General features: G+C 73.2%; 47 protein-coding genes. 26 read left to right on the top strand and 21 right to left on the bottom strand.

Annotated elements, in window-relative coordinates; all coding sequences use genetic code 11:
• The first annotated feature begins 1,401 nt into the window (after positions 1-1,401).
• Positions 1,402-4,158, top strand: a complete 2,757-nt coding sequence (locus WA788_RS32415) for a lectin (protein ID WP_335983642.1) — start codon at positions 1,402-1,404, stop codon at positions 4,156-4,158.
• Between the two features lie 584 nt (positions 4,159-4,742).
• Here WA788_RS32415 and WA788_RS32410 read toward each other — a convergent pair.
• The 3 genes from WA788_RS32410 to WA788_RS32400 form a co-directional block, all read right to left on the bottom strand.
• Entirely contained in the window at positions 4,743-5,861 is a 1,119-nt protein-coding gene (locus WA788_RS32410) for a helix-turn-helix transcriptional regulator (protein WP_335983641.1), read from the bottom strand.
• Between the two features lie 19 nt (positions 5,862-5,880).
• Complete coding sequence (locus WA788_RS32405; protein ID WP_335983639.1) at positions 5,881-6,336, bottom strand: tellurite resistance TerB family protein; 456 nt, start codon at positions 6,334-6,336, stop codon at positions 5,881-5,883.
• A gap of 343 nt (positions 6,337-6,679) precedes the next feature.
• Complete coding sequence (locus WA788_RS32400) at positions 6,680-7,255, bottom strand: TerD family protein (RefSeq protein WP_335983636.1); 576 nt, start codon at positions 7,253-7,255, stop codon at positions 6,680-6,682.
• Between the two features lie 139 nt (positions 7,256-7,394).
• On the opposite strand from WA788_RS32400, the gene arfB reads away from it, so the two are divergent.
• Positions 7,395-7,820: an alternative ribosome rescue aminoacyl-tRNA hydrolase ArfB gene (arfB, locus tag WA788_RS32395; protein ID WP_335983633.1), complete on the top strand. Its 426-nt coding sequence runs from the start codon at positions 7,395-7,397 to the stop codon at positions 7,818-7,820.
• A 111-nt stretch (positions 7,821-7,931) separates the two neighbouring features.
• On the opposite strand, the gene WA788_RS32390 is transcribed toward arfB, so the two are convergent.
• Positions 7,932-8,444, bottom strand: coding sequence for a flavin reductase family protein (locus tag WA788_RS32390; RefSeq protein ID WP_335983630.1), 513 nt, complete (start codon positions 8,442-8,444; stop codon positions 7,932-7,934).
• A gap of 334 nt (positions 8,445-8,778) precedes the next feature.
• On the opposite strand from WA788_RS32390, the gene cdgB reads away from it, so the two are divergent.
• From cdgB to WA788_RS32370, 4 genes are all read left to right on the top strand, one after another.
• Complete coding sequence (gene cdgB, locus WA788_RS32385; RefSeq protein WP_335983627.1) at positions 8,779-10,440, top strand: diguanylate cyclase CdgB; 1,662 nt, start codon at positions 8,779-8,781, stop codon at positions 10,438-10,440.
• A gap of 336 nt (positions 10,441-10,776) precedes the next feature.
• Positions 10,777-11,979 (top strand): sensor histidine kinase, encoded by a 1,203-nt coding sequence (locus WA788_RS32380; RefSeq protein ID WP_335983624.1) that lies wholly within the window; start codon positions 10,777-10,779, stop codon positions 11,977-11,979.
• A 120-nt stretch (positions 11,980-12,099) separates the two neighbouring features.
• The gene (locus WA788_RS32375; RefSeq protein ID WP_335983621.1) at positions 12,100-12,861 is read left to right on the top strand and encodes a response regulator transcription factor; all 762 of its coding nucleotides are present in this window, start codon (positions 12,100-12,102) and stop codon (positions 12,859-12,861) included.
• Between the two features lie 169 nt (positions 12,862-13,030).
• Positions 13,031-14,008 (top strand): quinone oxidoreductase family protein, encoded by a 978-nt coding sequence (locus tag WA788_RS32370; protein WP_335983617.1) that lies wholly within the window; start codon positions 13,031-13,033, stop codon positions 14,006-14,008.
• A gap of 47 nt (positions 14,009-14,055) precedes the next feature.
• Here WA788_RS32370 and WA788_RS32365 read toward each other — a convergent pair whose 3' ends face one another.
• Positions 14,056-15,195 (bottom strand): threonine aldolase family protein, encoded by a 1,140-nt coding sequence (locus WA788_RS32365; protein ID WP_335983614.1) that lies wholly within the window; start codon positions 15,193-15,195, stop codon positions 14,056-14,058.
• Between the two features lie 236 nt (positions 15,196-15,431).
• Between WA788_RS32365 and WA788_RS32360 the strand changes: the two genes are divergently transcribed.
• The 10 genes from WA788_RS32360 to WA788_RS32315 all read left to right on the top strand — a co-directional run bounded on the left by WA788_RS32360 (position 15,432) and on the right by WA788_RS32315 (position 23,450).
• Entirely contained in the window at positions 15,432-16,322 is an 891-nt protein-coding gene (locus tag WA788_RS32360; RefSeq protein ID WP_335983612.1) for a Rossmann-like and DUF2520 domain-containing protein, read from the top strand.
• Entirely contained in the window at positions 16,319-17,191 is an 873-nt protein-coding gene (panC, locus tag WA788_RS32355) for a pantoate--beta-alanine ligase (RefSeq protein ID WP_335983610.1), read from the top strand. The genes WA788_RS32360 and panC overlap by 4 nt, the downstream gene beginning before the upstream one ends.
• Positions 17,188-18,969, top strand: coding sequence for an L-aspartate oxidase (locus tag WA788_RS32350; RefSeq protein ID WP_335983606.1), 1,782 nt, complete (start codon positions 17,188-17,190; stop codon positions 18,967-18,969). The genes panC and WA788_RS32350 overlap by 4 nt, the downstream gene beginning before the upstream one ends.
• Before the next feature lie 118 nt (positions 18,970-19,087).
• Positions 19,088-20,125, top strand: a complete 1,038-nt coding sequence (gene nadC / locus WA788_RS32345) for a carboxylating nicotinate-nucleotide diphosphorylase (protein WP_335983603.1) — start codon at positions 19,088-19,090, stop codon at positions 20,123-20,125.
• A gap of 6 nt (positions 20,126-20,131) precedes the next feature.
• A complete protein-coding gene (locus tag WA788_RS32340; RefSeq protein WP_335983600.1) occupies positions 20,132-20,929 on the top strand; it encodes a type III pantothenate kinase in 798 nt (265 codons plus the stop codon).
• A gap of 147 nt (positions 20,930-21,076) precedes the next feature.
• Positions 21,077-21,748: a hypothetical protein gene (locus WA788_RS32335; RefSeq protein ID WP_335983596.1), complete on the top strand. Its 672-nt coding sequence runs from the start codon at positions 21,077-21,079 to the stop codon at positions 21,746-21,748.
• Positions 21,749-21,777: 29 nt separating this feature from the next.
• Positions 21,778-21,963 (top strand): hypothetical protein, encoded by a 186-nt coding sequence (locus WA788_RS32330; RefSeq protein WP_335983592.1) that lies wholly within the window; start codon positions 21,778-21,780, stop codon positions 21,961-21,963.
• Positions 21,964-22,067: 104 nt separating this feature from the next.
• Positions 22,068-22,463, top strand: a complete 396-nt coding sequence (locus tag WA788_RS32325; protein ID WP_335983590.1) for a BlaI/MecI/CopY family transcriptional regulator — start codon at positions 22,068-22,070, stop codon at positions 22,461-22,463.
• A gap of 9 nt (positions 22,464-22,472) precedes the next feature.
• Positions 22,473-22,991, top strand: coding sequence for an amino-acid N-acetyltransferase (locus tag WA788_RS32320; RefSeq protein ID WP_335983589.1), 519 nt, complete (start codon positions 22,473-22,475; stop codon positions 22,989-22,991).
• A 120-nt stretch (positions 22,992-23,111) separates the two neighbouring features.
• Positions 23,112-23,450, top strand: a complete 339-nt coding sequence (locus tag WA788_RS32315; protein ID WP_202235342.1) for a histone-like nucleoid-structuring protein Lsr2 — start codon at positions 23,112-23,114, stop codon at positions 23,448-23,450.
• On the opposite strand, the gene WA788_RS32310 is transcribed toward WA788_RS32315, so the two are convergent.
• Positions 23,381-23,965, bottom strand: coding sequence for an SCO3374 family protein (locus WA788_RS32310; protein ID WP_335983585.1), 585 nt, complete (start codon positions 23,963-23,965; stop codon positions 23,381-23,383). The genes WA788_RS32315 and WA788_RS32310 overlap by 70 nt on opposite strands.
• Before the next feature lie 451 nt (positions 23,966-24,416).
• On the opposite strand from WA788_RS32310, the gene WA788_RS32305 reads away from it, so the two are divergent.
• Complete coding sequence (locus tag WA788_RS32305) at positions 24,417-26,936, top strand: ATP-dependent Clp protease ATP-binding subunit (protein WP_335983582.1); 2,520 nt, start codon at positions 24,417-24,419, stop codon at positions 26,934-26,936.
• Positions 26,937-27,046: 110 nt separating this feature from the next.
• Here the strand turns inward: WA788_RS32305 and WA788_RS32300 are convergent, their stop codons facing one another.
• Entirely contained in the window at positions 27,047-30,397 is a 3,351-nt protein-coding gene (locus WA788_RS32300) for an NACHT domain-containing protein (protein WP_335983580.1), read from the bottom strand.
• 7 nt (positions 30,398-30,404) lie between these two features.
• On the bottom strand, positions 30,405-30,752 hold the full coding sequence (locus WA788_RS32295; RefSeq protein ID WP_335983577.1) for a trypco2 family protein: 348 nt from the start codon (positions 30,750-30,752) through the stop codon (positions 30,405-30,407).
• Positions 30,753-31,036: 284 nt separating this feature from the next.
• On the opposite strand from WA788_RS32295, the gene WA788_RS32290 reads away from it, so the two are divergent.
• Positions 31,037-31,753, top strand: coding sequence for a M23 family metallopeptidase (locus tag WA788_RS32290; protein ID WP_335983574.1), 717 nt, complete (start codon positions 31,037-31,039; stop codon positions 31,751-31,753).
• 80 nt (positions 31,754-31,833) lie between these two features.
• Here WA788_RS32290 and WA788_RS32285 read toward each other — a convergent pair whose 3' ends face one another.
• Complete coding sequence (locus WA788_RS32285; RefSeq protein ID WP_335983572.1) at positions 31,834-32,418, bottom strand: TetR/AcrR family transcriptional regulator; 585 nt, start codon at positions 32,416-32,418, stop codon at positions 31,834-31,836.
• A gap of 208 nt (positions 32,419-32,626) precedes the next feature.
• Here WA788_RS32285 and WA788_RS32280 point away from each other — a divergent pair, with 208 nt between their 5' ends.
• The gene (locus WA788_RS32280; RefSeq protein WP_335983570.1) at positions 32,627-34,213 is read left to right on the top strand and encodes an MDR family MFS transporter; all 1,587 of its coding nucleotides are present in this window, start codon (positions 32,627-32,629) and stop codon (positions 34,211-34,213) included.
• A gap of 23 nt (positions 34,214-34,236) precedes the next feature.
• On the opposite strand, the gene WA788_RS32275 is transcribed toward WA788_RS32280, so the two are convergent.
• The 5 genes from WA788_RS32275 to WA788_RS32255 form a co-directional block, all read right to left on the bottom strand.
• A complete protein-coding gene (locus WA788_RS32275; RefSeq protein ID WP_335983650.1) occupies positions 34,237-35,487 on the bottom strand; it encodes a sensor histidine kinase in 1,251 nt (416 codons plus the stop codon).
• A 232-nt stretch (positions 35,488-35,719) separates the two neighbouring features.
• Positions 35,720-36,403 carry a two-component system response regulator CseB gene (gene cseB, locus WA788_RS32270; protein ID WP_335983568.1) on the bottom strand — a complete coding sequence of 228 codons (684 nt, stop codon included), beginning with the start codon at positions 36,401-36,403 and terminating at the stop codon, positions 35,720-35,722.
• A gap of 3 nt (positions 36,404-36,406) precedes the next feature.
• Positions 36,407-37,210: a hypothetical protein gene (locus tag WA788_RS32265; protein ID WP_335983565.1), complete on the bottom strand. Its 804-nt coding sequence runs from the start codon at positions 37,208-37,210 to the stop codon at positions 36,407-36,409.
• Complete coding sequence (locus tag WA788_RS32260; RefSeq protein ID WP_335983647.1) at positions 37,198-37,728, bottom strand: SigE family RNA polymerase sigma factor; 531 nt, start codon at positions 37,726-37,728, stop codon at positions 37,198-37,200. The genes WA788_RS32265 and WA788_RS32260 overlap by 13 nt, the downstream gene beginning before the upstream one ends.
• Positions 37,729-38,315: 587 nt before the next feature.
• Positions 38,316-39,368, bottom strand: coding sequence for an A/G-specific adenine glycosylase (locus WA788_RS32255; protein WP_335983563.1), 1,053 nt, complete (start codon positions 39,366-39,368; stop codon positions 38,316-38,318).
• 239 nt (positions 39,369-39,607) lie between these two features.
• Between WA788_RS32255 and WA788_RS32250 the strand changes: the two genes are divergently transcribed.
• Complete coding sequence (locus WA788_RS32250) at positions 39,608-40,429, top strand: hypothetical protein (RefSeq protein WP_335983561.1); 822 nt, start codon at positions 39,608-39,610, stop codon at positions 40,427-40,429.
• Between the two features lie 23 nt (positions 40,430-40,452).
• Here WA788_RS32250 and disA read toward each other — a convergent pair whose 3' ends face one another.
• Positions 40,453-41,610, bottom strand: coding sequence for a DNA integrity scanning diadenylate cyclase DisA (gene disA / locus WA788_RS32245; protein WP_435132781.1), 1,158 nt, complete (start codon positions 41,608-41,610; stop codon positions 40,453-40,455).
• 349 nt (positions 41,611-41,959) lie between these two features.
• The gene (radA, locus tag WA788_RS32240; RefSeq protein ID WP_335983558.1) at positions 41,960-43,333 is read right to left on the bottom strand and encodes a DNA repair protein RadA; all 1,374 of its coding nucleotides are present in this window, start codon (positions 43,331-43,333) and stop codon (positions 41,960-41,962) included.
• A 152-nt stretch (positions 43,334-43,485) separates the two neighbouring features.
• Between radA and WA788_RS32235 the strand changes: the two genes are divergently transcribed.
• Positions 43,486-45,201 (top strand): hypothetical protein, encoded by a 1,716-nt coding sequence (locus WA788_RS32235; protein ID WP_335983556.1) that lies wholly within the window; start codon positions 43,486-43,488, stop codon positions 45,199-45,201.
• Between the two features lie 69 nt (positions 45,202-45,270).
• On the opposite strand, the gene WA788_RS32230 is transcribed toward WA788_RS32235, so the two are convergent.
• Positions 45,271-46,092 (bottom strand): hypothetical protein, encoded by an 822-nt coding sequence (locus WA788_RS32230; RefSeq protein WP_335983553.1) that lies wholly within the window; start codon positions 46,090-46,092, stop codon positions 45,271-45,273.
• Positions 46,093-46,222: 130 nt separating this feature from the next.
• On the opposite strand from WA788_RS32230, the gene WA788_RS32225 reads away from it, so the two are divergent.
• The 3 genes from WA788_RS32225 (at position 46,223) to ilvD (ending at position 50,185) form a co-directional block, all read left to right on the top strand.
• Entirely contained in the window at positions 46,223-47,212 is a 990-nt protein-coding gene (locus WA788_RS32225; RefSeq protein ID WP_335983551.1) for a Ppx/GppA phosphatase family protein, read from the top strand.
• Positions 47,213-47,364: 152 nt separating this feature from the next.
• The gene (locus WA788_RS32220; protein ID WP_335983547.1) at positions 47,365-48,168 is read left to right on the top strand and encodes a sugar phosphate isomerase/epimerase family protein; all 804 of its coding nucleotides are present in this window, start codon (positions 47,365-47,367) and stop codon (positions 48,166-48,168) included.
• Between the two features lie 163 nt (positions 48,169-48,331).
• Positions 48,332-50,185: a dihydroxy-acid dehydratase gene (gene ilvD, locus WA788_RS32215; RefSeq protein ID WP_335983544.1), complete on the top strand. Its 1,854-nt coding sequence runs from the start codon at positions 48,332-48,334 to the stop codon at positions 50,183-50,185.
• Between the two features lie 87 nt (positions 50,186-50,272).
• On the opposite strand, the gene WA788_RS32210 is transcribed toward ilvD, so the two are convergent.
• Entirely contained in the window at positions 50,273-51,148 is an 876-nt protein-coding gene (locus WA788_RS32210) for a glycosyltransferase family 2 protein (protein ID WP_335983541.1), read from the bottom strand.
• A gap of 131 nt (positions 51,149-51,279) precedes the next feature.
• Positions 51,280-51,966, bottom strand: a complete 687-nt coding sequence (locus WA788_RS32205; protein ID WP_335983538.1) for an SDR family oxidoreductase — start codon at positions 51,964-51,966, stop codon at positions 51,280-51,282.
• A gap of 81 nt (positions 51,967-52,047) precedes the next feature.
• Here WA788_RS32205 and WA788_RS32200 point away from each other — a divergent pair, with 81 nt between their 5' ends.
• A complete protein-coding gene (locus WA788_RS32200) occupies positions 52,048-52,620 on the top strand; it encodes a TetR/AcrR family transcriptional regulator (RefSeq protein ID WP_335983535.1) in 573 nt (190 codons plus the stop codon).
• Positions 52,621-52,697: 77 nt separating this feature from the next.
• On the opposite strand, the gene WA788_RS32195 is transcribed toward WA788_RS32200, so the two are convergent.
• Complete coding sequence (locus tag WA788_RS32195) at positions 52,698-53,165, bottom strand: hypothetical protein (RefSeq protein WP_335983533.1); 468 nt, start codon at positions 53,163-53,165, stop codon at positions 52,698-52,700.
• 198 nt (positions 53,166-53,363) lie between these two features.
• Here WA788_RS32195 and proC point away from each other — a divergent pair, with 198 nt between their 5' ends.
• Complete coding sequence (gene proC / locus WA788_RS32190) at positions 53,364-54,188, top strand: pyrroline-5-carboxylate reductase (protein WP_335983529.1); 825 nt, start codon at positions 53,364-53,366, stop codon at positions 54,186-54,188.
• A gap of 69 nt (positions 54,189-54,257) precedes the next feature.
• Here proC and trpS read toward each other — a convergent pair whose 3' ends face one another.
• A complete protein-coding gene (trpS, locus tag WA788_RS32185) occupies positions 54,258-55,274 on the bottom strand; it encodes a tryptophan--tRNA ligase (RefSeq protein WP_335983526.1) in 1,017 nt (338 codons plus the stop codon).
• Between the last annotated feature and the right edge of the window lie 413 nt (positions 55,275-55,687).

The following is a 55,687-nucleotide window of genomic DNA, read 5'->3' as shown; positions in this document are numbered from 1 at the left end:
GTGATGAAGGCTCAGCAGATCGAGGCATTCGCGCACGGGACGGTCGAGAGCGGCGTAGGGCCCGGCTGGAGTGCCGCGATGTTCACCCCCGACCGCCCCACCGCGAACGAACCGCTCGCGTATAGGGGAGAGCCAAGGTCGGCCGCTGGAGGTGACGAAGACGCGCACCCGGTCTTCAAGGTCATCGGGACGACCGTCCGCCGCGGGTTCCCCTATACCCGGGACGCCGCCAGGACACTACCTGGAACCACCGGCGGCTCTCCGCGAGTGCGTGTGCCCGGGCCCTACCCTGACGAAGGACGAGGCTTGAGCGGCAAGGTGGGCTGCCCACAGCCAATAGTGGGCCGGAAACCGGCCAACGACTACGGCTCGACATCTACGGGAGTCGCCTGTGCCCGGGCGCCCTCGTCGTCGAACCCCACCAACTCATGCCCCAGGGCGCCCTGCTTCGTCCGGCTCAGGGTCGACTCACGCTTATCGGCACCTCGTTGACGCGCTCAGCTGCTCGGCTGCTCAGCCGCTCACGCGCTCACGCGTCCAGCATCCAACTGCCGGGCGCCCGCGCGTCCACGTGTCCAGCCGTCCAGTTCCAGGCGCCCACGCGAGTGGGTGGACGGGCGCCCCGTACGTGGAAACAGCTCGCCATATCCCGGTCGAACCCTGACAACGCCCCTCCGTCCAGCCCTCCCCGCCCGCCCCCCGTTCCCACCCCGAATACATCCGATGGTGCCCCGGCCCCGCCCGGCTTGCCCCCCACGCGCCCCGAAACGCCAACGGCACTTCCGATAACGGAGGTTGCCGCGCGCGGCATCCACCCCGTGCCTGCCCCCGCATCAACCTGCTCCGCCAACGCTCTCCACCGGCGCCCTCCGCCAACCTCGACCGGCGCCTTCCACAGCTCCTCCGCCGCCGCCTCCCCCGGCACGCCGCGCGGAGTACCGCCGCCGTGGCCCCGGCCCGGGTCGTCCGTTCTCACCCGCACCCACCGCACCGCACCGCCCGGGTCGCCCGTTCCCACCCGCACCCCGCACCCCGCACCCCGCTGTCCCTGCCCCGCCCCAGGCAGCCCGCCCCCCCGCCCCACCCCCGCCGCACCCACCCCACCCGCCCGGGCCCCCAAGCCCCTCCCACGGCCCCCATTCCCTCATTGGTCCGACCGCTTGCCGACGTCATTGACGTGTCCCTGCCCGGTGGCTAACTTCGCCGAGAGCGCTCTCCTCTCGTCGGCGTCCGTAGGGCGCCCCTGAGCCCCGGAGTCCCCCCATGTACGCACTCTCATCGGTACGCGTTCCACCTCCGCACGGCTCGACAACGTTGTCCTATCCCGCTCACGACTCCGGAGTTGCGCTCCCGTGAAGCGGACGACGTTGCCGTACTTACGAACAGAGGAGAAAAACCGCGATGACACGACTGTCGAGACCACCCGGAGCTGCCGTGATCGGCGTGCTCGCGGCTGCGGCGTTGGCTGTGGCCGGGATGTGCACCCCCGCGTCGGCGGCCGGGAAGAAGGCCGCGCTGGTCACGTCGCCGGCCACGTTGGTCAACCCGTTGATCGGGACGTCGAACCAGGCTGACGACTTTCCGGGCGCGGATGTGCCCTTCGGCATGGTGCAGTGGAGCCCGGACACGCCGTCGCGTCCGTCCGGCGGCGGCTATGAGTACAACGACTCGTCGATCACCGGATTCAGCCTGACCCATATCTCCGGGCCGGGGTGCGGAGCGGCCGGTGACATCCCGGTGCTGCCGACGGTGGGTTCGGTGAATACCGGGGCGACGGACGCGTTCTCGCACGCGAACGAGTCGGCGTCCGCGGGGTCGTACAAGGTCACGTTGAACAATCAGGTGACCACGGAGCTGACGGCCACCACACGGAGTGGGATGGCGCGGTTCACGTTCCCGTCGAGCACGCAGTCGAACCTGGTCTTCAAGTTGACCGGCAGCCAGAACGGCGATTCGGCGACGCAGTTCACCAAGGTCTCGAGCACCGAGGTGAGCGGGCAGGTCACCAGCGGCCACTTCTGCGGGGCGGGGAACACCTACACGGTGTACTTCGACATGGTCTTCGACCAGCCGTTCGCCTCGGAGGGCAGTTCGGCGGTGAAGTCCACGGCCACCACTCCGAAGACGTCGGGCAAGGCGTCCAAGAACGCCGCGGAGCAGCCCAACAAGCCGGTTCTGCACGGTACGGTGCCCAAGGCAGACAGCGTGTCGCCGGACGCGTCCGCGTCGAACGGCTACGTCACGTTCAACACCACCTCCAACCCGGTCGTGCAGGCCAAGGTGGGTGTGTCGTACGTGTCGGTCGCCAATGCGGTCGCCAACCGTACGGCGGAGAACAGCGGTTGGGACTTCGACGCGACCAGGAACGCCGCACAGAGCGCCTGGAACAGCGAACTCGGCAAGGTGCAGATCGCTGGCGGCACCTCGGCGCAGCAGCAGAGCTTCTACACCGCGCTCTACCACTCGTTGCTGCACCCGAACGTGATCAGTGACACCAACGGCCAGTACTACGGCTTCGACGGCAAGACGCACACGGTGGACTCCGGCCACAGCGCGGCGTACGCCAACTACTCCGGCTGGGACATCTACCGTTCCCAGGCCCAGCTCGAAGCGCTGATCGACCCGAAGGCCGCGTCCGACACCGCGCAGTCCATGGTCGACGACTACGCCCAGACCGGCATCTTCCCGAAGTGGTCGGAGGACAACGGCGAGTCGTACGTCATGGTCGGCGACCCCGCGGCAGCGATCATCGCGGACTACCACGCGTTCGGCGCCACCCAGTTCGACACCTCCGCAGCCCTGACCGACCTGGTCGCGCAGGCGAGCAAGACCAACAACGACCGGCCCGGCCTGAACTACCTCACCTCGCCCGGGTACATGCCGCATGACGGCAGCTACGGCTGCTGCAACTTCTACGGCCCGGTCGCCACGACCCTGGAGTACAACACCGCCGACTTCGCGCTGTCCGCCCTCGCCGGCGCGCTCGGCGACAGCGGGGACCAGAAGACGTACGCCAACCGCGCGCAGGACTGGCGCAACGTCCTCAACCCGGCGTCCGGGTTCGTCGAGCCGCGCAACGCCAACGGCTCGTGGACCGGCGGCTTCGACCCCACCAGCGGCACCGACATGGTCGAGGCCGACTCCTGGATCTACACCGGCATGGTGCCCTTCGACGTCGCCGGCCTGGCCAAGGCCAAGGGCGGCAACGGCGCCATGAACGACTACCTGGACACCACGCTGCGCAGCTTCACCGGCGCCAACGGGTACGCCTGGGTCGGCAACGAGCCCAGCATCGAACTCCCCTGGGAGTACGACTACACCGGCGCCCCGTACAAGACGCAGGGCACGGTGCGGGCGATCCAGGACCAGATCTGGTCGAACACCCCCGGCGGTCTCGCCGACGGCAACGACGACCTCGGCGCGATGAGCGCCTGGTACGTCTGGGCCGCGCTCGGCATGTACCCCGAGACCCCGGGCACGTCCGACCTCGCCCTCGGCTCGCCGCTGTTCACGCAGGCCGTGGTCACCCTGCCGTCCGGCAAGACGCTCACCGTCAACGGCAACGGCGCCGCCGACAACGCTCCGTACGTGCAGTCCGCGGCGTGGAACGGTTCGGCCTGGAACAACGCCTACGCCCCGACCAGTGCGATCACCGACGGCGGCACCCTGGACTTCACCCTGGGTACCAGTGCCAACACCTCCTGGGCGACCGGGGCGTCCGCGGCCCCGCCGTCGTACGCCGGTGACACCACCGCGCCGGCCTCCCCGAAGATCGGTCCGCTCTCCTCCGCCGTCGCGTCGAACCTGTGCGTCGACGACGCGACGTCCGGCACCGCCGACGGCACCCACGTCCAGATATGGGGCTGCGACGGCACCTACGCGCAGGACTGGATCGTCGCCTCCGACGGGACACTGCGCACCCTCGGCAAGTGCATGGACGCCAACCACAGCGGCACCACCAACGGCACCCTGATCCAGCTGTGGACCTGCAACGGCAGCGGCGCCCAGCAGTGGACCGCGGGTGCCAACGGCTCGCTGGTCAACCCGGAGTCCGGGCTGTGCCTCGACGACCCGAACTCGTCCACGACCAACGGCACCCAACTCCAGCTGTACAGCTGCAACGGTTCGGCCGCGCAGAACTGGAAGCTGCCCAGCTGAGCAACGCCCCACCCGCACCCCCGCTCTACCCGCACACCCGTTCCACCCGCGCCCCCGCGCGCCCCGTCCCTCCGGGCGGGACGCGCGGAGGGCCCGCCCCACCGCCGAAACCCCGCGCGACCGCGTCGGCACGACGGGGTTCGGGTGTCCATATTGGCACGTGTCGCTTTTTGGACAACACCGCCTGCTGACGGGTGAATGCCCAGGTCGTGGCGGGGTTGGCGCCATGTGTCCGGGTCAGTGGCGACAAAAGGGCGCTAGGCACCGCACGGCCTTTCGGATATCAATTCATCACGGCACTTCGCGGCGTGACTCCCCGTCCCCGAAGTCGCCCAGGCGCCCAGGGCGCCGCCGGCCGCGGTTTCCCCGTATCGCTGCGGCCGGGCGCCGCCGAGGGTACGACCGGTCTGCTCGCCCGGTCTCCCGGGGGGGGAATCCTCGGTGGCCGCCATGCGGGGCCTTCCGGCCCGACGGCCCCGCACCGCCTGTCCCCGCGCGTCCACTGCGCGGGGACAGGCGCGTAAGCCGTGGCCCGCGTCATTCCGTCGAACGCCGGGGGAACCGCCGGTCGGCCGGCAGCCCCGTCACATGGGGGAGCCGGTGGCGGGAGGCCGGTCGCCGCCCCTACCTGGAGTGCCCGCACCGCCCGGAACCCGCGCGTCGCCGCCCCCGGCGGCTCCCCTTGCCCCCGTCCCGCGGTTCCTGTTCGGCGACAGCGCCCGCGCCAACTCCGGGTCCTGCCCGAGCTTCAGCCCCGCCTCGAAGCGGCTGCCGGCATGCAGCCGGTCCATCAGCTTGGACACCGCCCGCTGCACCGTGCGCCGGTGCACCCCCATCTTTCGGGCGATCTGGTCGTCGGTCAGCCCGGTGGCCATCAACCGGATCACCACCTGCTCCTGCGGAGTGAACGCCGTCGTACCGGAGTTGGAGGACACCGCGTCCGCCAGCGGCACGGCCCGCAGCCAGTAGTCCTCGAAGATCACCTGGAGCGGCCAGACCAGCCAGGTGCTGCGGACCAGCAGCATCGGCGAGCCACCCGGGTGGTAGGGGTCCGCCGGAAGGCAGGCCACGTCGCGGTCCTGGAGCAGGATGTCGAACGGGGCGTGGTCGATCAGCCGGACGTTGACGCCTGCCTCGGACAGCCGCTCGAGGTAGCGCAGGTGCTTCGGCGACTGCAGGATCTTCTGCGTGTAGATCGCGCGCATCTGGATGCCCCGCTTGAGCATCTCGGTGTCCTGCTCGAGGGACAGCTCCAGCAGTTCCATCGGCGGCATGGGACCCGGATGCAGCGAGTCGGCCGTGTTCTGCGCGGTCGCGTTCATGGCGGCGACCACCCGCACTTTGGCGCGGGGGTCGGTGATGGACTCGATCTCCACCTTGCTCGACACGCGCTCGACGGCGGGCCGGTAGGTGTAGAGCAGGGCCTGGGTCGCCTCGTAGAGCGACTCGGCCCGGCTCGCGTGGTCCTCGGCGGCGCGGTGGTACATGTCCATCGCGCGCACCAGCGCGGTGTCCGGCTCCACCGCCTCCAGTTGGCCGTCGGCCCTGCTGTGGACCAGGCCGAGGGCGTCGAGCCGGCGCAGGGCCGCGGCGGCCTGCTCCTGGTCGAGGTCCGCCGCGTCGCCCATCAGCGCCGGCTCGGCGCTGCCCAAGCGGCGCAGTGCCTCGTACACCGCGAGTGCCTGGTCCTCCTCATCCGGCATCCAGCCGGCCCTCCCCGCGTCAGAGGTCGAACTCCGCGGGGTTGAGGCCCACCGCGAAGCACGCCTCGCGTACCAGTCCCTGCTCGGACTTGTCGAACACGCCGTCCGCACCGCCGATGACGATACCGATCTGGATCACGGCCCGCGCCTCGGTGGGCTTCTTCTTCGCCTTGGCGACCTCCTGGAGGACGGCCACCTTGCCGAACTCGAAGTCCGCGGCGAGCCGGTTGAGGTAGTCCTCGAAACGGCGGTGGAGGTCGTCGGCCGGGAAGTTCTGGAGGACGTCGTTGTTGGCGATGAGCGCGGCCACCCGCTGCCGCTCCTCGGGCGCCACGTTGCCGTCGGCCGCGGCCACCAGCGCGCAGATCGCCATGCTGGCGTCGCGGAAGGCGCCGCTCTTCAGGTCGTTCTTCTTGGCGGTGAGCTGGGTCTGCATGTCCTGGGCGGATGCCTTGAAGCGGTCCCACAGTGCCATGGCGTCTCTCCTGAGCGTGTGTCGGTACGGTACGGGGCCGCGCTGCGGTCGTACGGTGCGTCGCTGTTTCCGTACCGGGAACTCCTCCCGACCGTAAAGGAGTTCCCAAGGGCGGTGCGGCGGGTGAGTGGGCGCCGGGGCGTTCTCCCAGGTACGCGCCCTGACCCGCCCCGGTTCGGCCTCGTTCGCTGTGAGCGAACAACCCGCACATGCGGGCGGCGTCCAGGCGGGCGAACGCACGAACGGCCCCCGCCGCACCGGCGTTGCCGGGCGGGGGAGCCGTCGGAGCGGGCGCCCTTGGCGCCTGGGCCCTCGAAGTCGGGGCCCCTGGAGCCGGGTCCGGTCAGAGGTTGACGCCGAAGTCGCTGGCGATGCCGGCCAGCCCGGACGCGTAACCCTGCCCGATGGCACGGAACTTCCACTCCGCACCGTTGCGGTACAGCTCGCCGAAGACCATCGCGGTCTCGGTGGCGGCGTCCTCGCTGAGGTCGTAGCGGGCGATCTCGGCGCCGCCGGCCTGGTTGAGGACGCGGATGTACGCGTTGCGCACCTGACCGAAGTTCTGGCTGCGGGTCTCGGCGTCGTAGATCGACACCGGGAAGACGACCTTGTCGACATCGGCCGGCAGCGCGGCGAGGTTGACGTTGATCTGCTCGTCGTCGCCCTCGCCCTCACCGGTGACGTTGTCGCCGGTGTGCACGACGGTCTGGTCCGGGCTCTGCTTGTTGTTGAAGAAGACGAAGAAGCCGTCCGAGTGGACCTTGCCGGTGGCGTTCACGGCGATCGCGCTGGCGTCGAGGTCGAAGTCCGTACCGGTGGTGGTGCGGACGTCCCAGCCGAGGCCGACGGTGACGGCGGTCAGGCCGGGCGCCTCCTTCGTCAGCGAGACGTTGCCGCCCTTGGTCAGGCTTACCGCCATGGGAAGTCCCCTTTGTGTGGTCGTAGGTGTTGCGGACGAAAGTACCGTCATCCGTCTGAACGCGGCGCGGGGTTCGTACGGTTCCGCTCCCGCCGGAAATCCCCGTGACGTGGCGCGGCGGACGCGCGACCATGGAGACATGCCCGGGCCACTGATCATCCGAGGCTCGGTCTCCGTCCCGGAGTCCGAGCTCATATGGCGCTTCTCGCGCTCGTCCGGACCCGGCGGCCAGCATGTGAACACCAGCGACAGCCAGGTCGAGTTGCGGTTCGACCTCGCGGCGAACGAGTCGCTGCCGCCGGTGTGGCGGGAGCGGGCGCTGGAGCGGCTGTCGGGCCGCCTGGTGGGCGGTGTGCTGACCGTACGGGCCTCCGAGCACCGTTCGCAGTGGCGCAACCGCGAGACGGCCGCGGCCCGGATGGCCTCGATCCTCGGGCAGGCGACCGCCCCGCCGCCCAAGGCGCGCCGCCCCACCCGCATCCCCCGGGGGATCAACGAGAAGCGGCTCCGCGAGAAGAAGCAGCGCGGCCAGACGAAGAAGGGCCGCAGCGGAGCCTGGGACTGAGCCGCCGCCGTCCGCGCCCGGGCCCGCCGTCCGCGCCCGGGCCGCCCGGTGACCCCCGCGCCCGACAGGAACGCCCCGCGCGCAGGCGCGAACGGCGCGGGTGCGCGGAGATCAGGCGAGGTAGCGGTAGCGCCCGCGGAAGTACGTGAGCGGGCCGCCCTCGGCGCTCGGCGTCCGCGCGGTCAGCACCCGCCCGATGGCGAGCACATGGTCGCCGGCGACCACACTCTGCTGGGTCTCGCACTCGAGTATCGCCAGCGCACCGCCGAGGACGGGGGCGCCGGACGCCTCGCCGCGGTAGTAGGCCACGTCCTCGAAGAGCAGCCGGTCGCTGATCCGCCCGCGCATCGCGAACCGCCCGGCGATGTGCCGCTGGCTCTCGCTGAGCACCGACACCGCCCACCGCGGCTGCCGGTCGAGCAGCTCCTCCATCCGGGACCCGACCCGCACGCTGACGAGCACCAGCGGGGGTTCGAGTGACACGGACATGAACGCGGTCGCGGTCATGCCGACGTCCTCGCCGCGCGGCCCGTCCTCCGGGTCGTGCGCGGTGATGAGGACGACGCCCGCCGACAGGCGTGTCATGGCGGCGCGGAAGTCGTCGATGCTGACGGTCTGGTCCATGGTGGTCCCAGGATGCCGTCCGGGGGGAGTCTGAGGCACGTCTCCCAACGGTACGGGCCGGTCGGGGGCGCCGGCATCGGGCGGGGGTCCCATCCGGCGCGGGTGCCGGGTCCTAGGACCTCCGGCCCGCGGTCCGCCCCCAACAGCCCACCCAGCTGTGTGACTTGAGTCACAAGAGGCATGAATTGTTGACCCTGTGTACCGACTGCACAGCTCGCTGTGATTCAGTTGCGTTGTAATTGGAAGACTGTGAATTACGGCGCGGTCGCTACGGCGGCCGGAGCATGGGAAACCTCGCTGGATTTGCCATCTGACCGTGGGGAGGTCGCCAGGCATGGACACCGAGTCGGAGCCGTACGTCCGTCTCGCGACCCTGCGTCAGCTCCACCAGGTCGTGGCGGACCTCAACACCGCGCGCAGCCTCGCGGACGCGCTCCAGGCGGTCGCTGACGGCGTCGTACGCGGCCTGGGGTACGAACTGGCCGCCGTGAACCTGGTCCGGCCCGACGGCGACCTCGTGGTGGCCGCGTTCGCCGGCAGCGCCGCGGGCGAGGCGCTGCTGTCCGGCCGGGTCGGCTCGCGCAGCTCCTGGGAGCGCCGGCTGGCCATGGGCGAGCAGTGGGGCACCCTCCGCTTCATCCCGCACACCGAGGGCTGGGTGCTCGTCGACGACGACGTGCCGCAGTGGCACACCGAGGGCCCGCCGCCGCGCTTCCCGGACGAGTGGCACCCCGGCGACCGCCTCTACGCGCCCATGTACGCCTCCCAGACCGTCGGCAGCGAGCTGATCGGGGTGATATCCGTCGACCGCCCCACCAGCGGCCGCCACCCCGGCCCCTGGGGCTGCGAGGCCCTTCAGATGTACGCCTTCCAGTCCGGCATCGCGATCAGCAACGCCCGGCTGCGGGCGAACATGCAGCGCGCCCTGGTCCGGCTGGAGCGCGACCAGCAGGCGCTGCGGGCCAGCGAGGAGAGCTTCCGGCAGGCCTTCGAGTACGCCCCCAGCGGCATGGCCATCGCCGAGATGGGCGGCGACCAGCACGGCAAGCTGCTGCGCGCCAACGACGCGCTGTGCCGCCTGCTGGGGCGCTCCGCGTCCGTCATGCGCCGCTACTCCTTCTCCGACCTGGTGCACCCCGAGGACGTCGGGGTCCTGCTGCGCACCTCCGCCGAGGGCGGCCGGGCCGAGCTGCGGCTCGCCCGGCGCGACGGCAGCTACGTCTGGGTGAGCCTGCGCAACTCCGTGGTCGCCGACACCACCGACGGGCCGCGCTTCCTGCTGACCCACGTCGAGGACATCGAGGAGCGCAAGAGCCGGGAGCTCCAGCTCGCCCACCGCGCCAGCCACGACTCCCTGACCGGGCTGCCCAACAGCGCCGAACTGCGCTCCCGGCTCTCCGCCCGGCTCTGCTCCCAGCCCCAGGAGCGCTCCGCCGCCGGCACCTCCGGGCTGCCCCCCGAGCCCGACGGCAACGGCGACGGGTTCGCCTTCAGCTACGGCTACGGGCCCGACGAGCTGGCCGCGCCGCTCTCCTTCGACTCCCACGTCCACACCGTCGCGCCCGACGAGAACGACGAGGAGGGCGCCGGCAAGGGCCTCGCCGTGCTCTTCTGCGACCTCGACGGCTTCAAGTCCATCAACGACCGCTTCGGCCACCACACCGGCGACGCCGTCCTGATCGAGGTGGCGCGGCGCCTGACCGGCGCGGTCCGCGACGGCGACACCGTCGCCCGGCTGGGCGGTGACGAGTTCGTGGTCCTCGCGGACGGGCTCGCCCCCGCCGACGCGACCGACCTCACGGTGCGGCTGCGCAACGCGATCATCCCCCCGATCCGCGTCGACGGCCGCGCCGTCCGGGTCGGCGCCTCCTTCGGCATCGGGTGGGCCGGCTGCGGTATGACCGCCGAGGAAGTGCTCCACTCCGCCGACCAGCGGATGTACGTCGAGAAGCGCTCCCGGGCGACCTCCCGGCCCAACCACCGCAGGGCCGGCTGACGCCGGCGCCGAACCGCCCCCGGGGTGCCTCCGCGGAAGACGGTCACCCTTCAGGGGCGCGGGGAACTGCGCGACCAGCCGTCGCCGGCCGGTGGTCCGGAGACCCGCCGCGGGGGCTGGGCCTGCGGGCCCGGCGCGCCACCGGAAGTGGCTGGGCGCGCAGTTCCCCGCGCCCCTTGTCGGTTGCCCTCGCCGCGGAGGGCGCCCGCGGGGCACCGCCGCCCGCGGAGGGCGGCCACGGGGCGGCGGGCCGGACCGGAGGTCCACCTTGGGGAGTAGCGGGGATCGCTCTGCGGGCTGACCCCGCGACGCTCAGCCGTGCCTACGCTGGGTTATGTGCAGCGCGTCTACGAGTTCCTCCGCAGACACCCGACGTGGGTCGACAGCTTCTGGGCCGTCGTCCTGCTCATGCTGTGCGCGCTGTGGATCATGGTGGACGACTCGCTGCACTGGTCGCAGCGCTACCTCGCGGTCCCGCTGGCCTTCGCCCTGTGCGCGGTGGTCGCGCTGCGCCGCAGGGCGCCGGAGCGGCTGCTGCTGGTCGCGTTCGCGGTCGGCCTGCTGCAACTGGCCCTGAACGTGCAGCCCAACCCGAGCAACATCGCGTTCCTGGTGATCATCTACACCTGCGCGTCGAACGGGGCCCGCTGGTCCTCCCGGCTCGCCCTGACCGGGGGCCTGGCCGCCGGCCCGCTGGCGATGCTCCGCTGGCCCCAGCACAGCGAGTACTCCACCGTGTGGACGACGCTGCTCCAGACGTTCTTCCTGACGGTCATCTACGCGCTGTCCTGGGTGATCGGCGACCGCCTGCGCACCCGGCGGGCGTACTACGCGGAGCTGGAGGAGCGGGCCGCGCGGCTGCACCGCGAGCGCGAGGCCCAGTCGAAGGCCGCGGTGGCCGCCGAGCGGGCCCGGATCGCCCGGGAGCTGCACGACGTGGTGGCGCACAACGTGTCGGTCATGGTCGTCCAGGCCGACGGCGCCGCCTACGTGCTGGACGCCGCGCCCCACCAGGCCAAGGAGGCGCTGTCCACGATCTCGACCACCGGGCGGCAGGCGCTCGCCGAGATGCGCCGGCTGCTCGGGCTGCTGCGGGCCGGGGACGACGCGGGCGGGGAGTACGTCCCGCAGCCCGGGGTCGACCAGCTCGCCGACCTCATCGACCAGGTGCGCGGCGCCGGGCTGCCGGTGCGCTTCGAGGTGGCCGGGCAGGCCCGCCCGCTGTCCAGCGGCGTGGAGCTGACCGCGTACCGGATCGTGCAGGAGGCGCTGACCAACGTCCGCAAGCACGGCGGCGACGGGGCGAGCGCCAGCGTGCTGCTGGGCTTCGGGGACGCCGCGCTCGACCTGCTCATCGAGGACGACGGCAGGGGCGCGCGGCAGGAGCTGTACGCGCAGGGCGGTCAGGACGGGCTCGGGCAGGGGCTGATCGGCATGCGCGAGCGCATCGGCATGGTCGGCGGCACCCTCACCGCGGGGCCGCGGCCCGGCGGCGGTTTCCGGATCAGCGCGGTGCTGCCGCTGCGCGGCGCGGGGTGAGGCCCGCGGCCCGCCCCGGCTGCTGCCCGTACGCACCTGCCCCGTCCCTCCCCGCCCCCGCCTCGCCCCCTCCCCGCAAGTCCCGGAAGTCCCCGCAAGTCCCCGAAAGGACCCGATCCGATGGCGATCCGCGTCATGCTCGTCGACGACCAGGTGCTGCTGCGCACCGGCTTCCGGATGGTGCTCGCCGCCCAGCCGGACATGGAAGTCGTGGCCGAGGCGGGCGACGGCGCCGAGGCGCTGGAGGTGCTGCGGCACACCCGCGTGGACGTGGTGCTGATGGACGTGCGGATGCCGCGGATGGACGGCGTGGAGGCCACCCGCCGGATCTGCGGGGGCGACCGCGGCACCACGGACCGCGGCACTGACCGGGGTACGACGGACCGCGGTGCTGCCCCGGACGCGCCCCGTGCCGAGCCGGGCCCCCCGCGCGTGCTGATCCTGACCACCTTCGACCTCGACGAGTACGCCTTCACCGCGCTCAAGGCCGGTGCCAGCGGCTTCATGCTCAAGGACGTGCCGCCGGACGAGCTGCTGACCGCGATCCGGGCCGTGCACAGCGGTGACGCGGTCGTCGCCCCCAGCACCACCCGGCGCCTGCTGGACCGCTTCACCCCGATGCTGCCCACCTCGCCCGAGCCGGCCGCCGGGGCCGCCGCGACGGACCGGCTCACCGACCGCGAGCGCGAGGTGCTGCTGCTGGTCGCCCAGGGCCTGTCCAACGGCGAGATCGCCAGGAAGCTGGTGCTGTCCGAGGCGACGGTCAAGACGCACGTCGGCCGCATCCTCACCAAGCTCGAACTGCGCGACCGGGTCCAGGCGGTGGTGCTCGCCTACGAGTCCGGCCTGGTCCGGGCCGGCGGCGGCGCGCCCGGAAGGTGATCTTCCGGTGAAGGTCGGGAACAACCGTGCTGTGCGGGGGAGTTCAGGGGGAAGAATGCAATCCGACCGACTGACCCACCGGCACCACCCGTACCGGCCACGGACCGACCGCCGGCGCCGCGCCGTCACCACCTCGGCAGGGTGGCCGACCAGCTAGGGGGAGCACCACATGCGCGCCATCGTCATCGAGGAGTTCGGCGGCCCCGAGGTCCTCACCCTCGCCGACGTGCCCGAGCCGCACCCCGGAACCGGCCGGATCACCATCGACGTCGCCTACGCGGGCGTCAACTTCGCCGACATCCTGGCCCGTACGATCGGCTACCGCGTGACCGGCCTGCCCCACCGGCCCGGGCTGGAGGTCTCCGGCCTGGTCCGCGAGGTGGGCGAGGGCGTCGACGGCTTCACCCCCGGCCAGGAGGTCGCCGCCTTCCTCGACGGCGGCGGCTACGCCGACATCGTGGACGCGCCCGCCGCCGCGGTCTTCGCGCTGCCCGGCGGCGTCGACCTGCGCACCGCCGCCACCATGCCCAGCGTCCTGCCGACCGCCTACGCCCTGCTGCACGAGGTGGCCAGGCTCCGCGAGGGCGACACCGTCCTGGTGCAGGGCGCGGCCGGCGGGGTCGGCACCGTCGCCGGCCAGCTCGCCCGGGCCGGCGGCGCCAGCGCGGTCTACGGGGTCGTCTCCAGCCTGGACAAGGCCGAGCACGCCCTCAAGTCCGGCTACGACCAGGTGTTCACCGCTGACACCTTCGACCAGGACGTGCTGGCGGCGACCGGCGGCCGCGGCGTGGACATCGCGCTCGACTCGGTCGGCGGCGAGACGTTCCGCCGTACACAGGCGGTGGTCGCGCGGTTCGGGCGGCTGATCTCCTTCGGCAACGCCGGCGGGGAGGAGTCGTGGCAGGTCGGCCCCGCCGACGTCATGGCGCCCGCCCTGTCGGTGGGCGGCTTCTCCATCCTGTCGCTGGCCGCCTCGGACCCGGCGCTGCTGCGGCTGATAGCCGACCGGGCGTTCCACACCGTCACCGAGGGCGGCGTGGAACTCCCCGTCAGCGCGGAGTTCCCCCTCGAGGAGGCCGCGCGGGCACACGCACTGGTCGAGTCGCGGACCAGCACCGGCAAGCTCCTGATCCGGGTGGCCGGCTGACCACCCGGCCGCCCGGCCGCCCGGCCGACCGGGCCGCTTCCGGGGGTTCAGCGAAGGCGTGCGGCGAACTCCGCCGCGGCGGCCCGCACCTCGGACTCCGTCCACTCCAGGGCCGATTCGCCCACGGTGACCTCGGCCATCGACAGCCCGGGCGGCCCGGGCTCGGAGAAGCGGCGCAGGCCGAACAGGCTGGTGCCGGTCTCCTCGGCCATGCGCAGCCCGGCGTCGTCCAGCGCGTCCGCCGGGTACGGCAGCCACATCTGGAACTGGTGGGTGTGCGGCTCGGCCGGGTGCGTCAGCGGCACCGCCACCCCGGCGTCCGCCAGGCCCTCGCGCAGCGCCCGCGCCACCGTCTTCGCGTGCGCGACGTACTCCGGCAGCCGCGGCAGCACCCGCTCCAGTCCGGCCAGCGCGGACAGCGCCGCCGGGAACTGGTGCGCGATCTGGCCGCCGTAGCGGTGCCGCCACGCCTTCGTCTCCGCCACGAAGTCCGCGGGGCCGGCGAGCGCGGCGCCCGAGAGCCCTTCCAGGGACTTGTAGAAGCTGACGTACACGCTGTCGGCGAGCCCGGCGATCTCCGGCAGCTCCCGGCCGAAGTGCGGGGCGCACTCCCACAGCCGGGCGCCGTCGAAGTGCACGACCGCGTCCCGCTCACGGGCGGCGGCCACCGTGGCCTCCAGCTCCTCCCAGGTCGGCAGCACGAACCCCGCGTCGCGCAGCGGCAGTTCCAGCATCAGCGTGCCGAATGGCTCGCCGAGGTCGCGAATTTCGTCCGCCTCCGGCAGCCGCCGCTCCCGCGTCGGGTGCACCGTACGCAGCCCGCTCACCGTGCTCAGCGCGTCCCGTTCGTACATCTCCGGGTGCGCCAGCGGGTGCAGGGCCACCACGGAGCTGCCCGTCCGCCCCGCCCACGCCCGCAGCGCCGCCTGCTGGGCCATCGTGCCCGTCGGGAAGAACGCGGCCGCCTCCGTGCCCAGCAGTGCCGCGACCCGCGTCTCCAACTCCGCCACGACGCCGTCGCCGTACATGTCCGCGGGTGCGTCCAGATCCACGCCCGCGGTCTCCGCGTCCCGCGCCAGTTGCGCCGACCACTCCCGCAGGGTGCGGTCGTGGCCGTCGCTCAGTACCCGCGTACACGCCTCCACGGCCGCCCGCCGCCGCTTCCGTAGCTGCTCCGTCGTTTCCATCCCCAAAGTGTGCGCTGCCGTGACGGGACCCTCCGGGGTGCCCCCGTGCTGTCGGCCGAGGGACCACCTGCCGGTGGGTGGCTTCCCCTCCGGGGTGCCCGGTCCCGTCGGTGCCGGGATCTTGGCGGTGCGTCGTGGCTGGTCGCGCAGTTCCCCGCGCCCCTTGGGGCACCCGGGGGGTCCGGGGAGCGACGTTCGCGTAAGGTTGACGAGAAGGGTCGCTGAGGCTGGGAGGCGTGGTGGAGCAGAAACCCGCGAGGCTCACGGTGGGCGTGGTGGGCGCGGGCCGGGTCGGCCCGGTCCTGGCGGCGGCGCTGGCACTGTCGGGCCACCGCCCGGTGGCCGCGAGCGGCGTGTCGGAGGCGTCCCGCCGCCGCGCGGAGACCCTGCTGCCGGGCGTCCCGCTGGTGGAGCCGGCCGAGGTGCTGGCCCGCGCGGACCTGGTGCTGCTGACGGTGCCGGACGACGCCCTGCCCGCACTGGTGCGCGGCCTGGCGGAGACCGGCGCCGTACGCCCGGGCCAGCTGCTGGTCCATGCGTCGGGCCGCTACGGCACCTCCGTGCTGGACCCCGCGCTGCGTGCGGGCGCGCTGCCACTCGCACTGCACCCGGCGATGACGTTCACCGGCACCCCGGTGGACGTCCAGCGCCTGGCCGGCTGCTGCTTCGGCGTCACCGCGCCGGGCGAGCTGCGCACGGCCGCGGAGGCGCTGGTGATCGAGATGGGCGGCGAGCCCGAGTGGATCGAGGAGTCCGCCCGCCCGCTCTACCACGCGGCCCTCGCGATCGGCGCCAACCACCTGGTCACGCTGGTCGCGCAGGCGATGGACCTGCTGCGGCAGGCAGGCGTGCAGGAGCCGGGCCGGATGCTCGGCCCGCTGCTGGGCGCCGCGCTGGACAACGCGCTGCGCTCCGGCGACGCCGCCCTGACCGGCCCGGTGGCCCGCGGCGACGCGGGCACGGTCGCCGCGCACCTGGCCGAACTGCGCGCCCGCGCACCGGAGAACGTCGCGTCGTACGTGGCGATGGCCCGCGCCACCGCGGACCGCGCGCTCGCCAACGGAATGCTCAAGGCCGAATACGCGGAGGCGCTGCTCGGCGCCCTCGCCGACGGGGGGACCCTATGACCCGACTCGTCCACCACGCCCGCGACCTGGCCCCCGCCTCGGCCGTGGTCATGACGATGGGCGCGCTCCACGACGGACACGCCGCCCTGATCCGCGCCGCCCGCGCGCACGCGGGGGACGGCGTGGTCACCGTCACCGTCTTCGTCAACCCGCTCCAGTTCGGGCCGAACGAGGACCTGGACCGCTACCCGCGCACCCTGGAGGCGGACGTGAAGCTCGCCGAGGCGGCGGGCGCCGACTTCGTCTTCGCACCGGACACCGGCGAGGTGTACCCGGGCGGCCCGCCGCAGGTGCGGATCACCGCGGGCCCGATGGGGGAGGGGTTCGAAGGCGCGTCCCGGCCGGGCCACTTCGACGGGATGCTCACCGTGGTCGCCAAGCTGCTGCACCTGACCAACCCGCTCGCCCCCGCCGCCGGGACACCCCGCACGGCCGCGTTCTTCGGGCAGAAGGACGCCCAGCAGCTCGCCCTGGTCCGGCGGATGGCCACCGACCTGAACTTCCCCGTCGACATCGTCTCCGTGCCGACGGTCCGCGAGGACGACGGCGTCGCGCTCTCCAGCCGCAACCGCTACCTGTCGCAGCAGGAGCGGGTCGCGGCCAGGGCACTGTCCCGGGCGCTGTTCGCCGGACGCGACGCCGCCGGGAGCGGCCCGCGGGCGGCCGTGGCCGCGGCCCGCGTCGTGCTGGACGCCGCCGCCCGCGAGCAGCCCCCGGTGGGCCTGGACTACCTCGCGCTCGTCGACCCCGCCACCTTCACCGAGGCCGCACCGGACCACACCGGTCCGGCCGTGCTCGCCGTCGCCGCCAAGGTCGGCGGCACCCGGCTGATCGACAACATCCCCCTGGAGTTCGGAGCCCCCGAATGACCTCCTCCGCTGCCGCCGACCCCGCCGGCATACGCCTGTCCGCCCCCGCTCCCGGCTGGTCGCTGGGCGCCGACGTGGTCGTGGTCGGCTCCGGCGTGGCCGGGCTGACCGTGGCGCTGCGCTGCGCCGCGGCCGGCGCCAAGGTCGTCGTGGTGACCAAGGCGCACCTGGACGACGGCTCCACCCGCTGGGCGCAGGGCGGGATCGCCGCCGCGCTCGGCGAGGGCGACACCCCGGCGCAGCACCTGGACGACACCCTGGTCGCGGGCGCGGGCCTGTGCGACGAGGACGCGGTGCGGCTCCTGGTCACCGAGGGCCCGGACGCGGTACGGCGGCTGATCTCCACCGGCGCCCGCTTCGACACCGACGACTCCGGCTCGATCCTGCTCACCCGTGAGGGCGGCCACCACCGCAGCCGCATCGCCCACGCGGGTGGTGACGCGACCGGCGCCGAGGTCTCCCGCGCCCTGATCGCCGCGGTGGTCGGCAACCCGGACATCGAGTTCGTCGAGAACGCCCTGGTGCTCGACCTGCTCACCGACGCCGAGGGCCGCACCGCGGGCGTCACCCTGCACGTGATGGGCGAGGGCGCCCGCGACGGAGTGGGGTCGGTACGCGCCCGCGCCGTGGTGCTGGCCACCGGCGGCATGGGGCAGGTCTTCTCCGCGACCACCAACCCGGCGGTGTCCACCGGCGACGGCGTGGCGCTCGCGCTGCGCGCCGGGGCCGAGGTCAGCGACCTGGAGTTCGTGCAGTTCCACCCGACCGTGCTGTGGCTGGGCCCGGACGCCGAGGGCCAGCAGCCGCTGGTGTCCGAGGCGGTCCGCGGCGAGGGCGCGCACCTGGTCGACGCCGAGGGCGTGCGCTTCATGGTCGGGCAGCACGAACTCGCCGAGCTGGCGCCGCGCGACATCGTCGCCAAGGGCATCATGCGGCGGATGCAGGAGACCGGCGCCGCGCACATGTACCTGGACGCGCGGCACTTCGGCGCGCGGATGTGGGCCGAGCGGTTCCCGACGATCCTGGCCGCCTGCCGCGCCCACGGCATCGACCCGGTGACCGGGCCGATCCCGGTCGCGCCCGCCGCGCACTACGCCTCCGGCGGGGTGCGGACCGACCTGCGCGGACGCACCACCGTGCCGGGCCTGTACGCCTGCGGGGAGGTGGCCTGCACCGGCGTGCACGGCGCGAACCGGCTCGCCTCGAACTCCCTGCTGGAGGGGCTGGTCTTCGCCGAGCGGATCGCCGCCGACGTGGTGGCGGCCACCGGTCCGGAGCCGGGCGAGCCGGTGGCGCCCGCCCCGGCGCGCACCCCGCTGCTCGCCTCCGAGGCGCGCTACGAGGTGCAGCGGATCATGACCGCGGGCGCCGGGGTGCTGCGCAGCGCGGAGAGCCTGGCCGCGGCCGCGGGCGCGCTGGAGCGGCTGCACACCGCGGCCGTGGAGGCGTACGAGCGGGACGGCAAGACCGCCGAGCCGTGCGTGGAGACGTGGGAGGCGACCAACCTGGGCCTGGTGGCCCGGGTGCTGGTGGCCGCCGCCCGGCGCCGCGAGGAGACCCGCGGCTGCCACTGGCGCGAGGACCGGCCCGACCGGGACGACCGGCAGTGGCGCCGGCACCTGGTGGTGCGGCTCACCCCGCACCACACCCTGGACGTGGCCACCACCGAGGGGCCGGGCCTGCCGGCCACCCGCCCCGGTCCGGTCCCGGCGGTCACCCCGTCCGCCGGGATCGGGGATGATGGGGCCGCCGCCGCACCGCGGCGGGCACAGCCGTGACCGGCGGCCCGGGCCCCGGCCCGCGGCAGCGCACCGCGGCCCCGGCGGACCGCGGCCCGCACCAGCAGTGGACGACGCAACGTACGCGGCAAGGCACGCAGCACACGAAGGAGCTTCCGTGACATCCTCCGACGGCCCTGACCGGCCCCAGCCCGTCGCTCTTCCGCTGCCGACGTTCGGCCCGCCCGCCGAGTCCGCGGGCGGCGGCTGCGGCGACGGCTGCGGCTGCGGCGACGCCCACGACCCGTACGACCTGGACCCGCTGGAGTGCGGCCTGGACCCGGACCTCGCCGCGCTGATCGTGGACGCCGGCCTGGACCCCGTCCAGGTCGAGGACATCGCGCACATGGCGATCGAGGAGGACCTCGACCAGGGCGTGGACGTCACCACGGTGGCGACCGTGCCCGAGGACGCCTTCTCCACCGGGGACTTCACCGCGCGCGAGAACGGCACCGTGGCGGGGCTGCGGGTCGCAGAGGCGGTGCTGTCGGTGGTGTGCACCGACGAGTTCGAGGTGGAGCGGCACGTCGAGGACGGCGACCGGGTCGCCGCCGGGCAGAAGCTGCTGACCGTGCGCACCCGCACCCGCGACCTGCTCACCGCCGAGCGCAGCGCGCTGAACCTGCTGTGCCGGCTGTCGGGCATCGCCACCGCCACCCGCGCCTGGGCCGACGCCCTGGAGGGCAGCAAGGCGCAGGTGCGCGACACCCGCAAGACCACGCCGGGTCTGCGCGCGCTGGAGAAGTACGCGGTGCGCTGCGGCGGCGGCACCAACCACCGGATGTCGCTGTCGGACGCGGCCCTGGTCAAGGACAACCACGTGGTCGCCGCGGGCGGTGTCGCGGCCGCCTTCAAGCTGGTCCGCGAGGAGTTCCCCGAGGTGCCGATCGAGGTCGAGGTGGACACCCTGCACCAGGTCCGCGAGGTGGTGGACGCCGGGGCCGACCTGATCCTGCTGGACAACTTCACGCCCGCCGAGACCGAGGAGGCGGTCGCGATCGTCGGCGGCCGCGCCCTGCTGGAGTCCTCCGGCCGGCTCACGCTGGACAACGCCCGCGCCTACGCCGACACCGGGGTGGACTTCCTGGCGGTGGGGGCGCTCACCCACTCCTCCCCGATCCTCGACATCGGCCTCGACCTGCGAGCGGAAGCGTAGAGGCGGATGCTGCTCACCATCGACGTCGGCAACACCCACACCGTGCTCGGGCTCTTCGACGGCGAGGAGATCGTGGAGCACTGGCGGATCTCCACCGATCCGCGCCGCACCGCCGACGAACTGGCGGTCCTGCTCCAGGGCCTGATGGGCATGCACCCGCTGCTGGGCGACCTCGGTGACGGCATCGACGGCATCGCGATCTGCTCCACGGTCCCGTCGGTGCTGCACGAGCTGCGCGAGGTGACCCGGCGGTACTACGGCGACGTGCCGGCGGTCCTCGTCGAGCCGGGCGTCAAGACCGGCGTGCCGATCCTGGTCGACCACCCCAAGGAGGTCGGCTCGGACCGGATCATCAACTCGCTGGCCGCCGTACACCTGTACGGCGGCCCGTGCATCGTGGTCGACTTCGGCACCGCCACCACCTTCGACGCGGTCACCGCCCGCGGTGAGTACGTGGGCGGCGCGATCGCCCCGGGCATCGAGATCTCCGTCGACGCGCTCGGCATGCGCGGCGCCCAGCTGCGCAAGATCGAGCTGGCCCGTCCGCGCAGCGTCATCGGCAAGAACACCATCGAGGCCATGCAGTCCGGCATCCTCTACGGCTTCGCCGGACAGGCCGACGGCATCGCCGAGCGGATGGCGCGGGAGCTGGCCGACGACCCGGACGACGTCACCGTGATCGCCACCGGCGGCCTGGCGCCCCTGGTGCTGGGCGAGGCGTCCCTGATCGACGCGCACGAGCCGTGGCTCACCCTGATCGGGCTGCGCCTGGTCTACGCCCGCAACGCCCCGGCCACCGCGTAGCGCCGCCGGGCACCTCCTCCCCGGCGCGGCCCCGCGGACGGCCGGACGCCGCGCGGCTTCCCGCCGAGCCGCGCGGCGTTACGTGAGGTTTGTCCGCTTAACGATTAATGTCCATGCATGCCAACGCCACATGGAAACCGAGGGGGAATGGCGTTCAGCGCGGACGAGGTGCGCGTGCTCCGGCGCGCGCTCGCGGAGGTGCTGGGCCCGCACGCGACCGCCGGGACCGCCGCCGTGGTGGTCGCCCCGCGCCCCGCGGAGTACGTACAGGACTGCCTGCGGCTCGCCGGCGGCCTGGACGACGCCGTACGGGAGGCGGGCCGGATGCGCGCCTTCCACCTGGCCGAGCTGCACCGCTACCGCCTGGCGCTGCCCGGCGCGGCGAGCGGCTACCTCGACCGCCTGGCCACCGCCCTCGACAGCGGCTACCTGCCCGGACCCGACGACCTCGCCGCACTGCGCCGGCTGCGCGCCCTGCCCACCGCGACCGGGGAGCACCGCCGCCGTACCGCCCTGCTGCACCGCTGCGAAACCCTTGCGGAGAACGACGTACGCCAGCGTCTGGAGGCCCATATGCCCGCCCCGCGCCGCCTGCTGTCCCTGCCCCTGCCGGCCGCCGTCCCCGCTCCCGCCCCCCGTGCGGCCGGGGACGCCGACCAGCCCAAGCCGCGCCCGGTGCCGGCGCCCGGCGCCAAGCCGAAGCCGGCCGCCCCGCCGCCGGCCGAACCCCGCGAGCCGGGCCGCCGCACCCCCACCCCGGCGGAGATCTGGCCGCCCCGCCGCACGGACCGGAAACCGGACGAGGCCCGCTCCGCCTAGCGCGAACGGGGGTGGCTACGCTGGGCGCCATGAACTATGTCTCGGCCATCGTGCCGCCGCTGGTGATGGCGGTGCTCTTCACCGCGCTGATCGTGACCATCGTCAAGAACCAGGGCGGCGCCAACAAGGCCAAGGAGGACGCCGCCGTGGACGCCGCGCTGGCCGCCGCCGAGGCCGCGCAGGCCGCCCGGACCGCCACCCCCGACGAGCGCTGACCCACCCGAGCGCTCCCCACCGGGCCGCGGCGCACCGCCGCCCGGTGCGCCGCGAAGAGCGGTAATTACGACATTCGTCGCGTTTCGCCCGTAGTATTTCCGGTGTGCCCCGACCACTCGGAGAACTCGAAGACGCCGTGATGACCCGGGTGTGGGAGTGGAACCGCGCGGTCACGGTTCGTGAGGTACTCGAAGACCTCTCACGGGATCGTTCCATCGCCTACACAACGGTGATGACCGTAATGGACAACCTCCGGCAGAAGGGCTGGCTGCGCCGGGAGGCGGAAGGCCGCGCATATCGCTATGAGGCGGTATCGACGCGTGCGGCGTACTCGGCCGCACTGATGAACGAAGCCTGGGCGGCGAGCGACAACCCGGCCGAGGCCCTCGTCCACTTCTTCGGCATGATGTCCCCGGAACAGCGCGAAGCCGTGCGGGACGCATTGCGCATCATCCAGTCCGTGGACCCCTCCGGCCCGGCGGAACCCGAAGGGCGATAGCGTCCGCCCATGCCCCTGATGTCGAATGACGTGACCATCCGCCGGGCCCGTACCGGCGATGTCCCCGCTCTGCGGCGGCTGCTGGACTCCTATGCCAGGGACGGCATCCTGCTCGACAAGGCCACGGTGACCCTTTATGAGGACCTCCAGGAGTTCTGGGTGGCCGAACGCGACGAGGACGCCGAGGTGGTCGGCTGCGGCGCGCTGCACGTGATGTGGGAGGACCTGGCCGAGGTCAGGACGCTCGCCGTGCACCCCTCGCTGCGCGGGGCCGGCGTGGGCCACCAGGTGCTGGCCAAGTTGCTGCACACTGCGCGCTGGCTGGGCGTCAGGCGTATTTTCTGCCTCACCTTCGAAGTCGACTTCTTCGCCCGGCACGGCTTCGTCGAGATCGGTGAGACCCCGGTGGACGGCGATGTCTTCGGCGAGCTGCTGCGTTCCAATGACGAGGGTGTCGCAGAGTTCCTGGACCTGGAGCGAGTGAAACCCAACACCTTGGGTAACAGCCGGATGCTGCTGCAACTCTGAGACCGGTATGTCCGGATCGCGCGGGCGCACAGGTGGGCCACTTCGCGCAAGGGGTTTGTGTTTTTCGGTGAAAGGCGCTTTGCTTTTACCGTTAATCCGTTTTCGATGAAAGGGAAGCCGGTGGCACAGAAGGTTCAGGTCCTTCTTGTGGACGACCTCGACGGCGGCGAGGCCGACGAGACCGTGACGTTCGCGCTCGACGGCGTGACGTACGAGATCGACCTCACCACGGAGAATGCCGACAAGCTGCGCGGGTTGCTCAACCCGTACACGGACAGTGGCCGCCGCACCGGTGGCCGTGCCGGGCGGGGCCGCACCAAGGCCGTGCGCGGTGGCAGCAGCTCCAGCCAGGACACCGCGAAGATCCGTGCGTGGGCCAAGGAGAAGGGCTACGACGTCAACGACCGCGGTCGCGTCCCCGCGACCATCCGTGAGGCGTACGAGAAGGCCCACGGCTGATCAGGGCAGCGCGCTCGCAGTGCGACGCGGTGGCAGGCGGTCGCCAGTGCGGCCACCAGTGCGGTGAGTCCGACGGGAACCCCCGTTTCGTCGGCTTCGCGGGCCACGCGCAGCGCGGGCACGGTCGACTCCACGTCGAACCCCGGCCGAGGAGGCCGCAGCCACACCGGTGCCGACCGGTCGTACGCGGCCTCCCTGCGGCCCCACTCGGGGTGCGCTGGAGCCCGCAGGGTCCGCCCTGCGCCCAGGGCCGCCAGGTCCAGCTCGATGCCCCCCCACTCCAGCCACTCCAGCAGTCCGGGCAGCTCTTCGGCCGTCCCCGCGGCGACCAGCAGCCGCACTCGGTGGCCGTCCAGCGCCACCGGCCCGAGCAGGCCCGGACGGGAGAACCGGCTCAGCATCGCGAAGCCCGCCTCCGCCGGCGCGTCGAGCGCGTCGAACCGCACGCCCGTGACCAGTGCCGGAGGCGGGCCGTCGACGACCGGCCATCCCAGCTCGTGCTCGTACCAGCCCATGCCGTGTCAACTGCCGCACCGAGGCGGCGGTTACGTACCGTCCGGCATCGAACACACCTGGTGATGCCGGTGGCCTGGGCGCCGCCCGGAGCGGGCCCCGCGATGGCCGGAAACCGGCGCGCGGTGTTCGCCCTTAGCGCAGAGCGGAGTGCCCGCGCGGTGTGGATTGTCGGCGACCGAGGGTAAGAACTACCTAGTGGGAAGGGCTGGTGTTCGAGCAGGCGGGGCGGGCGTTCGCCACGGGCGTACTGATTGAGAGGGTATTCGCCTGGCCTGCGGGAACATCGTCTCGCACCATCGAGGTTGTGGGAGTGACGTCAGCCGGTTGCGCGGCTTTCCCCGCGAGAGCGGGGGTGATTCGCGAGCGGCGCCGCTGTGCGGGACTAGCATGCGGAAGGACAGGGAGGGGACCGACCCCTCACTGCCCGACCGCTCTGAGGAGCGATTAACGATGTTCGAGAGGTTCACCGACCGCGCGCGGCGGGTTGTCGTCCTGGCTCAGGAAGAAGCCCGGATGCTCAACCACAACTACATCGGCACCGAGCACATCCTCCTGGGCCTGATCCACGAGGGTGAGGGTGTCGCCGCTAAGGCCCTGGAGAGCCTCGGGATTTCTCTTGAGGCGGTCCGCCAGCAGGTGGAGGAGATCATCGGCCAGGGGCAGCAGGCCCCGTCCGGCCACATCCCCTTCACCCCCCGTGCCAAGAAGGTGCTGGAGCTGTCGCTCCGCGAGGCCCTTCAGCTCGGCCACAACTACATCGGCACCGAGCACATCCTGCTCGGCCTGATCCGCGAGGGCGAGGGCGTCGCCGCCCAGGTCCTGGTGAAGCTGGGCGCCGATCTCAACCGGGTCAGGCAGCAGGTCATCCAGCTGCTGTCCGGCTACTCCGGCGGGAAGGAGTCGGCCACGGCCGGCGGGCCGGCCGAGGGCACCCCCTCGACCTCGCTCGTGCTGGACCAGTTCGGCCGCAACCTCACCCAGGCCGCTCGGGAGACCAAGCTCGACCCGGTGATCGGGCGCGAGAAGGAGATCGAGCGGGTCATGCAGGTGCTGTCCCGCCGCACCAAGAACAACCCGGTGCTCATCGGCGAGCCCGGCGTCGGCAAGACCGCCGTCGTGGAGGGCCTGGCCCAGGCGATCGTCAAGGGCGAGGTGCCCGAGACGCTCAAGGACAAGCAGCTCTACACGCTCGACCTCGGCGCCCTGGTGGCCGGCTCGCGGTACCGCGGTGACTTCGAGGAGCGCCTGAAGAAGGTGCTCAAGGAGATCCGCACCCGCGGCGACATCATCCTGTTCATCGACGAGCTGCACACCCTGGTGGGCGCCGGCGCGGCCGAGGGCGCGATCGACGCGGCCTCGATCCTGAAGCCGATGCTGGCCCGCGGTGAACTCCAGACCATCGGTGCCACCACGCTCGACGAGTACCGCAAGTACCTGGAGAAGGACGCCGCGCTCGAGCGCCGCTTCCAGCCCATCCAGGTCGCGGAGCCGTCGCTGCCGCACACCATCGAGATCCTCAAGGGCCTGCGGGACCGGTACGAAGCCCACCACCGCGTCTCCATCACCGACGAGGCGCTCGTGCAGGCGGCCACGCTCGCCGACCGCTACATCTCGGACCGGTTCCTGCCGGACAAGGCGATCGACCTGATCGACGAGGCGGGCTCGCGGATGCGCATCCGCCGGATGACCGCGCCGCCGGACCTGCGCGAGTTCGACGAGAAGATCGCCGAGGTGCGCCGGGAGAAGGAGTCCGCGATCGACTCGCAGGACTTCGAGAAGGCCGCCTCCCTGCGGGACAACGAGAAGCAGCTCCTCGCCGCGAAGTCCAAGCGGGAGAAGGAGTGGAAGGCCGGCGACATGGACGTCGTCGCGGAGGTCGACGGCGAGCTGATCGCCGAGGTCCTGGCCACCGCCACCGGCATCCCGGTCTTCAAGCTGACCGAGGAGGAGTCCACCCGGCTGCTGCACATGGAGGACGAGCTCCACAAGCGCATCATCGGGCAGGTCGACGCGGTCAAGGCGCTCTCCAAGGCGATCCGCCGTACCCGTGCCGGTCTGAAGGACCCCAAGCGTCCCGGCGGCTCGTTCATCTTCGCCGGTCCGTCCGGCGTCGGTAAGACCGAGCTGTCCAAGGCGCTCGCGGAGTTCCTCTTCGGCGACGAGGACGCGCTGATCTCGCTCGACATGTCCGAGTTCAGCGAGAAGCACACCGTCTCGCGGCTCTTCGGCTCCCCGCCCGGATACGTGGGATACGAAGAGGGCGGCCAGCTCACCGAGAAGGTGCGCCGCAAGCCGTTCTCGGTCGTGCTCTTCGACGAGGTCGAGAAGGCGCACCCGGACATCTTCAACAGCCTGTTGCAGATCCTGGAGGACGGTCGGCTGACCGACTCCCAGGGCCGGGTGGTCGACTTCAAGAACACCGTCATCATCATGACCACCAACCTCGGCACCCGGGACATCTCCAAGGGCTTCAACCTGGGCTTCGCCGCCCAGGGCGACACCAAGTCCGGGTACGAGCGGATGAAGAACAAGGTCAGCGACGAGCTCAAGCAGCACTTCCGCCCCGAGTTCCTCAACCGGGTGGACGACGTGATCGTCTTCCCGCAGCTCAGCCAGGAGGACATCCTCCAGATCGTCGACCTGATGATCAGCGCGGTCGACGAGCGGCTGCGCGACCGCGACATGGGCATCGAGCTGAGCCTGGAGGCCAAGGAGCTGCTCTCCAAGCGCGGCTACGACCCGGTGCTCGGCGCCCGGCCGCTGCGCCGGACCATCCAGCGCGAGATCGAGGACACCCTCTCGGAGAAGATCCTCTTCGGCGAGCTGCGCCCCGGTCACATCGTGGTCGTGGATGTCGAGGGCGAAGGCGAGTCGGCGAAGTTCACCTTCCGCGGCGAGGAGAAGGTCACCGTGGCCGACGCCCCGCCCGTGGAGACGGCCGGCGGCGCGCCGAACCTCTCCAAGGAGTGACGCTGCGCATGCGGTGACCGCATCGAAAGGGCCCGGCCCCGGCACCCCGTAAGGGGAGCCCGGGGCCGGGCCCTTTTCGGGTGCCGGGCCTGGGGAAGTCCAGAACAGGTCTAGAACTCGACCGTGACGTCCGGGAGCGCGTCCGCGTTGTGGACGGCTGCCGGGCTGGTGCCGCGCAAAGTGATCCGGCGCAACCGGGGCAACTCCGCGAACGGTGCGAGGTCGATCGACCGGGGCACGGCGCCGCGCCCCACTCCCGGCCGGATCTCCAGCTCCTCCACACCGGGGAAGTGCCGGAGCACCTGGAGGTGCGGCGGCTGGAGTCGCACCAGCCGGGTGGACAGGACGCGGATGTTCGGCAGGGGCGGGAAGTCCGGCTCGAAAAGCGCTGCGATCCCGTCGCTGACCGACAACGAGGTCAGCGCGGGCAGGGCGCCGAGCCGGTCCCAGTCGGCGCGGGCGAAACGGTCCGGCTGCGGCGAGTGGCAGCCCAGGTGCTGCAATGCGGTCAGCCGCTCGATGCCCTCCAGGCCCCTGGTTCCGTAGCCGGTGTAGAGGCGGGTGAGCGGCAGGCCGTCGGGCAGGAGAGCCATCCCCGGCCAGGCGTCGGCATCGCTGTTGAGGGCGAGGGTCGTCAGTTGTGGGAGGTTGCCGAGTACGCCGAGGCTGGTCTCCCCGGTCAGGTCGAACAGGTGGAGGTCGCGCAGCGGCAGGGATGCCAGCGGTGACAGGTCGGTGAGGTCGCGGCACCTGTAGAGATTCAGCCTCTGGAGCATGGGCAGGTGGTGGCACAGCCGGGCCACCATCGCGTTGTTGATCGGGTCCTCCCACAGCAGGGTGGTCAGTTCCCGGGCGCGGAGGAGGTCGTCGAAGCCGTCGCCGAGTACCGCCTGGGCATTGAGGTGCTCGACCCCGCCGAGGGCGAGGACGGTACGCAGTTCGTCGACGGTGTGGACCCCGTAGTACGTGTCGGCTCGGGGCAGGCGGTCCAGCACCTCGGCGGCGAAGTGCTGCCGGTCGGCGTCGGGCGGGAACTGGGCCAGGAGCGCCCGCACGTCGGCCACCTCGTGGTCGGTGAAACGGGCCAGCACGGGGACCGCCGCGTCGCCGCCGATCTGCCAGGCGGTGCTCACCACCGCCTCCGCCTCCTCGTCGGTCAGCCCGTCCGGGCCCGGCAGCAGTTCCAGGACCAGCGGGCCGACGTCGGCGAGCTCCATCGCCGCCCCGAAGCTGCGCGGCGGGATCAGGGCCGCGCCGCGCTTCTCGACCTCCTCCCGGATCGCCGGGTCCAGCTCGGTGGCGTGCTCCAGGCAGGCCAGGGCGAGCAGGTGGAGGCGGCTGCGGTGGGTCTTCGTGCGGTCGCCGCGGGTGAGGATCTTGCGCAGCAGGCGGGCGCGTTCGTCGGGCCGGGCGTGGGCGACGGCCATCCGGATCACGTCGGCCCACTGGTCCTGGTGGGCGTTGCGGGCCATCAGGTCGAAGTCGCGCTCCTCGATCGCGGCCTTCGCGGCCAGGTAGTCCTGGAAGGTGCGGTGGACGAAGTCCACGGTGGCCCCGGAGACCGGCTCGCGGATCAGGCCGCTGCGGTCCAGCAGGTGGCGGTAGACGTCCTCCGCGCCGCCCAGCGCGTCCCGGACCGCGGGCATCGCGGGCAGGGCGGCCGCGACCAGGTCGACCGCGTCGGCCCGGTCCATCTCCGCCTGGCCGTTCTTCACCAGCCAGTACGCCAGTTTCTGGAGCATTTGGATCTGCGGGGCCTCGGTGAGCAGCGGTTCGAGGTCGCGCTCGCGGTCGCGCCGGTTGAGCAGCATCGACAGCGCGGCGTCGTAGAGCTCCTTGCGGCCGGTGGGCAGGTAGCCGTTGCGGTCGCGGTGCAGGGCGCAGATGAGGCTGCACATGAGGGGGTTGGTGGCGAGCCGGGCGAGGTCCTGCTTGCGGCCGAGGGCCTGTTGCAGGGTGTGCTCGAAGCCGTCGAGGCGGGCGAGTTCCGCGGTGTCGCCGGGCACGGTGGCGCGGGCCGCGTCGTGCCAGCGGGCGGTGAAGGCGCGGACGTCGGCGCGGCTCATCGGGGCGAGGGTCAGCTCGGTGAACCCCTCGTCGGCGAGCCAGGCGTCCTCGACGGCGGACGGGCGGGAGGTGACCAGCCAGCGGTTGCCCGGATAGGTGCCGAGCAGCAGCCGCAGCCAGTCGCCGACCCGCTCCCGGGTGCGCTCGTCCACCTCGTCCAGGCCGTCCACCAGCACCAGGGCGCGCCGGTCGGTGAGGACCTGCTCGGTCCAGCCCGGGGGAGCGGTGAGCGGGGTGCCCACCGCGGTCAGGAAGTCCGCGGGCATCGGCAGCCGCTCCTGGCGGGCGACGGTCCGCAGCGGCAGGACGTACGGCACCAGGCCGTGCAGGTGGCGCAGGTGCTCGCCGAGGTCCTGCCGCGCGGCGCCGACCGCGAGCCACTGCACCAGGGTGCTCTTGCCGGAGCCGGCCACCCCGCGCAGCAGCACCAGGTCCTGCCCGGCGAGCGCCTGCTCGGCCGGGAGCGGCCCCGTGCGCGGCGCGCCGCCGCCGGCGGCGCCGCCGACCGCGTCCGGGTCCGGCCGGCCGGCGGCCCATCGCGCGGCGCCGGCGCCGCGGTCGGCGGTGACCTCCAGCCCGTAGTACGCGCTGTCCAGCGGCCAGGTGACGCGGGAGCGGGCGGAGAAGTCGATGCCGAAGATCCGCAGGGTGCCGTGGTGCCGGGCCAGGTGGTCGGCGTAGCGGGACTCGAAGTCGGTGGGGCGGCGGGGCGGGCCGACCAGGCGGGGCATGCGGTAGCCGTGGCCGGTCAGGGCAGCGGCGAAGGACTCGTCGCCGAGCAGCCGGGCGAGCGGGGTGAAGGCGATCCGGCTCTGCTGCCAGCCGTTCTGCTGGGCGACGACCACGCCGAGCAGGGCGCCGCCGGTCAGGACGGCCGCACCGGACAGGCCCGCCCACGGGGACGGGCCGTCGGCGGGGGCGGGGGGCGGGGCGCCGTCCACCACGAGGACGCCGTACTCGCTGAAGAGGTTGGAGCCGGGCTTGTAGGTGCCGACGACCTGTTCGGTGTCCAGCCGGTCGCCGTCGGTGCGCTGCACGTAGGGGAAGCCGATCGCCTCGCACCCGGCGACGGGGTCGAGGGAGGCGGTGTTCGCCCAGCGGTCGGCGGTGCGGAAGGCGGCGGCGGGGGCGAGCGGCTGCTCGGTGGTGACCAGGGCCACGTCGATGCCGCGCCCCGGGTCGTACCAGGTGCCGGCCCGCCGGCCCGCGGCGCCCTCCGGGCCGCCCGGCGCGGTGAGCAGCACGGGGGCGTCGCCGGCGACGACGTGGGCGGCGGTCAGCACCAGGGTGGGCGTGAGCAGGTAGCCGCTGCCCTGGACGGTGCCGGACTGGAGGACCGCGAGGCGGTAGGGGGCGGGTGGGCGGACCGGGCGCGGCGTCGGGTGCGCGGCCACGACGCGGTCAGCTCTCGTACCGCACGCTCGACGCGTCGCCGCGCGGGGCGCCGATCAGGAGGTGGCCGCCGGTCGCGGACTTCGGGTGCAGGGTCAGGGCGACGGTGTGGGTGCTGCCGGAGGTGCGGGAGCCCTCGGCGCCGGCTTCGACGATCCACGCCTTGACGCCGCCGCGGCCGGTCCTGGTGCGCTGGAGCTCCACGGTGAACTCCATGCGGATCTCGCCGACCTCGAAGCGCACCTCCGCGCCGGCGCCGCGCACCGCGCCCTCCATCAGCCCGGCACGTACGGCCTCGACGGCGTCGGCCAGTTCCATGCCGGTCACGGCGGGCGCGGATTCGTTCGGTGTGGTCATGGTCGGTCCCCCCTCTGGTCCCCGGAAAACAGCCGTTCCCACGGTAGTGCCGGTGAGGTGTCCCACGTGACGCGGACCACTTACTAACGGAAATAGTGCCGGGTGCGCAGCGCGGAACCCACAGGGAACGCACAGCCGGCAATGCGGACATAACGCATCTTTTCTCCTACGAATGTCCGTAGTAAGGGGGGTCCTTGCCCATGTCCGGAATGCCGGGTTACCAAGGATTCGCGACGGGCCGCTGCCGGATTCGTCGCTCCCCCATCCAGTGAGGTCATTTCTTCATGCGCAAGAACTCCACGACGCAGAACCGCACCCCGAAGACCGTTACCCGCGGCCGGGTCGCCGTAGTGGGCGGCGGCCTGGTGGCGGCACTCGCCTTGGGCTCTACGGCGGCCTTCGCCGCCACGTCGCACTCCTCCTCCGAGGCCTCCTCGGGCTTCATGAACGCGGCCACGGTCGCGAACGTCTCCGACGCGGTGCAGGCGAAGACCGCTGCCGCGAAGACCACCGCCGCGAAGACCGCGGCCCAGACCGCGGCCAAGGCGAAGGCCGACGCCAAGGCGAAGAAGGCCGCCGCGGCCAAGAAGCTCCAGGCGTCCTGGGTGACCCCGGTCACCGGCTACACCCTCGGCGCGGGCTACGCCCAGGTGGGCAAGCACTGGGCGCACACCCACTCCGGCCAGGACTTCGTCGTCAACAGCGGCACCACCGTGCGCGCCGCGCACAGCGGCACCGTGGTGACCGCCGGCTGGGGCGGCGCCTACGGCAACAACATCGTGATCAAGCACGGCTCGCACCTGTACACGCAGTACGGCCACCTGTCGAAGATCGGCGTGCACGTCGGCGAGCACGTGAACACCGCGCAGACCATCGGCCTGTCCGGCTCCACCGGCAACTCCACCGGCCCGCACCTGCACTTCGAGGTCCGGACCACGCCGTACTACGGCTCCTCCGTCGAGCCGCTGCACTTCCTGCGCGCCCACGGCGTCAACCCGTAAGGCGGGCGGAACCCACGAAATGAGGACCCGGGCACCCATGGTGCCCGGGTCCTCGCGCGCTCCCGCCCGCGCGGGCGCGGTCAGGTCCGCGCGAGGTCGTGCTCGGCCTGCGCGACCAGGTCGAGCGCCACCGCGAGGATCGCCCCGCGCTTCTCCTCGTCGTCGCCCTCGACGCTCTGCATCACGTGCATCCCCGCGTGCATCGAGAACAGCGCCGTCAGCGAGCGGATCTGCGCGGTCATCGGCGAGCTCGGCTCGGTGAGCAGCTCGCTCAGCGCCTTTATCCGGATCTTGAGGGACTCCCCGATCGCCAGGTCGCGGACGGTGGCCTGGTTCTCCTGGAGGAAGCGGAAGAGGTCGCCGGCGCTCCACAGCGCGTCGCAGTAGCGGCGCAGCAGCTCCTGCTTCGTCTCCAGCGTGTGCGGCTGGCCCTGCGCCCAGGTGATCAGGTCGTCGATCGGGGCCGTGAGGTCCGCCGAGATGCTGATCAGGATGTCTTCCTTGGTCTTGAAGTGGTAGTAGAGCGCCGCCTTGGTGACGTTCAGCCGCTCGGCGATCTCCCGCAGCGACGTCTTCTCGTACCCCTGCTCGGCGAAGAGCTTCAGGGCGACGTCCTGGATGCGGTGGCGTGTGTCGCTGCGCCGGGTCTGGTGCGGTGTGGCCATGGCGGTCGCTCTCCTGCTGCACTGCGCGTGGCCTGGTGCGGCCACTGCGTGACGGGCCTCCTCACGGTACGGCCCCACCACGACCTTACGCACTTACTTGACGCCCGGCTAGTTAGCCCCTACCTTGCTTTTCGACCAGAACTAGCCGGGCGGCAAGTAAGTTCCAGCGAACGACTCCGCCCTCCTCCCGGAGGAAGGGACGCCGGTCATGACCCAGACCGAAGCGCCGCTCAGCAAGCAGCCGCCCGCGGCCGCGGCACCCCGCGAGCGCAGTGTGCGGGTGGTGATGGCGGGCCTGCTGATCGCCATGCTGCTCGCGATGCTCGACAACATGATCGTCGGCACCGCGATGCCCACGATCGTCGGCGAGCTCGGCGGCCTGAACCACCTGTCGTGGGTGGTCACCGCCTACACGCTGGCCACCGCCGCCTCGACCCCGATCTGGGGCAAGCTCGGCGACCTGTACGGCCGCAAGGGGATCTTCCTCACCTCGATCGTGCTGTTCCTGATCGGCTCGGCGCTGTCCGGGATGTCGCAGTCCATGGACCAGCTCATCGCCTTCCGCGCGGTCCAGGGCCTGGGCGCGGGCGGCCTGATGGTCGGCGTGATGGCGATCATGGGCGACCTGATCCCGCCCCGCGAGCGCGGCAAGTACCAGGGCATGATCGCCGGCGTGATGGCCGTGGCGATGATCGGCGGTCCGTTGGTCGGCGGCTCGATCACCGACAACTGGGGCTGGCGCTGGAGCTTCTACATCAACCTGCCGATCGGCGCGGTCGCCCTCGCCGTGGTCACCGTCGTGCTGCACCTGCCGAAGCGGAAGCCCGGCGCCGCCCGGATCGACTACCTCGGCGCCTCCCTGCTCACCGTGGCGATCACCTCGCTGGTGCTGCTGACCACCTGGGGCGGCACCCAGTACGCCTGGGGCTCCGGGCAGATCCTCGGCCTGCTGGTGCTCGGCGTGGTCACCCTGGCCGGCTTCCTCTACACCGAGACCCGCGCCGCCGAGCCGGTGCTGCCGCTGCGCATCTTCCGCAGCCGCAACTTCACCCTGATCTCGGTGATCGGCTTCCTCGTCGGCTTCACCATGTTCGGCGCGATGACCTTCCTGCCGCTCTACCAGCAGACCGTGCAGGGCGCCTCGGCCACCAACTCCGGCCTGCTCCTGCTGCCGATGCTGCTGGCGATGATGGCGGTGTCGATGGTCGCCGGGCGGCTGACCACCAGCACCGGCCGCTACAAGGTCTTCCCGATCGTCGGCGGGGTGCTGATCACCATCGGGCTCTACCTGCTGTCCACGATGGGCGTCGACACCTCCCGCACCGTCTCCGGCGTGTACATGGCCGTGCTCGGCGCCGGGATGGGCTGCATCATGCAGATCACCATGCTGGTGGCGCAGAACAGCGTGGACATGCGGGACATGGGCGTCGGCTCCTCGTCCGCGACGCTCTTCCGCACCATCGGCGGCTCCTTCGGCGTCTCGCTCTTCGGCGCGCTGTTCTCGCACCGGGTGCAGGACGTCATGGCCTCGCGGCTGGGCGGCAAGGGCGCGGCGGCGCTCGGCGGCGGTGCCCAACTCGACCCCAAGGCGGTCGCCCGCCTGTCCGCCACCGTGAAGGACGGCTACTTCCACGCGGTGTCCGCCGGCACCCACCAGGTGTTCCTGTGGGGCACCGTGGTCAGCGTGATCGGGTTCGTCGCCGCGCTCTTCGTCGTCGAGACGCCGCTGCGGGGCGCGGGCCCCAAGGAGGAGGTCCCCGCGGACGGGGCGCCGGAGCCGGTCGACGCGGTCTGAGGGCCCGGACGGCCGTCGGACGCTCAGCCGCGGGGGAGCATCAGCTGGGCGACGGCGCCGCCGCCGTCGGCCGCCGGGGCGTTGCGGAAGGTCAGCCGGGCGCCGAGGACGCGGGTCTGGCCGACCGCGATGGTCAGGCCCAGCCCGTGGCCGCCGCCCGCGCGGTCGGTGCGGCCGGTGCGGAACCGGCTGGGCCCCTCCCGCAGCAGGTCCGCGGGGAAGCCCGGGCCGTGGTCGCGGACCCGTACGAAGGCGCCGTCGACCAGGACCTCGATCGGGGCCGCGCCGTGCCGCAGCGCGTTGGCCAGCAGGTTGCCGAGGACCCGCTCCAGGCGGCGCGGGTCCGTCGGCACCACGGCGTCCTCGGCGACGGTCACGGTGGCGCCGGGCGCGAGCACGGGCACCCGGCGCCGTACGAAGTCGCCCAGCGCGATGTCCTGGAGCTCGGGGTGCTCGGCGGCGCCGTCCAGCCGGGCCACTTCGAGGACGTCCTCCACGAGGGTGCGCAGCGCGTGCACCCGGTCCCGGACGAGTTCGGCGGGGCGGCCGGGCGGCAGCAGCTCGGCGGCGGTGACCAGGCCGGTGACGGGGGTGCGCAGCTCGTGCGCGATGTCGGCGGTGACCCGGCGCTCGGCCTCCAGCCGCAGCTGGAGCGCGTCGGCCATGCCGTCGACCGCCCGGGCCAGCTCGTCGGTCTCGTCGCGGACCCGGCGGCCCCCGATCGCCTCGCGCACCCGCACCTGGGTGTCGCCGTCGGCGACCTTGCGGGCGGCGACCGCGGCCTTGCGCAGCCGCCGCGACATCCGCCCGCCGATCAGCACGCCGATCGCGGTGCCGCCGACCACCACCGCGAGCGAGCCGGCGACGAGTGCCTGGTCGAGGTCGACCAGCACCGAGTAGCGGTCGCTGAACGCGCTCTTCAGCGACAGCACGTGGCCGTTCCCGGCGGGGGTCTCGGCCCACACGGTGGGGTCGTCGCCGCGGCCGGCCGCGACGTACGTGGCGCGCTGGCCGCGTTCGGCGTACACCTTCAGGGCAGGCGGCAGGCCGGGGTCGTCGAGCCGGGCGTAGAAGACCAGCCGGCCGGTGGCCTCGTAGATCCGCAGCGCGGACTGGACGCGCTCGTCCTGGACGTCCCGGGTGGAGTTGATCATGCTCACCCGGGCGGCGTTGTGCACCACGAGGCTGAGCGCGAGGACGACCAGGGCGGAGACCGCGGCGATGGCCGCGCTGATCTTCCAGCGCAGGCCGCGGCGCAGGATCAGGCGGCGCAGCAGCGGGCGGTGGCGCAGGGTGCGGCGGGCCCGCCGGGCCAGGCGGGCGGACCGGCGCCGTCGGGACGGACCGGGGGCCGTGTCGGGGCCGACGCCGTCGCGGCTGTTGCCGTCGGGGCGCTCGTCCGGGGCCCGGACGGGGCCGGGCGGCGCGGCAGGGGCCGCAGAGCCGGCCGAGGAGCCGGGCGGACCGTCCACCACGTCCGCGTCCACCTCCATGTCCGCGTCCACCTCAGGCCCTCAGCTTGTAGCCGAAGCCGCGGACGGTCTCCAGCCGGTCCTGGCCGATCTTCGTCCGCAGCCGCTGCACATGGACGTCCACCACGCGGGTGTCGCCGCCCCACGCGTAGTCCCACACCCGCGCCAGCAGGTGGTCGCGGGAGAGCACCGTGCCCGGGGCGCGGGCGAACTCCAGCAGCAGCCGCATCTCCGTCGGCGTCAGCGCCAGCCGCTGCCCGGCCCGGGTGACCTCCAGGCCCTCGGGGTCGATCTCGATGTCGCCGAAGGACAGCACCGCGCCCTCGTCGGCCGCCTCTCCCGGCGAGGCGGCGCGGAAGCGGCGCAGCACCGCGCGGATGCGGGCCACCAGCACCGCGCCGTCGAACGGCTTGGTGACGTAGTCGTCGGCGCCGGCCTCCAGCCCGAGCACCACGTCGATCGCGTCGGCCCGCGCCGAGACCATGATCACCGGGACCGTGGACTCGTCGCGGATACGGCGGCACAGGCTCACCCCGTCGATGCCCGGCACCATCACGTCCAGCAGCGCCAGGTCCGGCCGCTCGGCCCGGAAGGAGTCCAGACCAGTGACGCCGTCGGGCGCCGCCGTGACGCGGAAGCCGTCGCGCTCCAGGGCGAGCGTGGTCGCCTCGCGGATCACGTCGTCGTCCTCGACGAACAGCACGTGGGTGGGGGCCATGCGCTACCGCCCCCCACCGGTCGCGGTGGGCGACGGGGAGGAGGGCGAGGAGGTCGAGGTCGAGGAGGTCGAGGTCGAGGGCGAGGGCGAGGCGGTCGAGGGCAGCTCCGGGTCGAGCAGTTCGGAGTTGGGCAGTGGCACGGGGTCGGTGGAGGTCGGCTCGGGCTCGGCGGTCGGCGTCTTCGCGCCGAAGTCGAAGTAGGAGCGCGAGACCTCGCGGAAGCTGGAGCCGCGCCAGGCGTAGGTGACCGTTTCCTCACCGGTCGGGTACGCCACCGCGTCGTCGGTCCGGTAGACCTCGTGGACCACCTGGAGCCGCCCGTTGATCACACTGCCGTAGACCGGGGAGTGCTCGTCGGCGAAGACACACCGGTACTTCGTGCCGGTCATCCGGTACACGTACGCGGCGATGCCGAGGCCGTCGCCGCAGGTGGTGACATTGACCACCAGGTCGGGGCCGTCGCCGGAGGTGAGGTCGCCGGAGTCGGTGTCCAGCGGGTAGGCCGCGTCGGAGCCGATGCCGGCGGTGTCGTCGCTGTCGCCGTCGCCGTCCGGGTCGTCGGAGCCGGCGGCGGTGCACGGCTCCAGGTCCTCCCGCACCTCCGCGCTGACGCTGGTGTCCCGGCGCACCATCCGGGCCAGCGCGGCCGGGTCGGAGGCGAGCGCGGGGGCGGCGGTGTCGGGTGTCTTCACCGTCGCCGTCGGCGCCGGGCCCTCCTGGCGGGCGCCGGTCACCGTGCTGCCGCAGCCGGTCGCCGTCACGCAGGCGAACGCGCCCACCGCGGCGGTCAGCGCTATGCGGCGCACTGGCTCTCCTTCCGCGTGTACCCGTACCTGCCGTGCTCCAGCTCGTGCCGCAGCCGGGCCAGCGCCCGGTGCAGCGTGCTCTTCACGGTACCCGCCGACATACCCAGCGCACGGGCCGTCTCCTCGGTGCTCAGCTGGCCGTAGTGCCGCATCAGCACCACCTGGCGCTGCTGCGGCGCCAGCACCCGCATCACGTCGCGCAGCATCTCCCGGTCGGCGTGCTGCTCCGCACCGTCGTCGACGCTGGCCTCCGGGAGGTCGCCGGTGGGCACCTCCTCCAGGCGCCGGCTGCGCCACCACTCGGTGCGGGTGTTGATCATCACGCGGCGCATGTACGCGTCCGCGAGCCGCTTGTCGGCGATGCCGTCCCAGCGCGGGTACGTACGCACCAGGGCGGTCTGCACCAGGTCCTGCGCGTCCACCGGGTCCGGCACCAGCCGGCGCGCGCTGCGCAGCAGGGCATCCTGCCGGGTCCGTACGTACTCCTCGAACTCCAGAACGCCGCTGCTCGCCGCCATCTGTGTCGCCTCCACCCCGCCGATCACGCCTGCCGTCCACGGGCCGACGAGAACGTCTCCCACGGCCTGGTCCGACGCTACGAACCGGATGTTGGGCTTTCGCGACCACCGCCGCACAGCGAGCGCACAGCAACCCATCGGTTGTGTAACAGCCCCCGTGACGGGCCGGCGCGGCCGCGCGTCCCCGGTGCGCCCGAGGACGACCGCCTGCGGCGGAGGGCGGCCGGCGCCCGGCGGGCACGCGGCCGGAGTCGTGCCGGGGGCGGGCTGAGCGGTGGGCGTACTCGGGCCCGCGGCGGCGGCAGCCGGGAGTGGGGGCGTTCTGTCGCAGTGGGGAGCCGCTTCGGGCCGGGAGGCGGGCCGGGCTGCTAGCTCGGCGGGTGGCGGTGGCGGTCGTGGCGGTGGCGGTGGCGGTCGCGGTGTGGCGGTGGACGGTGGCGGTCGCGGTGTGGCGGTGGACGGTGTCGGGCCGGTTGTCCGGGGGCGTGCGGACGGCGCCCCTGCCCGGCCCGTGGGCACCGGGGCGGCGCCGGCGCCTGGCGGGGGGCGGGCGCCGGGCTTCGGGTGCTGGTCCCGCGGAACGCGGGTCAGGCGGGGAGGCGGTAGTGGTCGTCGGGGAGGCGTTCGACGAGGCCGTCGGTGAGGAGGCCGTCGAGGGCGCGGGCGCGTTGGACGGGCTCCTGCCAGGCGGTGTCCAGCACGGCGCGGGGGACCGGGGTGCGGCTGGCCCGGAGGATCGCCAGCAGCCGGCCGCGCACCTGCCGGTCGGTGCCCGCGTACGTCTGGCCGCGCCGGGGCGGGCCGTCGTGCGGGGGCGAGCCGGCCAGCCGCCACGCGCACCGGTCGGCCACCGGGCAGCTCCCGCACTGCGGCGAGCGTGCCACGCAGACCAGGGCGCCCAGTTCCATGGTGGCCGCGGCCCAGCGCGCCGCGGTGCCCTCGTCCTCGGGCAGCAGCGCGGTCGCGAGGCGGCGTTCGGCGGCGGTCGTGGCGTTCGGCGGGTACTCCACGCCGGTGACCGCGCGGGCGAAGACCCGCCGTACGTTCGTGTCGAGCACGATGTGCCGCCGGCCGTACGCGAAGGACGCCACCGCCGCCGCGGTGTACTCCCCGATCCCCGGCAGGGCCAGCAACTCCGCGTGGTCGCGCGGGACTTCGCCGCCGTGCTGCTGCGCTATGGCCGTCGCGGCGGCGTGCAGCCGCAGCGCGCGCCGCGGATAGCCGAGCCGGCCCCAGGCCCGCACCGCCTCCCCCGCGGGCTCGGCGGCGAGGTCGGCCGGGCGCGGCCACCGCGCCATCCACTCCGCGTGCACCGGCAGCACCCGGCTGACCGGGGTCTGCTGGAGCATGAACTCGCTCACCATCACCGACCAGGCGCCCGCGTCGGCCCGCCGCCAGGGCAGGTCCCGGGCGTGGTCGTCGAACCAGTCGATCACCGCGCTGTGCAGCGCCCCGTGGGCGGGGAGGTCGACGGGCACCGGGTCCGCGGACGGTGTCCCGGTCCCGGTCCCGGGCGCCGGTGCGGGCCGGGGCGCGGTCCCGGCGGTGGGCCGGGGGGAGACGCCGAGGGCGCCGCCGGCCGGGGCGTGGGCCGCCGGAAGCTGGGTGGGGGACTGGGTGGGGGAGAGGTCATTGCTCATCGCGGGTTGATCCTCGCACATGCCAATGACATCGCATGCGGACGGTAACCGGAGCGCGGGGATGCGTGACGATGCACTCCGGGTGGTACACGGAGCGCGGAACCGGCGCGCGGAACAGCGCGCGGAAAGAGGGGACTTCGGGGCGATGTAAACGTGATGATCGGCAAAGACCGGACGTATGGCGGCGGGTGGTGCGGCGCCGCGGTACCGATCTCCCCTAGAGTGCGTCTGTGGGCTCCATGCGCAATCCCGTCGGTCCTCTGCCATCGTCCATCTACTGGCGGCGGCGGGCAGTTCTGCTGTGCCTGCTCGCGCTGGTCGCGGCCATCGTCCTGTGGGTGGTCACCAGTCGCGGCGGCGGGGGAGGCAACGGCGCGAGCGCGCCCGCCGATTCGCACACCCCGGCGGCGACCATCACCCCGGGCCCGACACCGTCCGGCCCGCACGACGGCAGCGAGCCCGGCGGACAGCCCACTGCGCCCAGCGGCTCCTCCGGCAGCGGCGGCGACGACAACGGCGGTACGGACAGCGGCACTTCGAGCGGCGCCGACACCGGCGGCGCCACCGCTTCGGCGCCCTCGGCCACCTCGGGCGGCTCTGGCAGCGGCGGTACCGGCTCGGTGCCCCCGGCCGGCCAGGAGGTGCCGGCCGGCTCCTCGCTGCCGACCTGCACCCCCGGTACGGTCACGCTCTCGGTCAGCCCGGTGCGCAACACCTACCAGCCCGGCCAACACCCGCAGTTCCGCCTCGTGGCGGCCAACTCCGGTGCGGCCGCGTGCAAGATCGACGTCGGCCCGAAGAGCGCGGTGTTCACGGTCACCAGCGCGCCGGGCGGCAGCCACGTCTGGGCGTCGGACGACTGCCCGGCCACCGGCTCCCACCTGCTCCAGGTGCCCGCGCGCTCCTCGATGTCGTACACGCTGAGCTGGAACGGCCAGACCAGCTCGCCGCAGTGCGCGAAGCCCAAGGGCCAGCAGGCCGGCAGCGGCACCTACCTGGTGCAGCTCCAGATGTCCGGGTACGGCAGCAAGCAGACGTCCTTCCAGCTCACCGACGACTGACGGCGGCGGGCCGGGCGGTGCGGCTACACGTACCGTTCGAGGATCGAGGACTCGGCCAGCCGGGACAGACCCTCACGGACCGAGCGGGCCCGTGCCTCGCCGACGCCCTCGACGGCCTGGAGGTCGTCCACGCTGGCGGCGAGCAGCTTCTGCAGCCCGCCGAAGTGCTCGACCAGCCGCTCGATGACGGTGTTCGGCAGCCGCGGCACCTTCGCCAGCAGCCGGTAACCGCGCGGCGAGACCGCGGAGTCGAGCGACTCGGGTGACCCGGTGTAGCCCAACGCACGGGCCACCGTGGTCAGTTCGATCAGCTCGCTCTGCGGCAGCGCGTCCAGCTCGGCGAGCGCCTCGGCCACGGTACGGCTGCGCTTGGCGGTCGGCTCGGGGACGTAGTCGCGCGCGACGAGTTCGCGCTCCGGCTCCACCCCGGCGATCAACTCGTCGAGCTGGAGGGCGAGCAGGCGCCCGTCGGTGCCCAACTCCACGACGTACTCGGCGATCTCGGTGGCGATCCGGCGCACCATCTCCAACCGCTGGGCGACGGCGGTGACGTCCCGCACCGTCACCAGGTCCTCGATCTCCAGTGCGGACAGGGTGCCGGCCACCTCGTCCAGCCGCAGCTTGTAGCGCTCCAGCGTGGCCAGGGCCTGGTTCGCGCGGGACAGGATCGCCGCGGAGTCCTCCAGCACGCGGCGCTGCCCGTCGACGTACAGCGCGATCAGCCGCATCGACTGGCTGACCGACACCACGGGGAAGTTGACCTGGCGGCTGACCCGGTCCGCGGTGCGGTGCCGGGTGCCGGTCTCCTCGGTGGGGATCGTGGGGTCCGGTACGAGCTGCACGCCCGCCCGCAGGATCTTGGTGATGTCCTTGTCGAGGATCAGCGCGCCGTCCAGCTTGCACAGCTCGCGCAGCCGGGTCGCGGTGAACTCCACGTCCAGCACGAAACCGCCGGTGCACAGCGACTCGACGGTCTTGTCCATGCCGAGCACGATCAGGCCGCCGGTGTTGCCCCGGACGATCCGCTCCAAGCCGTCGCGCAGCGCCGTACCCGGGGCGACCGCGCTCAGCGACGCGTGCATCAGACCGCCGTCGCTCAGGGCTGCGCCGGCGCGCCCGGAGGAGTCGCCCGCTGCCCTACGAGCCGGGGCGGAGCCCCCTGCCCGGTCGTTGGCTGCCACTCTGCTCCTCACGGTCGCTGCGTTTCGCCAAGCTTACGACTCCCTGCGGGGGGCTCGGGCGGACCCGCCGTAGGCGGGTGCGCAGGGGGCGGTCGAGGGACCTTGAGGAGTGATCGGGGGAGGGTGCGGGGATGCGCCGCCGGTCGTCCGGCCCGTCCCCGGTCGCAGGGCGGTCGTTGGCTGGTCGCGCAGTTCCCCGCGCCCCTGAATGTGCTCGGCCCTTCCGGCGAAAGAAGCCGGCGCCCCAAAGGGGCGCGGGGAACTGCGCGCGCAACAGGCCACCGGCGGGTGGTCCCGGAACCGACAGGACGGGGCACCCCGGAGGGTCCGCTCAGCCCCCGGCGGGGGGTCAGCGGCGGGGGAGGGTGCGCAGGGCGTCGGAGATGTCGGCCACTTCGGTGACGCGCATGCCCGCGGGGATCTTGCCGGGGTCGGGCGGGACGAGGGCGTGGGTGAAGCCGAGCCGGTGGGCTTCGGTGAGGCGCCGCCCGACGCCGGTGACGCGGCGCACCTCGCCGGCCAGCCCGACCTCGCCGACGGCGACGAGGTTCTTCGGCAGGGGCGTGTCGATCGCGGCACTGGCCAGCGCCAGCGCCACCGCCAGGTCGGCCGCGGGCTCGGTGAGCTTCACGCCGCCGACGGTGGCGGTGTAGATGTCCTGCTTGCCGATGGACTTGATCCGGCCGCGCTGTTCGAGGACCGCGAGCATCATGGACACGCGGGAGTTCTCCAGGCCGGAGGTGGTGCGCCGGGGCGAGGGGATCTGGGTGTCCACGGTGAGCGCCTGCACCTCGGCGACCAGCGGCCGGCGCCCTTCGAGAGTGACCGTGAGGCAGGTGCCGGGCACGGGTTCGTCGCGGCGGGTGAGGAAGAGCCCGGAGGGGTCGGCGAGACCGGTGATGCCCTCGTCGTGGAGCTCGAAGCAGCCGACCTCGTCGGTGGCCCCGAAGCGGTTCTTCACCCCGCGGATCAGCCGCAGCCGGGCGTGCCGGTCGCCCTCGAAGCTGAGGACGACGTCGACCAGGTGCTCCAGCAGCCGGGGCCCGGCGATCGCGCCGTCCTTCGTGACGTGGCCGACCAGGAGCGTGGCCATGCCGCGCTCCTTGGAGGCGCGGATCAGCGCGCCGGCGACCTCGCGGACCTGGGCCATGCCGCCGGGCGCGCCGTCGATCTCCGGGGAGGCGACGGTCTGCACGGAGTCGAGGACGAGCAGGCCGGGCTTGACGTCGTCGAGGTGCCCGAGGACCGCGGACAGGTCGGTTTCGGCGGCGAGGTAGAGGTGGTCGGCGAGGGCGCCGATGCGGTCGGCGCGCAGCCGCACCTGGGAGGCGGACTCCTCACCGGTCACGTAGAGCGTGGGGGACTGCGGGCCGGACGCCTTGGCCGCCACGTCCAGCAGCAGCGTGGACTTGCCGACGCCGGGCTCACCGGCCAGCAGGACGACGGCGCCGGGCACCAGGCCGCCGCCGAGCACCCGGTCCAGCTCGGGCACGCCGGTGGAGCGGGCGGTGGCCTGGGTGCCGTCGACCTGGGCGATCGGGCGGGCGGCCGCCGTCACCCGGCCCGGCGCGGTGGTGCGGACCGCGGGGGCGCCGCCGAACTCCTCGACGGTGCCCCACGCCTGGCACTCGCCGCAGCGGCCGAGCCACTTCACCGTGGTCCAGCCGCACTCGGTGCAGCGGTACGAGGGGCGGTCCTTGGACGCGGGTTTGCGGGTGGCCATGCCGTTCACCGTAGCGGGCCGGACCGACAGCCGCGGTCACTCGTACGTGTGGCCGCGACTTCACCATTTTGTGGTGGATCATTACCCGTACGGGTTAAAGAGGGCCGGTAGTGGTGAACCGGGGGCGCGCGCGGGCCTACCGTCGCCCGGTGATGAGCAGGCAATCCCCCAACTCGACGCAGAGCACCGGAGCGCACCGCAAACACCGTGTTCCGTCCGGACGGCAGTGTGCCGACGCGGAGCCGGAGCGGGCCGGCCGGGGGCACGCGGCCCGACGTGAGGGCCGGGCCCGGCGGCCGCAGGGCACGCTGCCCATACAGCCGCCCGCGCACTACGAGCCGTATCTGGACGGCCTGTTCACGTACTGCCTGTCCATCCTGTGCGAGCACGACGCGGCGGCCGGCGCGCTGGGCGAGGTGCTGGCGCTGGCCGAGCGGCAGCGGGTGCGGCTGCGCGACCCGGGGCTGCGCCGGCCGTGGCTGTACGCGCTCGCCCGGTGGGTGTGCCTGCGCCGGCTCGCGGCGGGCCGGCCGGCCGCGCCGCACACCTCCGAGGCGGTGGCCGAGCAGCGGCGGGCCCAACTCGCCTCGCTGACCTGGCCGGAGTCGGCCGGCACCACCCCCGAGCAGCGCGAGGCGCTGGAGCTGGCGGTCCGCCACCAGCTCGCGCCGCGCGAAGTGGCCCTGGTGGTGGGGCTCGACGCGGACGCGGCCAGGACCCGGCTCGCGCGGGCCGCCTGCGAGGTGGAGCGGACCCGTACGGCGCTGGCCGTCGTCGACACCGGCCGGTGCCCGGAGGTGTCCCAACTCGCCGGGGACAAGCGGGTGCTGCTCGGCGCCACACTGCGCACCGAGCTGGTCCGGCACGTCGACGACTGCCCGGTGTGCCGGCGCACCGCCGAGCGGGTCGTCGCCGACGGGCCGTGGCCGGGCGCGGCCGACGCCGCGGCGGTGCTGCCGCTGGTGGAGGCGCCGCGCTCGGCGGCGTACGCGGCGCTGCTGCACGCCATGGACACCGGGTTCGGGCGGGCCCGGGAGTCCACCCCGCGCTTCGACCGGCGCGGCTTCCCCGTCGACCTGGGGGACAGGGCGGCCCGCCGGGCGGTGCTGCGGCACCGCGCGGTGACCACCACGGTGGTCGCGGCGGTCGTGGCCGCGCCGGTGCTCGCGGTGTGGGCCGCCTACCGGGCCACTCCGCTGGGCGAGGGCTCGCACGGGCACCGCGCGTCCGCGTCCGACGGGATCGACGGGGTGCCGTACGAGCAGGCGGGGCACGCCGGTCCGTCGCCGAGCGCACCCTCCGCGCCGACCGGTTCGGGCGCCACCTCTGCGACGGCGCCCGCTCCGCACTCGCCGCAGGACACCACCGTGGCGGTCACGGGCGGTACGGCGCCCCCGGCGTCGTCGGTGCCGGCGGGCGCGGGGTGGCTGGAGGTATCGGCGCGGCCGGGTGACGGCGCCACATACGTCACGCTCACCGGCGGGGGCGCCGCGCCGGTGAGGTGGGCGGCGGCCACCTCCGCGTACTGGCTGGACTTCTCCGCACGCTCGGGCACCCTGAAACCGGGCGAGACGCTCACGCTGGTGATCCGGGTGGACCACTCCCTGGAGCCGTCGGGCTCGTGGTCGGCGCAGATCCGGTTCTCCCCGGGCGACGCCACGGTCACCTTGCAAGGGTCCTCCCGGCGGTCCGTGCCCCCGACCTCCGCGCCGCCGACCGGGGGGAGCACCGAGACCAGCACTCCGCCGCCGACCTCGTCCGCGCCGACCGCGCCATCCGGGCCCCCGCCGAGCAGTTCCCCTCCGACGAACTCGCCCGCCCCGACCGACAGCGCCACGCCGTCGCCGTCGCAGACGCCGTCCGGCTGACCGGGCCGGCCCGGGCTGGGCCGGCCGGGCTGGGCCGGTCGACCCGCAGACCCGTCCGGCCCGGGGCCGCTACCGCCCCGGGCCGGACGGGTCCGCCGGGTGCGGCGCCACCAGGGGTAGCGCCGACGCCAGCCGCGCCTCGCACATCCGCGCCAGCTCCGCGTACCCGGCCTCGCCCATCAGCTCGGTGAGCTCGGGCCGGTAGGACAGGTACACCGGCTCGCCCCCGCCGTGGGCGGAGGTCGCCGAGGTGCACCACCAGTGCAGGTCGTGGCCGCCGGGCCCCCAGCCGCGCCGGTCGTACTCGCCGATCGACACCACCAGCACCCGGCTGTCGTCGGGCCGGTCCACCCAGTCGAAGGTGCGGCGGATCGGCAGCTGCCAGCAGACGTCGGGCTTGGTCTCCAGCGGCTCGCGGCCGTCGCGCAGCGCGAGCGCGTGCAGGGCGCAGCCCTGGCCCCCGGCGAAGCCGCGCCGGTTGGAGAAGATGCAGGCGCCGTCCACCACCCGCGTCTGCCGCTCGCCGTCCTCGTTCTCCTCGGCCCAGAAGCCGTCCGGCCCGGTGCCCAGCGCGTGGAACTGCCAGTCGTCCGCGGTGAGCCGTGTCACGTACTTCGCGACGCGCTTCTCGTCGTCGTCGTCCGAGAAGTGCGCGCCGAGCGAGCAGCAGCCGTCGTCGGCGCGGCCCGCCACGATGCCCTGGCAGCCGCTGCCGAAGACGCAGGTCCAGCGGGAGGTGAGCCAGGTCAGGTCGCACCGGAAGACCTGTTCCTCGTCCGCGGGGTCGACGAACTCCACCCAGGCGCGGGGGAAGTCCAGCCCGGCCTCGTCGGTCGCGGCGGTCGTACCGGCGCTCTTCTTCGTGCCCTTGCGGGGCTTCACCTTGGCCACGCGCCCAAGAGTAAGACCGTAATGCGCCGAATACGGTCACGCGGGACCGTGCCCGCCGAAGTGGAGTCCGGGCCGTACCGCCTGGTCGGACCCGCGCGGCGGGCGATCGCCGCTGACTACAGTGCTGCCCATGCGACTGGGAGTGCTCGACGTGGGGTCCAACACCGTTCACCTGTTGGTGGTGGACGCGCACCCGGGCGCGCGCCCGCTGCCGGCCTACTCGCACAAGGCGGAGCTGCGGCTCGCCGAACTGCTCGACGAGCACGGCGCGATCGGCCGGGCCGGGGTCGACCGGCTGGTGGGCACCGTGGCGGACGCGATGCGGGTGGCGGAGGACAAGGGCGTCGAGGACGTCCTGGCGTTCGCCACCTCCGCGGTCCGCGAGGCGGTCAACGGCGAGCAGGTGCTGGCCCGGGTCGAGCGCGAGACCGGGGTGCGGCTGACGGTCCTGTCCGGCGCCGACGAGGCCCGGCTGACCTTCCTCGCGGTACGCCGCTGGTTCGGCTGGTCCGCGGGCCGGCTGCTGGTACTGGACATCGGCGGCGGCTCGCTGGAGGTCGCCTTCGGCATGGACGAGTACCCGGACGCGGCGGTCTCCCTGCCGCTCGGCGCCGGCCGGCTGACCGCCGCGCGGCTGCCCGCCGATCCGCCCGACGCCGACGACGTGCGCGCCCTGCGCCGCCACGTGCGGGCCGAGATAGCGCGCGCGGTGCCGGAGTTCGCCCGGCACGGCCGCCCCGACCACGCCGTGGGCACCTCCAAGACCTTCCGCCAGCTCGCCCGGATCAGCGGCGCCGCCCGCAGCGCGGACGGCCTGTACATGCAGCGCACGCTGCGCCGGGAGGTGCTGGAGGAGTGGGTGCCGCGGCTGGCGGCGATGAGCGCCGCCAAGCGCGCCGCGCTGCCGGGTGTCTCCGAGGGCCGCGCGCGGCAGCTGCTGGCGGGCGCGCTGGTCGCCGAGGGCGCGATGGACCTCTTCGAGATCGACGAGCTGGAGATCTGCCCGTGGGCGCTGCGCGAGGGTGTGATCCTGCGCAAGCTCGACGTGATGGTGGGCGAGCTGGCCTCCACCGCCCGCGACCAGGCGGTGGAGGAGCGGCGGGCCCCGCACGGCGCCTGAGACCCGCGGCCGCGCCGGGCGGCGCGCGGGCCGGCGGTGCCCTGCGCGGCGCCGGCGGCCGTACGCTGGCAGGCGTGCCTCAGCGAGCGGACCGACCCCAGGCGTGCGACGCCCCCCGGGTCCGCGCCTCCGATGTGTCCGGTATCTCCGGAATGCGAGGCTCTGCCGGGGCGAAGGTGGCGCTGTCCACCGCCTCGGTCTACCCCGAGTCCACCGCGACCGCCTTCGAGATCGCCGCACGGCTCGGCTACGACGGCGTCGAGGTCATGGTGTGGACCGACCCGGTCAGCCAGGACATCGAGGCGCTGCGCCGGCTGTCGGACTACCACCGGGTGCCGATCCTCGCGGTGCACGCGCCCTGCCTGCTGATCACCCAGCGGGTGTGGTCCACCGACCCGTGGACGAAGCTCCAGAAGGCCCGCGCCGCCGCCGAGCGGCTCGGCGCCTCCACCGTCGTGGTGCACCCGCCCTTCCGCTGGCAGCGCGGCTACGCCCGCGACTTCGTCCGCGGGGTGTGGCGGATGGCCGACGAGACGGACGTCCGCTTCGCCGTGGAGAACATGTACCCCTGGCGCTACCGCGACCGCGAGCTGCTGGCGTACGCGCCCGACTGGGACGTGACCAACGACGACTACCGCCACTTCACGGTGGACCTCTCGCACGCGGCCACCTCCCGCAGCGAGGTGCTGGACATGGCCGCGCGGATGGGCGACCGGCTCGCCCACGTGCACATGGGCGACGGCAACGGCTCCGCGAAGGACGAGCACCTGGTGCCCGGGCGCGGCACCCAGCCCTGCGCCGAGCTGCTGGGCGCGCTGGCCGCCGGCGGCTTCGGCGGCCACGTGGTGGTCGAGGTGAACACCCGCCGGGCGATGTCCTCGGCCGAACGCGAGGAGGACCTCGCCGAGGCGCTGGCCTTCACCCGCCTGCACCTCGCGGGCGTCCGCGTGCGCTGAGCCGCCCTCCCCCCGCACGGGTCACCATGCGGACGCGGCGTCCGAATCCTGGGCGACCGGCGTAGGCTCGACTCCCAGGCAGCAGCGAGTCCCGGCAGCGCAGACTCGTACGAGCGAAGTGGGCCGCAGGCCGAGACGCCAGGCCCAAGAAGGAGGGGAAACCGTGCCCGAGCTGAGGTCACGTACGGTCACCCACGGCCGCAACATGGCCGGCGCACGCGCGCTGATGCGCGCGTCCGGCGTCGCCAACTCCGACATCGGCAAGCCGATCGTCGCGGTCGCCAACAGCTTCACCGAGTTCGTACCGGGCCACACCCACCTCCAGCCCGTCGGCCGGATCGTCTCCGAGGCGATCAAGGCGGCGGGCGCGGTGCCGCGCGAGTTCAACACGATCGCCGTGGACGACGGCATCGCCATGGGCCACGGCGGCATGCTCTACTCGCTGCCCTCCCGCGACCTGATCGCCGACTCCGTGGAGTACATGGTCGAGGCGCACTGCGCGGACGCCCTGATCTGCATCTCCAACTGCGACAAGATCACCCCGGGCATGCTGATGGCCGCGCTGCGCCTGAACATCCCCACCGTCTTCGTCTCCGGCGGGCCCATGGAGGCCGGCCGTGCCACCCTCGTCGACGGCACCGTCCGCAAGCTCGACCTGATCAACGCGATCTCGGACGCCGTCAACGAGCAGGTCTCCGACGAGGACATCCTCCGCATCGAGGAGAACGCCTGCCCGACTTGCGGCTCGTGCTCCGGGATGTTCACCGCCAACTCGATGAACTGCCTCACCGAGGCGATCGGCCTGGCGCTGCCCGGCAACGGCTCGGTGCTCGCCACCCACACCGCCCGCCGCGCGCTGTACGAGCGGGCCGGTACCACCGTGGTGGAACTGGCCAAGCGGTACTACGAGCAGGACGACGCGTCGGTGCTGCCGCGCGCCATCGCCACCCCGGCCGCCTTCGAGAACGCGATGGCGCTGGACATCTCGATGGGCGGCTCCACCAACACGATCCTGCACCTGCTGGCCGCGGCCCAGGAGGCCGAGGTCGCCTACGGCCTCAGCGAGATGGACGAGGTCTCCCGCCGCGTGCCGTGCCTGGCCAAGGTCGCGCCGAACGTGGCGCCCGGCGGCACGTACTACATGGAGGACGTGCACCGCGCCGGCGGCATCCCCGCCATCCTCGGCGAGCTGTACCGCGGCGGGCTGCTCAACGAGGACGTGCACACCGTGCACTCGCCCTCGATCAAGCAGTGGCTGGACACCTGGGACGTGCGCGGCGGCTCCCCGTCCGACGAGGCCGTCGAACTGTGGCACGCCGCCCCCGGCTGCGTCCGCTCCGCCGAGGCGTTCTCCCAGTCCGAGCGCTGGGACAGCCTGGACACCGACGCGGCCGGCGGCTGCATCCGCGACGTCGAGCACGCCTACTCCAAGGACGGCGGCCTCGCGGTGCTGCGCGGCAACCTCGCCGTGGACGGCGCCGTGGTGAAGACCGCGGGCGTCGACGAGTCGATCTGGACCTTCGAGGGCCCGGCCGTCGTCTGCGAGTCGCAGGAGGAGGCCGTCGAGAAGATCCTCGCCAAGCAGGTCAAGCCCGGCGACGTGGTGGTCATCCGCTACGAGGGCCCGCGCGGCGGCCCCGGCATGCAGGAGATGCTCTACCCGACGTCCTTCCTCAAGGGCCGCGGCCTGGGCAAGGTCTGCGCGCTGGTCACCGACGGCCGCTTCTCCGGCGGCACCTCGGGCCTGTCCATCGGCCACGCCTCACCCGAGGCGGCCTCCGGCGGCACCATCGCGCTCGTCGAGGACGGCGACCGGATCAGGATCGACATCCCCGGCCGCAGCATGGAACTGCTCGTCTCCGACGAGGAACTGGCCGCCCGCCGGGAGGCCCGCAACGGCGTGTACGCGCCGCGCGCCCGCACCCGCCACGTCTCCACCGCGCTGCGCGCCTACGCGGCGATGGCGACCAGCGCGGACAAGGGCGCCGTCCGCGACATCAGCAAGCTGGAGAGCTGAGGGCTGAGGGCTGAGGGCCCGCGGCTCCGTCCGGCCCAGAGCTTCCGCCCGGCCCCCGCAGATCCGGCCCGCGCGCACCCCGCGCGGTCAGATCAGCGGGGGCCGGCCGAGCCTGGTCATCCGCCACGCGGTCGACCACCGCATCGGCCGGCGCGGCGGACACGGCGTCCGCACCCCCTCCACGAACCCCGCGCACCACGCCTTGAGCCCCGCCCCCGACCGGGTGCGCGCCACGGCCAGCGCCGTCCACACCCCCAGGTACGCGGGCACCAGCAGCACCGGCAGCCGCCGCTTGGCCAGCCAGACCCGGTTGCGGGCCAGATTGCGGTAGTACACCGCGTGCCGGGTCGGCGAGGTCCACGGGTGCCGCAGCACCAGCTCCGGCGCGTACCGGACGTTCCAGCCCGCGTCCAGCGCCCGCCAGGCGAGGTCGGTCTCCTCGTGCGCGTAGAAGAACGGGTCCGGCCAGCCGCCGATCTCGTCGAGCATCCGCATCGACAGGCCGTGCCCGCCGCCCAGGAACGTGGTGACCAGCCCGCCGCGCATCGGGTCCGACGCCCGCAGCCGCGGCACGTGCCGGCGCGCGGTGCGCCCGCGCTCGTCCGCGATCCGGAACCCGACCACACCCAGCCGCTCGTCCGCCTCGTACAGCGCGCACAGCCGGGTGAAGACGTCCGTGCCCACCAGCAGCCCGTCGTCGTCCAGGTCGACCAGGACGTCCACGTCGCCGAACTCCCGCAGCGCCTCGATCGCCACGTTGCGGCCGCCGGGAATCCCGAGGTTCTCGCTCAGCTCGATCGTGGCGACCTCCTTGGGGAGATCGGGCAGCGGCGAGCCGTTGCCCACCACCACGACCCGCGTCGCCGGGGTCTCCTGCGCCGCCACGGAGTCCAGCAGCGCCAGGAGTTCCGCGGGCCGGGTACCCATCGTCAGAATCGCAACACCTACACGAGGGTGGCGCACGGGTGAAGTCTCCGTTCCTCGGGACCGACCCGCCGATGCTAACCCCACCCGCCATGTGTTCCCGGTCGCGAATCCACGACCTTTGCCACCCGCTGCCCGACCGCTGACCCGCCCCCGGCCCGGGGCCGCGGTCACGCCACGGTGAACCCGCCGTCCACCGGCAGGATCGAGCCCGTCACGTAATCGGCGCCGATCACGTACCGGATCGCGCCGGCGACGTCCTCGGCGGTGCCGACCCGGCCCGAGGGCACCGACTGCGCGGCGGCGTCGAACTGCGCCGCCCGCTGCTCCGGCGGCAGGAAGGACCACCAGCCGGTGTCGATGACGCCCGGCGAGACCGCGTTCACCCGCACCGGGGCGAGGTCCGCGGCGAGCGGCGAGACGATCCGCTCGATGGCGCCGTTCACCGCCGCGAGCCCCACCGACCCGGGCAGCCCGGCGCGCGCCGACGCCGCCGAGACGAGCGTCACCGAACCGGTGACCTGCGCCCGCTGGACCGCGAGCAGGTAGCCGAAGAGCTTCCCCTCGAACGCGGCCCGGACGGCGTCCAGCCCGATCTGCCGGACCGGGCCCAGGCCGACGTGCCCGGAGCTGAAGGCGAGCACCAGGTGCTCGAAGGCGCCGAACCGCTCGAAGAACGCGGTGACCGCCTTCTCGTCGGTCCCGTCGACGCGCTCGGCGGTCAGTCCCTCGGCGGCGGCCGCCGCCAGCCGCTCCTGGTCGCGGCCGGTCACGACCACCTCGGCGCCGTCCGCCCGCAGCGCGCGAGCCGTCGCCAACCCGATGCCGGACGTGCCGCCCATGATCACCACACGCATGCCCATGCCCCCTCGACTATTCGATACGTGCCGTCTCGTTTTTATATCGAGACGGCACGTCTTGTAAAGTAGGGTGAGCGGATGACGGGTGACCGGCGGCCGGGGAGGCCACGCAGCGAGGCCGCGCGCCAGGCGATCCTGGGCGCGGCCATCGACGAGCTGAGGGAGCGCGGATACGGCGCGCTGACGGTGGAGGGCATCGCCGCGCGGGCCCGCGTCGGCAAGCAGACGATCTACCGCTGGTGGTCCTCGAAGGCGGACGTCGTGCTGACGGCCCTGCTCGACCTGTCGCAGACGACGGTCGCCGTACCGGACGAGGGCATGCTGTCCGACGACCTGACGGCCTTCCTCGCCGCCACCTTCCGCCAGCATGGGCAGCGGCCGGTGCTGGTCGGCCTCATGGCGCAGGCCCTGCTCGACCCGGCCTTCGCCACGGCCTTCCGCGATCGGTTCCTCTTCGGGCGGCGCGCGGTGCTCCGACAGATCCTCGAACGGGCCGTGGTCCGCGGCGAGATCGCGCCGGAAACGGACCTGGAACTGCTCATCGACGTGGTCTACGGCGTGCTGTGGTACCGGCTGCTGCTCGACCACGCGCCCCTGGACGAGGCGGTGGGGCGGGAGCTGGCGGCGCTGGTGGTGAAGGCCGCGCGCTGACCGGGCGGCCGGCGCGGGGCGGCCGGTCCAGGATGCCGCCGGACGCGGTCAGGCGCGGGGGCGGCCGAACCGCCCGCTCAGGCGCGGGAGCGGCCGAAGGTGCCGGCGAGGCCGACGACGGCCCCCACCACGGCGCCGTGCCACAGCCCCGTCCACACCGACCCGAAGAACCCCTGGCTGGTGAGCACCTGCCGCAGCACCAGGTCGGTCAGGAACATCATCGCGGCCGGCACACTCGCCACCTGCCACGGGTGCGAGCGCGCCCAGCGCCTGATCCGGTGGTCCCGCCCGCGACCCCGCGCGGAGTAGCCGAGCACCGAACCGGTCCCGCCCACGCAGAAGAACAGCAGCGCGGCCACCGACAGCGCACCGGTCAGGACACCGAGCCCGAAGTGCCCGTGCACGAGGTGCAGGGCCAGCGACACACCGCCGCCCAGCGCGCCCACGACGGCGGCCGGCCGCCAGGGTCCGAGGGTCACCGAAGCAACGGCCAACTGCCGCTTCTCCGCGCCCGACACAGAGATCTCACGGGATGAACGACTCATACCGCTACGGTCCCCCCGGCACCGGCGGCACGCCATAGGGGATGACCCTGACCCGCCCCTACCGCACCCCCGGCACCGGCCGGACCCCCGCCCGCCCGCCCGCTCACCCGCCCGAGGAGTGGACGCGTCCCTCACCCCACCCCCGCCCCCTGGGAGGATGACCCCACAGGGAGCCCCGTACCGCTTGAGGTGAACCGCATGACCGCCACCCCCGCCCCGACCCAGACCGTCGCCGTCCTCGGCGCCGGCAAGATCGGCGAGGCGCTGCTCTCCGGGATGATCAGGGCCGGCTGGGCCCCCGCCAACCTGCTGGTCACCGCCCGCCGCGCCGAACGCGCCGACGAACTGCGCACCCGCTACGGCGTCCAGGCCGTTGACAACGCGCACGCCGCCAAGACCGCCGACACCCTCATCCTCGCCGTCAAGCCCCAGGACATGGGCGCCCTGCTCACCGAACTCGCCCCGCACGTCGGCGCCGACAAGCTCGTGATCAGCGCCGCCGCCGGCATCACCACCGCCTCCGTCGAGGACCGCCTCACCGAAGGCACCGCCGTCGTCCGGGTCATGCCCAACACCCCCGTGCTCGTGGACGAGGGCATGTCCGTCATCTCCGCCGGACGGCACGCCGACGAGCAGCACCTCGCCCGCACCGAGGCGATCTTCCAGCCGGTCGGCAAGACCCTGCGCGTCCCCGAGAAGCAGCAGGACGCGGCCACCGCGCTCTCCGGCTCCGGCCCCGCCTACTTCTACTACCTGGTCGAGGCGATGACCGACGCCGGCATCCTGCTCGGCCTGCCCCGCGCCCAGGCCCACGACCTCATCGTCCAGTCCGCGATCGGCGCCGCCGTCATGCTGCGCGACAGCGGCGAGCACCCCGTCAAGCTGCGCGAAGCCGTCACCTCCCCGGCCGGCACCACCATCAGCGCCATCCGCGAACTGGAGAACCACGGGGTGCGCGCCGCCCTGATCGCCGCCCTGGAGGCCGCCCGCGACCGCAGCCGCGAACTGGCCGCGGGCGCGTAACCCTTCGGCGGCGGAAGAGGGTACGGGCCCGGCACGCGCCGCACCCGTACCCGTACCCGCGGGCACCCCTCAGGCCGGCCGCAGCAGCCCCATCGCCTCGTACGCCGCGTCCACCGTCGGCCGCGCCAGCGCCCTGGCCCGCGCCGCGCCCTCCCGCAGCACCCCGTCGACGTACGACGGATCAGCACTGATCTCGGCGTGCCGCGCCCGCAGCGGCCGCAGCAACTCCACCACCGCGTCCGCCGTGTCCGCCTTCAGCGCCCCGATCCCGTCGTACCGCTCCGCCAGCCCGCCCGGCTCCGCACCGGTACACGCCGCCAGCACCTCCAGCAGGTTCGCCACCCCCGGCCGAGCCTGCCGGTCGTACGACACCCCGGGTTCGCTGTCCGTCACCGCCCGCCGCACCTTCTTGGCGACGGCCTCCGGCTCGTCCAGCAGGTAGACGATCCCGGCCGTCGACGCGTGGGACTTGCCCATCTTCGCCGCCGGGTCCTGGAGGTCCATCACCCGCGCCGCCACCGCCGGCACGGTCGCCCGCGGCACCACGAACGTGTGGCCGTACCGCTGGTTGAACCGCACCGCGATGTCCCGGGTCAGCTCCACGTGCTGGGCCTGGTCCTCGCCCACCGGCACGTCCGTCGCCCCGTACGCCAGGATGTCCGCCGCCATCAGCGCCGGATACGTCAGCAGGGACAGCCGTACGCTCTGCCCGGAGGTCCGGGCCCGCGCCGACTTCTCCTTGTACTGGATCATCCGGCGCATCTCGCCGTCGGTGGCCACGCACTCCAGCAGGTACATCAGCCGGGTGTGCTCGTCCACGTGGCTCTGCGCGAACACCGTGCACACCGCGGGGTCCAGCCCCGCCGCCAGCAGCAGCCCCGCCGTCTGCCGGCTCAGCCGCCGCACCCGCGCCGGGTCGTGCTCCACGGTCAGCGCGTGCAGGTCCACCACGCAGAAGAGCGACTCCGCGCGGTGCTGGTCCTCCTCCGCCCACCGCCGCATGGCGCCGAGGTAGTTCCCGAGCGTGAGGTGCCCGGTGGGTTTGATCCCGCTGAAGACCCGCGCGCCCTGCGTCGTCACCGTCATGTCCGTCGTCTCCTGTGTCCTGTGTCGTGTGACAGATGGAGACCGCCGCCCGGTGAAGCGGCCGGGGAGCACAACGCGAAACGGCCGCCGAGGCGGCGGCCGTTGGATGCGTACGTCAGTCCGGGCCGCCCTAGGCGGCCCACCACTGGGAGCTGTACGTACGCGAGGTCATGCACAGGACTGTACCGCGGGAGGGGCTTGTCCGGCCGGAGCCCGGGCGGGTTGACATCGGGTAGGGCGGTGCGTAATGTTCTCCGGGTTGCCCGACGTGAGCGCCGACTCCGGTCGGTCCCCGGGCGACCATTCCGCAGCAACCAATCGAGTCGAACGCGCATTGCCGCGTTCGTCCGCCTGTGCGCTTTCGGAATGCCCGGCGGAACGGGAAGCGGCCGATTTGGATCGGCCGGTGAACC

The organism is Streptomyces sp. CA2R106, assembly GCF_037034245.1.
Lineage (GTDB): Bacteria > Actinomycetota > Actinomycetes > Streptomycetales > Streptomycetaceae > Actinacidiphila.
This window is presented reverse-complemented; position numbering and strand designations above follow the sequence as displayed.

Bases quoted from the DNA above. Each gene is read 5' to 3' on its own strand.
- WA788_RS32415 (WP_335983642.1), top strand. From the start codon at position 1,402: ATGACACGACTGTCGAGACCACCCGGAGCTGCCGTGATCGGCGTGCTC.
- WA788_RS32410 (WP_335983641.1), bottom strand. From the start codon at position 5,861: ATGCCGGATGAGGAGGACCAGGCACTCGCGGTGTACGAGGCACTGCGC.
- WA788_RS32405 (WP_335983639.1), bottom strand. From the start codon at position 6,336: ATGGCACTGTGGGACCGCTTCAAGGCATCCGCCCAGGACATGCAGACC.
- WA788_RS32400 (WP_335983636.1), bottom strand. From the start codon at position 7,255: ATGGCGGTAAGCCTGACCAAGGGCGGCAACGTCTCGCTGACGAAGGAG.
- arfB (WP_335983633.1), top strand. From the start codon at position 7,395: ATGCCCGGGCCACTGATCATCCGAGGCTCGGTCTCCGTCCCGGAGTCC.
- WA788_RS32390 (WP_335983630.1), bottom strand. From the start codon at position 8,444: ATGGACCAGACCGTCAGCATCGACGACTTCCGCGCCGCCATGACACGC.
- cdgB (WP_335983627.1), top strand. From the start codon at position 8,779: ATGGACACCGAGTCGGAGCCGTACGTCCGTCTCGCGACCCTGCGTCAG.
- WA788_RS32375 (WP_335983621.1), top strand. From the start codon at position 12,100: ATGGCGATCCGCGTCATGCTCGTCGACGACCAGGTGCTGCTGCGCACC.
- WA788_RS32370 (WP_335983617.1), top strand. From the start codon at position 13,031: ATGCGCGCCATCGTCATCGAGGAGTTCGGCGGCCCCGAGGTCCTCACC.
- WA788_RS32365 (WP_335983614.1), bottom strand. From the start codon at position 15,195: ATGGAAACGACGGAGCAGCTACGGAAGCGGCGGCGGGCGGCCGTGGAG.
- panC (WP_335983610.1), top strand. From the start codon at position 16,319: ATGACCCGACTCGTCCACCACGCCCGCGACCTGGCCCCCGCCTCGGCC.
- WA788_RS32350 (WP_335983606.1), top strand. From the start codon at position 17,188: ATGACCTCCTCCGCTGCCGCCGACCCCGCCGGCATACGCCTGTCCGCC.
- WA788_RS32340 (WP_335983600.1), top strand. From the start codon at position 20,132: ATGCTGCTCACCATCGACGTCGGCAACACCCACACCGTGCTCGGGCTC.
- WA788_RS32335 (WP_335983596.1), top strand. From the start codon at position 21,077: ATGGCGTTCAGCGCGGACGAGGTGCGCGTGCTCCGGCGCGCGCTCGCG.
- WA788_RS32330 (WP_335983592.1), top strand. From the start codon at position 21,778: ATGAACTATGTCTCGGCCATCGTGCCGCCGCTGGTGATGGCGGTGCTC.
- WA788_RS32320 (WP_335983589.1), top strand. From the start codon at position 22,473: ATGCCCCTGATGTCGAATGACGTGACCATCCGCCGGGCCCGTACCGGC.
- WA788_RS32310 (WP_335983585.1), bottom strand. From the start codon at position 23,965: ATGGGCTGGTACGAGCACGAGCTGGGATGGCCGGTCGTCGACGGCCCG.
- WA788_RS32305 (WP_335983582.1), top strand. From the start codon at position 24,417: ATGTTCGAGAGGTTCACCGACCGCGCGCGGCGGGTTGTCGTCCTGGCT.
- WA788_RS32295 (WP_335983577.1), bottom strand. From the start codon at position 30,752: ATGACCACACCGAACGAATCCGCGCCCGCCGTGACCGGCATGGAACTG.
- WA788_RS32290 (WP_335983574.1), top strand. From the start codon at position 31,037: ATGCGCAAGAACTCCACGACGCAGAACCGCACCCCGAAGACCGTTACC.
- WA788_RS32285 (WP_335983572.1), bottom strand. From the start codon at position 32,418: ATGGCCACACCGCACCAGACCCGGCGCAGCGACACACGCCACCGCATC.
- WA788_RS32280 (WP_335983570.1), top strand. From the start codon at position 32,627: ATGACCCAGACCGAAGCGCCGCTCAGCAAGCAGCCGCCCGCGGCCGCG.
- cseB (WP_335983568.1), bottom strand. From the start codon at position 36,403: ATGGCCCCCACCCACGTGCTGTTCGTCGAGGACGACGACGTGATCCGC.
- WA788_RS32260 (WP_335983647.1), bottom strand. From the start codon at position 37,728: ATGGCGGCGAGCAGCGGCGTTCTGGAGTTCGAGGAGTACGTACGGACC.
- WA788_RS32255 (WP_335983563.1), bottom strand. From the start codon at position 39,368: ATGAGCAATGACCTCTCCCCCACCCAGTCCCCCACCCAGCTTCCGGCG.
- WA788_RS32250 (WP_335983561.1), top strand. From the start codon at position 39,608: ATGCGCAATCCCGTCGGTCCTCTGCCATCGTCCATCTACTGGCGGCGG.
- radA (WP_335983558.1), bottom strand. From the start codon at position 43,333: ATGGCCACCCGCAAACCCGCGTCCAAGGACCGCCCCTCGTACCGCTGC.
- WA788_RS32235 (WP_335983556.1), top strand. From the start codon at position 43,486: ATGAGCAGGCAATCCCCCAACTCGACGCAGAGCACCGGAGCGCACCGC.
- WA788_RS32225 (WP_335983551.1), top strand. From the start codon at position 46,223: ATGCGACTGGGAGTGCTCGACGTGGGGTCCAACACCGTTCACCTGTTG.
- WA788_RS32220 (WP_335983547.1), top strand. From the start codon at position 47,365: ATGCGAGGCTCTGCCGGGGCGAAGGTGGCGCTGTCCACCGCCTCGGTC.
- WA788_RS32205 (WP_335983538.1), bottom strand. From the start codon at position 51,966: ATGCGTGTGGTGATCATGGGCGGCACGTCCGGCATCGGGTTGGCGACG.
- WA788_RS32200 (WP_335983535.1), top strand. From the start codon at position 52,048: ATGACGGGTGACCGGCGGCCGGGGAGGCCACGCAGCGAGGCCGCGCGC.
- WA788_RS32195 (WP_335983533.1), bottom strand. From the start codon at position 53,165: ATGAGTCGTTCATCCCGTGAGATCTCTGTGTCGGGCGCGGAGAAGCGG.
- proC (WP_335983529.1), top strand. From the start codon at position 53,364: ATGACCGCCACCCCCGCCCCGACCCAGACCGTCGCCGTCCTCGGCGCC.
- trpS (WP_335983526.1), bottom strand. From the start codon at position 55,274: ATGACGGTGACGACGCAGGGCGCGCGGGTCTTCAGCGGGATCAAACCC.